Below are 57,671 nucleotides of genomic sequence, written 5' to 3'. Positions count from 1 at the left end.
CTAGCTTTAAAATTAGTAGAAAGGCTTGGAGATAAGTATCCAGATAGATTAATGAAAAGATATAAACTAGAATCTTTAGAAGAAAGTCCTTTAGATAATTTAGATAAAATAGGCAGAAAAAGAGGGGCACTAATTTCTAAAGGAGAAATAGATTATAATAGAATAGCTGTAATTCTTTTAGATGAATTTAGAGGTGGGAAATTAGGTGCTATTTCTTTGGAGGATCCAGAAGATATGGGAAAAGATAATATAGAAGCTGAAAAAGATGCTTCTATTAAGGAATAGTTATGGATATAAATAACTTAGAAAATATACGATATAATGAAATAAAAGAATTTACAGATAAAATTAAAAAAGAATTTACATCTTATAAAAAGTATGAAATTATTAATGCAATAGAAAAACTTAATAAAGATTCTAGAAAAAATGTTATAAAATTAGGAGATTCTCTTAAAAAATTCTTAAATAGGTATGAAGAAGAACTAAATAGAATAAATGATATGTATCATTTTGATAAAAAATATAATGATAGTTATTTAATAGCTGGCGTAGATGAAGTGGGCAGAGGACCTTTAGCAGGTCCTATTGTGGCTGCTGCAGTAATCTTGGATCTAAATGTAGATGAGGCACATAGGATACTTAATATAAAGGATTCTAAAAAACTTTCAGAGAAAAAAAGGGAAGAATTAAATTTAATAATAAGAGAAAAAGCTATAAGTTATAATATAGCTTTAGAGGATAATAAAACAATAGATCAAAGAGGAATATCTTGGAGCAACAATCAAGTGCTCAAAAGAGCGGTAGAAGGGTTAAGAGTAAAGCCTGACTTGGTTCTATCTGACGGATATGCTGTTAAAAATTTAAATATAAGAAATGAATTTGTAATAAAGGGTGACAATAAAAGTATAAGTATAGCTTCAGCATCTATTATAGCTAAGGTATTTAGAGATAATATGATGAAAGAATATTCTAAAAAGTTAGGTATGTATGGATTTAATCATAATGCAGGCTACGGTACAGAGGAACATGTGCAGGCAATAAAAAAGTATGGACCTTCTAAAATACATAGAATGAGTTTTCTTAATAATATAATTTAATTAGGAATTTTATTAAGTTTATTTGGAATATTGTTTTTACATTTAAGAATTTTAATAAAATAATTAAATTCATAATAATTATTAAGATAACACTAAAAATTCAATTTATATTAAAAGATTTCTTAGAAGAGGTACTTCTTAGAAATCTTTATTCCTTATGTATAAAATTAAATAAATTATTTAGTTGATATTTCCTTTTATCTTATAATAAATATTGATTCTTTTAAATTTTAGTAATAGCATAAATTAAATAAAAAATTAAATTAGTATAAGATTTATACTATGGTTATATTTATATAACTTTAAAAGGTTATTTTAGTATATTTAATATATAAAACCTGTTAAATTTATATTTGAAAAGCATTTTTTATAAGGTTTAAGGAATATTTATTATTTGATGTGTTCAAGATTATTTCTATTACATCAAATCTAAAATAAAATTTATTGAAGATGGATTTTTTCAACATATAAAATTGTGCAGTTTTGTAAATTCTATTTTGTTTTTTTATAGTTATGGCTGTACCAGGAGTACCATAAATGGAACTATATCTAGTTTTAACTTCTATAAATGTAATAAAATTTTTATCCTTAGCTATTATATCTATTTCTCCTAATTTACATCTAAAATTTTTTTCTAATATAATATATCCAAGATTTTTGATATAATCAGCAGCTATGCCTTCTCCTAGAGAGCCTATATCTTTATTGCAATAATGCATAAATATCACCTTTCATTATAATATATCATTGTTTACAAATTTTCTGTATTGCAGCGCTTCTATTATATCTTCCTTTTGAATCTTATTATTACTATTTAAATCAGCTATAGTTCTAGCTACTTTAAGTATACGACTATAAGATCTTACACTTAGATTGAAATTATCATATATTCGTTCTAATATATTAGAAGCTTCTTTATTTAGATTACAGTACTTTTTTAAATGAATTCCTTTCATTTGTGAATTAGTGTAGATACCGTCATTAATAAATCTTCTTTTTTGCATTTCTCGTGCTATAGTTACTCTTTTTTTTATTGTATCTGAAGATTGTGAATTTTTATTATTAGTAATCTCGCTGTATGATAGAGAAGGAACAAAAGTAAAAATATCAATTCGGTCTAAAAGAGGACCAGAAAGCTTGTTTAAATATCTTTTGATTTGGTAATCGCTACAACTACAAGGCTTTTCTGAACCTAGAAATCCACACGGACAAGGGTTTAAGGTGCCTAACAATATAAAATTTGAGTTGTAAGTAGCACTACCATTAAATCTACTTATAGTTATCTTTTTATCTTCCAGAGGTTGTCTTAAAGCCTCTAGCACACCTTTCTTAAATTCCAATAGTTCGTCTAAAAATAAAACGCCATTATGAGCTAAAGAAATTTCACCAGGAATTAAGTGAGTTCCTCCTCCTGTTAATGCTACTTGGGAGGAAGTACTGTGAGGACTTCTAAAAGGTCGTTTGGTTATTAAAGAACTATTCTTATCTAATTTACCTGCTATGCTATATATTTTAGTTACTTCTAAAGATTCTTCATAATTCAAATTAGGAATTATAGAAGGAAATCGTTCTGCTAACATAGTTTTGCCACAACCAGGTGGTCCAAACATTATTATATTATGAGATCCTGCTGCTGCTATTTCTAAAGCCCTTTTACAGCTTTCTTGACCAGCTATTTCACAGAAGTCTTTTTCTTTATGTGAATTAGATAACACAGCGGGTGTATTAATTTTATAAGGAAGTAAATCTTTATAACAAATATAATGAATTACTTCTTTTAAAGAGGAAAATGGATAAACGTTTATTTTATCTATAATGGCACATTCAATTGCATTATTTATGGGTACTATAAGATTCATAAAATTATTTTCCATAGCTTCCAATGCTATAGGAAGAGCTCCTCTTATTTTATTTATTTCTCCAAATAGTGAAAGTTCCCCCAAAACTATATAATCTTTAAAGTTTTCATTATTGATTTGTTCTGTAGCAGCTAATATTGCTAGAGCTATAGGTAAATCAAAAGAAGAACCTTCTTTTCTTATATCAGCTGGAGAAAGATTTACAGTTATTTTACTTATAGGAAATTCATAACCAGAATTAGTTATTGCTGACTTCACTCTTTCTTTAGATTCTTTAACAGAAGTATCTGCAAGACCAACTATATTAAATGAAGGAAGTCCATGACTAATATCTACTTCTACAGATATTAAATTACAGCAGGCTCCATTTAAAGTAGCTGTAATGACTTTACTAGTCAAAAAAATCACCTCGTAAATATAATACATTTTTATTAATATAAATTTATGTTATATAGATTATTGACTAGTTGAACTAAATATATAAGTAATTTAAAATATTTATTTTTTTAATTATAAAAGTGAATAAAAAAATAATATTTGACCACAATTTAAGAATAAAATTGTAAAAAGGTGATAAGATGATAGAATTAAATTTATGGTATGCCAGTGCAAAGGTTTCAAATAACATAAAAACAAAGTTACTACAAGAGTTTAAATGCGTATCAAATATATTTGACTATGTGATAAATTTTAAATGCGAAGAAAGTATAAATCCTAATATAATTAAAGTTATAAATAATTTTAAAATGGCCATTAATAGAGAAAAAATAAAGGATATGAAACAGAAGATGTTACAAGGGAACATCAAGATAATAAATTATATGGAAAATTTATATCCATCTAAGTTAAGAAACTATGATGATGCTCCGGCTGTATTATTTTACAAGGGAAATATAGAAAAATTAAATATTCTTAAAAGTGCAGCTATTGTAGGCTCTAGAAAATGTTCTGTCTATGGTATGAAAGTAACAAAAATTATAAGTGAAGCTTTAACAGACAACAATATAATGATAGTAAGCGGAATGGCAAAGGGTATAGATTATTATTCTCATTTTTATTGTATAGAAAATAAAGGATTTACTACAGCAGTTTTAGGTAGTGGTATTGATGTTGTATATCCAAAGCAAAATAAAAAAATATATAATATTATAAGTGATGATGGATGTATAATATCTGAATTTTTACCAGGAACACCGCCATTTTCCTACAATTTTCCTAGAAGAAATAGAATAATTAGTGGTTTAAGTGATATAGTAATAGTTGTAGAAGCAGGAGAAAAAAGTGGATCTTTAATAACAACAGAAATAGCATTGGAACAAGGAAAAGATGTAGTTGCAGTTCCAGGTTCTATATTTTCCAGTGAAAGTATAGGTACAAACAAGATTATAAAAGAAGGTGCCTATGTATTTACAACAGTGGAAGATATATTAAATTATATGGGTATAGAAAAAATAAAAAGAAATAATAAGAATAATGATGTGGCGTTAAAGGACAGTATGCAAGGAAAAGTCTACAACATATTAAGTCATGAACCTAAGCATATAGATGATATATTAAAGTTAATGGATATTGACATAAAACATTTATATGAGGTATTATTTGAATTGCAGCTAAAAAAACAAATAATTTGTTTAGCTGGGAACTATTATGTTAAATCCTAATGGATAGACTAATATATATAAATATAGAGTTTATATATTACACATAAAAGTGTTTATTGAGATATATAAATATTATAAAAAACTGTTTATAGATATTAAATTAATGTCTAGTTTTCACTAAGATTTAATAAAAATATTATAGCCGTAGAAAAGGTGTAAGTAAATTAATATATAAGGTAAGGGGGTGTGACTCTGGTTACTAGTTTTACCAGAGAAATAAAATGGTACAAAAAATGGGACAAAATTTAGTAATAGTAGAATCACCGGCAAAAGCTAAGACCATAAAGAAGTATTTAGGAAAAAACTATATAGTTGAGGCATCAATGGGACATGTAAGAGATTTACCTAAAAGTCAATTAGGTGTTGATATAGAAAACGATTATGAACCTAAATATATAACAATAAGAGGGAAAGGTGAGCTTTTAGATAAGCTTAGAAAAGAAGCTAAAAAAAGTTCAAAAGTATATTTGGCAACTGACCCTGATAGAGAGGGAGAGGCTATTTCTTGGCACTTAGCTCATGTTTTAAAAATAGATGAAGATTCTGAGTGCAGAATAGAATTTAATGAAATAACTAAGACAGCTATAAAAAAGGCAATAAAGTCTCCGAGAAAAATAAACGAGAATGTAGTGGATGCTCAGCAGGCAAGAAGAGTACTAGATAGATTAGTTGGGTATAAGATAAGTCCTATATTGTGGAGTAAAATTAAATGGGGATTAAGTGCAGGTAGGGTTCAATCTGTAGCTTTAACAATGATATGTGAAAGAGAAAGAGAAATAGAAAAATTTATACCTAAAGAGTATTGGACTATAGAATGTGAGGTACATAAAGAAAATAATAAAAAACCTTTCATTATAAAGTTGACTACTAAATTAGGGAAAAAAATAGAGATAAATAATGAAGAAGAAGCTATTGGAATTATAGACGATTTAAAAAAAGGTGAATTTGTTATAAAAAAAATAAAGAAGACAAAGAAAAATAAAAATCCTTTAGCACCTTTTACAACAAGTACTCTTCAACAGGATTCTTATAAAAAATTAAATTTCCCTACTAAAAAGACTATGTCTATAGCTCAACAATTATATGAAGGGATAGATATTAAAGGATTTGGCACAGTAGGTCTAATAACTTATATGAGAACAGACTCTATAAGAATATCAGAAGAAGCTCAAAAATTAGCTTTAGAACACATAAAAAATAATTTTGGAGAAGAATATGCTCCAAAAACTCCAAGAGTTTTTAAAGGAAAGAAAAATATACAGGATGCTCATGAAGCTGTAAGACCAACTAACATTGAAATAACTCCTACACTGGCTAAAGAGAGTTTGACACCACAACAATATAAATTGTATGAATTAATATGGAAAAGATTTGTGGCAAGTCAAATGTCATCTTGCATCTTAGATTCTACATCTATAAGTATAGAAAACGGTAGATATGGATTAAGAGCAAGTGGATCTTTAATTGCGTTTGATGGTTTTATGAAGGTATATGAATATTCAACAGAAGAGGAAAAAGACAGTATAAAAATACCTGAGCTAGAAGAAAATGAGGCCTTAAAAGAAAAATCTATAAATAAAAGTCAACATTTTACACAACCTCCAGCTAGATATTCTGAAGCTTCTCTAGTAAAAACTTTAGAAGAAAATGGTATAGGAAGACCTAGTACCTATGCACCAATCATATCTACCATATTAGATAGAAAATATATAGAAAGAGAGAAAAAAACTTTAAAACCTACAGAATTAGGGGATATAGTAGATAATATAGTAAGTGAATATTTTAAACAAATAGTTGATTTAGAATTTACAGCAGGCATGGAAAACAAACTTGATTATATAGAAGAGGGTAAAAAATCATGGAGAGAAGTAGTAAATGATTTTTTTGAGCCTTTAAAGGCATCTATAGAAATTGCAGAAAAAGAAATTGCAAAAATAACTATAGAGGATAAAGTAACAGATGTAATATGTGAGAAATGTGGAAGAAATATGGTTATAAAGCACGGAAGATATGGAGATTTTCTAGCATGTCCAGGATATCCAGACTGTAAAAATACTAAACCTATAGTAGAGGAAATAAATGTTAAGTGTCCTAAGTGTGAAAATGGGAAAGTTTTAGTAAAGAAAAGTAGAAAAGGTAGAAAATTTTACGGATGTAGCAATTATCCTGAGTGTGATTTTGTAAGCTGGTCAGAACCTGTAGAAGAAAAGTGTGAAGAATGTGGCAGTTATATGGTGAAAAAACAAAGTAAAGCTAAAGGGGAATATTATGAATGTGCTAATTCAGAGTGTAAACATAAAAAATATATAAATAATAAAGAAGAAATTAATAATGATTAGCTCATATAAATAATTATTATTTATATATTTTAAATGTTGAAATAAAGAAACCCTTATGTTATTATAAATAAGGACAGGCAACAATTCTAAATATTTTTAATAGTCAAAATTTTTAAAGACATAATATATATAAGCAGCAGGAGTCAATATATAAATTAAAGTAAAAGCGGTAATATAAGGAGGAAAACCCATGAGCTCATTACTAGAAAAAACAAGAATGTTGAATAAAATATTGCAAAAATCAGGTGCAGAACCAGTAGATTTCGAAGATATTTGTAGCTTATTAAGTGATGTTTTAGAATGCAACGTATATATAATTAGTAGAAAAGGAAAAATATTGGGATCTAGATTTTATTCAGGATTTGAATGTGACGAGGTAAGAGAAGTTGTTTTAAAAGAAAATAGATTCCCTGAATTCTACAATAATAAATTATTAAATGTAAATGAAACTTTATCAAACTCACCTAATCATGATAAATGCGTGTTTGATAATTTAAAGGATTGTTCAATAATTAATAAGCTATCAACAATAGTTCCTATAAATGGAAATAGAGAAAGATTAGGTACATTATTATTAGCTAGGTTTGATAAAGAATTTACAGATGAAGATTTAATATTAGCAGAATACAGTGCTACAATAATTGGCCTTGAAATCTTAAGATCAAAACAAGATGAAATAGAAGAAGAAGCAAGAAAAAAGGCTGTAGTACAATTAGCTATTGGAACACTATCCTATTCAGAATTAGAAGCTGTAGAGCATATATTTAATGAATTGGATGGAACAGAGGGATTATTAGTAGCGTCTAAGATAGCAGATAAAGTTGGAATAACAAGATCTGTTATAGTTAATGCATTAAGAAAATTTGAAAGTGCAGGAGTAATAGAATCAAGATCTTTAGGAATGAAGGGCACTCACATTAGAATATTAAATAATAAGCTTTTAGAAGAATTAAAAAAGATAAAATAGTAAAGAAGTCTTAGGACTTCTTTGTTTTTTAGTATAATTTAATAATGAATTTTCACATAGTGTATTTAATTGGATAAAAATATGGGGAAAATTTTTTGAATTATTATTGAATAACATAGTAGGGTGTGATATACTACCTAAGGAGAAAATACACACATTATCTAATTTTATAAGTGGTGCCTTAACAGGTGGTTTATAAATATAAGGATAATGGAGGAAAAACCAAGGAGGTAATTTTATGTCAGTTATATCAATGAAACAATTATTAGAAGCAGGTGTTCATTTTGGACATCAAACAAGAAGATGGAATCCTAAAATGGCTCCATACATATTTACAGAAAGAAATGGGATTTACATTATCGATTTACAAAAAACAGTTAAAAAGGTAGAAGAAGCTTATAACTTTTTAAGATCAGTTGCAGAAGAAGGAAAAGATGTCTTATTTGTAGGTACTAAAAAACAAGCTCAAGAAGCTATAGAAGAAGAAGCAAAAAGATCAGAAATGCATTTTGTTAACAATAGATGGTTAGGTGGAATGTTGACAAACTTTACAACAATAACTGCTAGAATAAACAAATTAGAAGAATTAGACAAAATGGAAGAAGATGGAACATTCGAAGTTCTTCCTAAAAAAGAAGTTATAAAACTAAAGAATGAAAGAGAAAAATTAGAAAAGAACCTAGGTGGAATCAGAAACTTAGATGCAAATAATGTAGGTGCTATGTTCATCGTTGATCCTAGAAAAGAAAAGAACGCTATATTAGAAGCTAAAAGACTTGGAATTCCAGTTGTAGCTATAGTAGATACAAACTGTGATCCAGACGAAGTAGATTTCGTAATTCCAGGAAATGATGATGCTATAAGAGCTGTAAGATTAATAGCAGCAAAAATGGCAGATGCTGTTCTTGAAGGAAGACAAGGCGAACAATTAGCAGAATAATTTAGCTAGTATAAACAAAAAATATAAGGTAGGTGAGACTAATCTCTCATTTACCTTTTAAATTAGTTGAAATAGGAGGAATATATAATGATCAGTGCTAAAATGGTAAAAGATCTAAGAGAAAAAACTGGCGCAGGAATGATGGATTGTAAAAAAGCTTTATCTGAATGTGATGGAGATTTAGAAAAGGCTGTAGAAGTATTAAGAGAAAAAGGTTTAGCAGCAGCAGCTAAAAAATCAGGCAGAATAGCAGCAGAAGGTATTGTAAGCACATACATATCTGAAGACATGAAAAATGGATCAATAATAGAATTTAACTGCGAAACAGATTTTGTTTCAGTAAACGAATTATTTGTAGAGTTAGCAAACAATTTATCAAAACAAGCAGCTCTTTCAAACGTTTCAACTGCAGAAGAATTATTAGAAGAAAAATATATAGCAGATGAAAGTAAGTTAGTTAAAGATGTAATTACTGAATTAATAGCTAAATTAGGTGAAAATATGAACCTAAGAAGAATAGCTAAACTTTCATTAGATAAAGGTGTTGTAACAAGCTATATACACGGTGGTGGAAGAATTGGTGTTCTTGTAAAATTAGCTTGTGAAAAAGAAGATGAGAAATTAGTTCAAATAGCTAAAGATGTAGCAATGCAAGTTGCAGCTACTAACCCATTATTCTTGAATAAAGATGGCGTTGATACTGAAACTTTAGAAAAAGAAAAAGAAATTTACAAAGTTCAAGCTTTAAATGAAGGAAAACCAGAAAAAGTTGTTGAAAAAATGGTTATGGGAAGAATCAACAAATACTATAAAGAAAACTGTTTAATTGAACAAATTTGGGTTAAAAACGGAGATTACACTATAACTAAATACTTACAAGAAAAATCAAAAGAAATCGGTGCAGATATAACTGTAGAAGCCTTTGTAAGATATGAAAAAGGTGAAGGTATAGAAAAGAAAGAAGAAGATTTTGCTGAAGAAGTTCAAAGACAAATGAACCAAGGTAAATAATTAAAAAAAGAGAACACTGAGTGTTCTCTTTTTTTAAAAATAAGATGATAAAGATTTATATAAAATACATATAAGATGAAATGAACTTTTGGATTATGTGAAAATTTATTAAAATTAAGTTGTTATTTTTAATATTGCATATAGAAATCCACAAAAGATCTAACTATAGAGGCATTACATAAGATGGTAGTAGAATAATTTTATATGATATAATTGTTGTGAATATAATTAAATTAATAGATTCTTATATAAATGATATGCATATAATAGTGGTTTTTATAAAGTTAAATTTATAATATACAGGAATATTAAATTTCTTTTAACCTAAAGCTTAATTTATAATACATAATATATTTAATTTAAAATAATTTGGAGGTATAATATAGATGAATGAACCAAAGTATAAGCGCGTTATGTTAAAGCTATCAGGAGAAGCACTATCAGGAGATAAAGGTTTTGGTTTTGATTTTGACTTTACAAAGGAATTATCATATCAAATAAAAAAATTAGTTGATATGGGAATAGAAGTAGGAGCAGTAGTTGGTGGTGGAAACATCTGGAGAGGAAGAAGTGGTTCAGCCATGGATAGAACTACAGCAGATTATATGGGAATGTTAGCTACTTGCATAAATGCTTTAGCACTCCAGGATTCATTAGAACAATTGGGAGTTGATACTAGAGTTCAAACTGCTATAGAAATGAAAGAAATTGCAGAACCATTTATAAGAAGAAGAGCTATGAGACATTTAGAAAAAGAAAGAGTAGTTATATTTGCGTCTGGCACAGGAAATCCATACTTTTCAACAGATACAGCTGCTGCATTAAGAGCTGCGGAAATAGAAGCAGATGTAATATTACTTGCTAAAAAAGTAGATGGAGTATATGACAAGGATCCTCACAAATATGATGATGCTAAGAAGTATAACAAATTATCTTATATAGAAGTATTAGAACAAGGGCTACAAGTTATGGATTCTACAGCTACTTCTTTATGCATGGATAATGATATTCCGATATTAGTTTTTGGATTAGATGAACCTTGTAATATAATAAAGGCTGTGACTGGAGAAAAAATAGGTACTCTAGTTTCAAATTCAAAATAAAGGGAGGTTATTTAAATGATAAAAGAAATATTAAACAAAGCAGATGAAAAAATGGGTAAGGCTATTGTAGCTTTAAAGAGGGAATTATCTTCAATGAAAGCTGGAAGAGCTAATCCGGCAATGCTTGATAGAATAGAAGCAGAATATTATGGATCTATGACACCTTTAAATCAATTAGCTAATATATCTGTACCAGAAGCCAGAGTTCTTTTAATACAACCTTGGGATAAGAGTTCCATGGGTGCTATAGAAAAGGCTATATTAAAATCAGATTTAGGTTTAAATCCTTCTAATGATGGTACAGTAATAAGACTTGTTATACCAGAATTGACAGAGGAAACAAGAAAAAACATAGTTAAGACTGTGAAAAAAACTGGAGAAGAAGCAAAAGTAGCTATAAGATCCATAAGAAGAGATTGCAATGATGATGTTAAGAATCTAAAAAAAGATGATGTTTCAGAAGATGATATAAAAAAGGCAGAAGATGATGTTCAAAAGAAAACTGATAAATATATAAAAGAAATAGATCTTATAATAAGTTCAAAAGAAAAGGAAATACTATCTATATAAATATTACAACCTGCTTATTAGCAGGTTTTTTAATAACTTAGGATTAAAGATGTTGGGGGTAACTCTATGAAAAAATTTCTATTACGTAATAAAAAAAATACTGAAGAGATTAATTTAGATGTAAATAATATACCAAAGCATATTGCTATAATAATGGATGGAAATGGAAGATGGGCTAAAGAGAGAAAGCTTCCTAGAACCATGGGACATAAAGCTGGGGTAGAAACTATAAGAGAAATAGTAAAGGAATGTAATAATTTGGGGGTAAAATATTTAACCCTATATGCATTCTCTACTGAAAATTGGAAAAGGCCTAAAGATGAAGTTAGTGGCCTTATGACCTTATTAGTTCAATATTTGAGAAAAGAAGTAAAAGAACTTAATAAAAACAATGTAGTAATAAATGCAATAGGAAATATAGAAAGACTGCCAGAATTATGTGTAAAGGAATTAAAAAAAGCTTACGAAGAGACTAAAGATAATACAGGATTAGTATTAAATTTGGCATTAAATTATGGTGGAAGGGATGAAATAATAAGAGCTATAGAATATATGTACAATGATATAGAAAAAGGAATTATAACAAAAGAAGATATAAGTGAAAAAACTGTTTCGAATTATCTTTACACTAAAGGTATGTTAGATCCAGATTTGATAATAAGACCTAGTGGAGAAAAAAGGATAAGTAATTTTTTATTGTGGCAATGTGCCTATTCAGAATTTTGGTATTCTGATATAAAGTGGCCTGATTTTAAAAAACAGCATCTTCATAAAGCCATATATGATTATCAAAACAGAGATAGAAGATTCGGAGCTGTAAAATAACCTTTTAGAATAGGAGAGAATGCAATGAATAGTAGATATATAGGGGCTTTAGTTCTAGCACCCTTTTTAATATTCCTATTTATAGGAGGAGTATTTTTAAAATGGGGTATATTAGCACTTTCTTTAGGGGGGATGTATGAGTTTTATAAAGTAATTAAGAATAAAGAAATACATCCTATAGAAATAATAGGATATTTATTATGTTTAATATACTATATACCCCTTTTAAACACCATAAACTATAAAAATATTTTTCATATAATTATTTTAGCTATTTTTATACTTTTGGCCATACCAGTTATAAATTTGAAGTATAATTTTATAGATGTGGCTATAACAATTTTAGGATTTTTATATGTGCCTGTATTTTTTAGTTTTATAGTTCTAGTTAATAATAAAATTCATGGGGAATACTTAGTTTGGCTTATATTTATTTCTGCTTGGCTTTGTGATACCACAGCTTATTATGTAGGAAAGTATTTTGGCAAAAGTAAATTGTGTCCTAAGGTAAGCCCTAAGAAGACTATAGAAGGATCTATAGGCGGAATAGTAGGAGCTTCATTAGCCTGCACTATATTTGGTATAGTTATATTAAAATTTGGAGTTAATATAGAAATCATACATTATGTATTAATAGGACTTATATGTGGAATAGTTTGTCAATTTGGAGATTTGGTAGCTTCATCCATAAAAAGATATGCAGGAGTAAAAGATTATAGTAATCTAATACCGGGCCATGGAGGAATTCTAGATAGATTTGATAGCATTTTATTTTCATCAGTGGCAGTATATTATTATTTGACTTTTATATTACAATTTTAGAATAAAATATGATTATAAAAACTCAATCTATATTTGTTTTATAGATTGAGTTTTTTAGTATAATTAAAATTTAATAAAGTATTAACTTTAGAAAAGTATTATAAAAATTATAAAGAGAATAATAATTTAAAAGATAAGAAAGATAATCTAATAAAAAATAGTATATTTTCACAATTAAATTAAAAATTTAATATATAAGATTTATTATGAATATATTTATCTAGAAAGCAATAAAAGGAGTAAAAAATTGAGGCATGATAAATATAAATATAAAGATATAATCTATGCTATAATAATATTCGTAATATTTTTTTTATTAGCCTTATTAATAAAAAACTATTTTAAACCTTTTTTTATAATAGTGATATTACTTTTTCTGTGTAATCCTATTTATAACTTTCTGTGTAAAAAAAATATATTTAATAATAATATAAATTCTATTATAAGTATAATCTTAGTAAATATTATGCTAATCTTAGTAGTTTTTTTTATAGGAAATTTTATTTATAATCATTTAATATTATTAAAAGGTAATTATTATAGTTTTAAAACAGAAATAGATTGCTTTATAAGCGATATAAATAAGATGTTAAATATAAATAAGCATATATTTAATAAAAATACAAATTTTTTAAATGGAGATTTTTTCAGAAAAGGGGCTAGTTATACCACAGAATGGATATGTGCATATTTTGTAGCTAGTATTTCTATATACTTTATTTTAGTGGATAAATATGCTATATTAGAAAATATTAAAAAATATATAGGAATTAAGAAATTTGAAAAAATTAAAGATAAAATATATAAATTAAAGGAAATAATAAAAATAGAATGTTTCTTAGTTATATTTACTACAGCTCAAACTATAATAGGTTTGAAAATATTAAATATAAATAACTATTTAATATTAGGAGTATTATGTGGTATATTAGACATGTTACCTTACATAGGAACAGTTGTAATTTTTTTACCATTAATATTGTATCAGGTTTATGTTGAAAATTATGTGATATTTTTAGGACTTATATGCTTATATTTATTATTAATAATATCTAGACAAATACTAGAAACTAAATTTATGAGTTCTAAACTTCAATTGTCTAGTTTAGCTATAATAATATCCATATATATAGGATTTAAAATTTTAGGATTTTTAGGTTTGCTTTTAGGACCTTTGTATATAATAACCCTTAAAGAATTTGTAAAAACTTAAACAAAAGTTATTAGAGGAGAGATGACATTTTGAAGAACATAACTATATTAGGAGCTACAGGTTCCATTGGCACTCAAACTTTAGATGTAATAAAAAAGGAAAATGAAGAACTAAAATTAATAGCTATATCTGCAAATAAAAGTTATGAAAAAGTTATAGAAATTATAAAAGAATTTAAACCTAAATATGCAGTATTAATGCAAGAAGATCCTTTTAAAATAGTAGAAAATTTTTGTATAGACAACAAAATGGATACTAAAGTTTTAAAAGGTATGGAAGGAATGATCTATATAAGCACTCTAGAAGAGGTAAATATAGTAGTTACCTCTGTTGTTGGCATGATAGGATTAGTTCCAACCATAAAAGCAATAGAGAGCGGAAAAGATATAGCTTTAGCTAATAAAGAAACTTTAGTAGTAGCAGGGGAATTAGTTATCAGTAAAGCCAAAGAACACAATGTAAAAATACTACCTGTGGATTCAGAACATGGAGCTATATTTCAATGCCTAAGAGGAAATAAAAAAGAAGAGGTTAAAAATATAATATTAACAGCTTCAGGAGGACCATTTAGAGGAATGCAAAAGAAAGATCTTATAGACATAAAGCCAGAAAATGCTCTTAAACATCCTAAATGGAATATGGGTAAAAAAATATCTATAGATTCTGCTACATTAATGAATAAAGGGCTAGAGGTTATAGAAGCTCATTTTTTATTTGGGGTAAGATATGAGAATATAAAGGTAGTGGTACATCCACAAAGTATAGTTCATTCTATGGTTGAATATAAAGACGGTAGTATAATAGCACAAATGGCAGTTCCAGATATGAAATTGCCTATACAATACGCTTTAAATTATCCAAATAGAAAAAAATCTCAGATAGAACCTTTAGATTTTTATACAATATCTAATTTAACCTTTGAAAAACCTGATCTAGATACATTTTCACCATTGAAATTAGCTTACGAGGCAGGCAAAAAAGCAGGAATAATGCCAGCTATATTAAATGGTGCTAACGAGGTAGCAGTAGATTTATTTTTAAAAGGTAAAATAGAATTATTACAAATAGGTGATTTGTTAGAGGAGTGTATGAATAAATTTTATAGACCTATGGAAGTTACATTAGATAATGTTATCAATGTAGATAATGAAGTAAGAGAATATTTGTGGAAAAATTATGATATATAATAATAAAATTAATTTATTGTTATAATTTTTAGGGAGGTTAGTTAATGTATATAATAGCGGCTATTTTAGCCTTTGGCATATTAGTTTTAGTCCATGAATTTGGTCATTTTATAGTGGCTAAAGCTAATGGTATAAAAGTTGAGGAGTTTTCTATAGGTATGGGTCCAAAACTTATAGGAATCAAAGGGAAAGAGACAGAGTATTTAATAAAGCTTTTACCTATTGGTGGATATGTAAAAATGCTAGGAGATGAAGAAAAAAGTTCAGATGAGAGAGCTTTTAATAATAAATCCCCTTTAAGAAAATTAAGCGTAGTTATGGCAGGCCCATTTATGAATCTAGTATTAAGTTTGGTGCTATTTGCCATAATAGCATCTCAAAGAGGATACTTAGCGCCTATAGTACAGAAAGTAGTACCAAATGGACCGGCAGCAGTAGCAGGTTTTATTCCAGGAGATAAAATATCAAAGGTTAATGATAAAAAAATAACTACATGGGATGATTTTGTTGCAGTGATTTATGAAGGAAATGGAGCTCCATTAAATATAAAATTTCTTAGAAATAATGTAGAGGAAAGTATTAAATTAACACCTATTAAAGATCCTAAGGAAAACAGATTTATGATAGGTATATATCCTACAGAAATAAAAAATTTAACTTTAAAAGAGTCTGTAAAACAAGGTTTTGCCCAAACAGGATCCTTAACAAAGCAAACTTTTGGATTTTTTAAGACTTTATTCAAGGGAAAAGTCTCAAAAAATGATGTTGGAGGACCATTAACTATAATTAAAGTCTCAGGTAAGGCAGCTAAGGCAGGTATAATAAGTCTAATGTCTTTTGGAGCTTATATAAGCTTACAGTTAGCTATATTTAATATTATACCATTCCCAGCTCTAGATGGTGGATATATATTCTTATTTTTATTTGAGGCCATCACAGGAAAAAAAGTAGATGAAAATAAAGTAGGCTTTGTAAACTATATAGGTTTTGCTATATTAATGGGACTTATGGTGTTAGTAACCATAAAAGATATATTATATCCTGTACAATTTTAATGAAATTAAAGCATAGTTAAAGAAAATTTCTTATAAATAAACACAGATAAACTCAATAAGTTGATTTTAATATGGGAATTTTTAAGCCTAGGAGATGAAATAATGAATAGAAAAATAACTAAGAAAATTAAAGTAGGAAATATATATGTGGGAGGAGATTCCCCTATATCTATACAGTCTATGACTAATACAGACACAAGAGATGCTAAGGCTACATTAGATCAAATAAAAAAATTACAGGAGATAGGTTGTCATATAATAAGATGTGCTGTACCAGATATGGAAGCTAGCGAAGCTTTAAAAATAATAACTAAGGAATCAAAAATTCCTGTGGTAGCAGATATACATTTTGATTATAGATTGGCTTTAGAATCTATAAAAAATGGAGTAGATGCTTTGAGAATAAACCCAGGAAATATAGGATCTATTAAAAGAGTTAAAATGGTAGCAGAGGCGGCAAAAGATAAATCTATACCTATAAGAGTAGGTGTGAATTCCGGATCACTAAAAAAAGATATATTAGATAGATATGGTAAAGTTTGCCCAGAAGCATTAGTAGAAAGTGCTCTTCAACATGTGCAAATACTTGAAAAATGTAATTTTAATGATATAGTCATATCTATCAAATCTTCTAATGTTATGCAAATGATAGAAAGTTATAGATTAATATCTGAAAAAGTAGACTATCCCCTGCATTTAGGAGTTACAGAAGCTGGAACTACCTTTAGAGGAACTATAAAATCTAGTGTAGGAATAGGAAGTTTATTAGCAGAAGGAATAGGAGATACTATAAGAGTATCAATTACAGGAGATCCGCTAGAGGAAATTAAAATAGGGAAAGAAATACTAAGATCATTAGGATACATAAATAAAGGTATAGAGTTTGTATCTTGCCCAACTTGTGGAAGAACAAATATAGATTTAATATCTATAGCAGAAGAGGTAGAGAAAAGGCTTTCAGATTGTAATAAAGATATTAAAGTAGCAGTTATGGGATGTGTAGTTAATGGTCCTGGAGAAGCAAGAGAAGCAGATATAGGAATAGCAGGAGGAAAGGGCGAAGGCTTAATATTTAAAAAAGGTGAGATCATAAAAAAAGTAAAAGAAGAACATATAATAGATGAACTTATAAGAGAAATAGAAAAAATGTAATTTCATGATGATTTAGTTTGTTTAAATTAATTTGGATTTCAACGGATGTAGGATATAGAGTAGTGTATTACTTTAAATTTTAAGTTGAAATTCATTTTTTTATTTTTACATGCTTTATAAATGTGATAATATATTTATTATGTTAAAACCAATAATGTTACTCTTAGGAGGAATAATATGGAAAATACTTCGGCTAGCGATTTACAAAAGGAAATAAATAAGGAAGAATTTGATATAGATAAAGAGCTAAAAATAATAAGAGTTCAATATTTTAGAAAAAAGAATAAACTAAAAATAATATTAAAATCCATTGAAAACTTTACTAAGGAAAAGGAAGATCACATAAGAAAATTATTAAGAGATAGATTTTCAATGGTAGAGGATTTTGAAATAATTTGTTATAGGGATTTATCTAATATTACCTTAGAAGAGCTTTCAAAAAAGTACTGGGTGGATATAGTAAATTTAGCATCATCTTCAGTGCCAATTGCAAGAGACTGTCTTTTGAAGTCTAAAAGAAAAGTATCAGAAGATGGTATAAACATAATATATAACAATGAATTTTTATGTAGGTTTCTTTCTAAAAATAAATTTGAAGGGAAATTGAAGTCCTATATAAGAGATGTATTTGGAATAGAATGCAATGTGAAATTAGAATATGATAAATCATTTAATGAAGAGGAATATTTTAAAACTATAGAAACAATGGAGCAATCTATAGTAAAGAATGTTTTAAGTGAAATTAAAGCTAAGGAGAAGAAAGCAGTTAAAAAAGAAATTGCATCAAGAGCAAGTGAAGAAAATTCTAAGGATACAGCTATAATATTAGGAAGAAGTATAAGAGAAGATACTGTATTTATGAAGGATTTAAATGAGAATTCTGGCATAGTAGTAGTATGTGGGGATGTATTTAAAAAAGAAGTTATAGAAACAAAAACCGGAAGAAAAATAGTGACTTTTTTTATAACAGATTATACTAATTCTATGACTGTTAAGCTTTTCCCAAGACCTAAAGATGCAGATAGAATAATAGAAGAAATAAAAGAAGGACTTTATTGCAAAGTTAGAGGTGAAGTTGTAAATGATCCTTATGCAAGAGAATGTGTAATAATGGCCAAAGATATAGTTAAGACTACAAAAATAGAAAAAATGGATATAGCAGAAGAAAAAAGAGTAGAATTACATATGCATAGTCAAATGAGTGCTATGGATGGAATGACTCCAGTATCAGAATTAGTTAAGACAGCAGGTAAATGGGGACATAAGGCAGTGGCTATTACAGATCATGGCGTAGTTCAAGCTTATCCAGATGCCATGGCTGCAGGCAAAAAAAACAATATAAAAGTTATATATGGAATAGAAGCCTATCTTGTAGATGATGGAGTACCTATTGTATCTAAAACAAGAGATAAAACTATAGAAGATTCTTTTGTAGTTTTTGATTTAGAGACTACAGGTTTTTCAAGTAAAAATGATAAAATAATAGAAATAGGTGCAGTTAAGATAGAAGAGGGTAAAATAGTAGATAGGTTTAGCGAATTTGTAAATCCTGAAAGGAATATACCAGACAAAATTACAGAGCTTACAAGTATAACAGATAATATGGTAAGAGATGCACACACTATAGATAAAATATTACCAAAATTCATAGAGTTTATAGGAAATTCTGTAGTGGTAGCCCATAATGCATCTTTTGATGTATCATTTATAAATAAAAATTGTAAAGATTTAAAAATAGAATTTGAAAATAGTGTAATGGATACAGTAACATTAAGTAGATTTTTATTTCCAGAATTAAAGAGATATAAATTAAATGTTATAGCAAAACATTTAGGCATATCATTAGAAAATCACCATAGGGCCGTAGATGATGCTAAAGCAACAGCAGATATATTATTAAAATGCTTTGAAATGCTAAAAGAAAAAGAAATAACTACTTTACATAATTTAAATAAAGAGTTTTTAGGAAATATAAATATAAAGAAAGAGCCTACCTACCATTTAATAATTTTGGCTAAGAATGCAGTAGGTCTGAAAAATTTATATAAATTAGTATCTAGATCTAATTTAGAGTATTTTTTCAAGAAACCAAGAATGTCTAAAAGCCTTATAAATGAGTACAAAGAAGGGCTTATAATAGGATCTGCTTGTGAAGCTGGTCAAATATATAAAGAAATACTAAAAGGAAAAACAAAAGAGGAACTAAAAAATATGGTGGATTTTTATGATTATTTAGAAATTCAACCTTTAGGGAACAATGAATTCCTTGTAAAGAATGGATCAGTAAAAGATGAAGAAGAACTAAAAGAAATAAACAGAAAGATATGCGAGTTAGGTGAGTTTTATAATAAACCTGTAGTGGCTACCTGTGATGTACATTTTTTAGATAAAGATGATGAAGTTTTTAGGAGAATATTAATGTCAGGTCAAGGATTTAGTGATGCAGATAATCAGCCACCACTTTATCTTAGAACTACAGATGAAATGCTCAAAGAATTTGAATATTTAGGAGAAGAAAAATCAAAGGAAGTAGTAATTTATAATACAAATAAAATAGCAGATATGATAGATAATATAAAGCCAATACCAGATGAAACTTTTCCGCCTAAAATAGAAGGGGCAGAAGAAGATATAAGAAACATGACTATAAAAAAAGCTCATGAAATATATGGTGAACAGCTTCCCGAAATAGTAGAAAAAAGATTGACCAAGGAATTAAATTCTATAATAAATCATGGATATGCGGTGCTTTATTTAATAGCTCATAAATTAGTGGCTAAATCTTATGAAGATGGATATTTAGTAGGTTCCAGAGGATCTGTTGGATCTTCTTTTGCAGCTACCATGTCAGATATTACAGAAGTTAATGGATTACCACCTCATTATGTTTGTCCTAAATGTAAATATAGTGAATTCTTTACTGATGGATCTATAGGTTCAGGAGCTGATTTAGAGGATAAAGATTGCCCAAAGTGTGGAACTACGTTAAAAAAAGATGGTCATGACATACCTTTTGAAACTTTTTTAGGGTTTGAAGGAGATAAAGAACCAGATATAGATTTAAATTTTTCTGGAGAATATCAAGGTGTAGTTCATAAATATACAGAGGTTCTTTTTGGAAAGGGGCATGTTTTTAAGGCAGGAACAATTGGTACTATAGCGGAAAAAACGGCTTATGGATTCGTAAAAAAATATTTAGATGAAAAAAACCTAAAAGCTAATAATGCAGAAATAGAAAGATTGTCCAAAGGATGTACAGGAGTAAAAAGAACTTCGGGACAACATCCGGGAGGAATTATGGTGGTGCCTGCGGATAATGAAATATTTAATTTTACACCAATACAACATCCAGCTGATGATACGGAAAGTGATGTTGTAACTACTCATTTTGATTATCATTCTATAAGTGGTAGACTTTTAAAATTAGACATATTAGGACACGATGATCCTACGGTACTTAGAATGCTTCAAGATCTAACAAATGTAGATCCTAAAACTGTACCACTAGGAGATTCAAAAGTTATAAGTTTATTTACATCTCCTGAAGCTTTAGGAGTAACAGAAGAGGATATAGATTGTCCTGTTGGTACTTATGGGTTACCTGAATTTGGAACTAAATTCGTAAGGCAAATGCTTGTAGATACTAAGCCTAAAAGTTTTGCAGAGTTGGTAAGAATATCAGGACTATCCCACGGTACAGATGTATGGCTTAACAATGCCCAATATTTCATAAAAGAAGGATATACAACTATAAAAGATTGCATATCAACAAGAGATGATATAATGATGTATTTACTTCAAAAAAATCTTCCACCTAAAACTGCTTTTACTATAATGGAAAAAGTAAGAAAGGGTAAAGGGCTTACAGAGGAACACGAAGCTACAATGAAGGAACATGATGTACCAGATTGGTATATAGAGTCTTGCAAAAAGATAAAATACATGTTCCCTAAAGGTCATGCTGTGGCTTATGTAATGATGGCCATGAGAATTGCTTATTTTAAGGTATACTATGCAAAGGCATATTATGCCACTTACTTTTCTGTTAGAGCAGATGATTTTGATGCAGATTTAATAGTAAAGGGAGAAGAAAAAATAAAAGAAAAAATGAATGAACTGTATGCCATGGGAAACAATATAACACAAAAGGATAAAGGGCTTTTAACAATACTTGAAATATCTTACGAAATGTATAAAAGAGGTATAAAATTTTTAAAGGTAGATTTATATAAATCTAATGCTACTAAATTTTTAATAGAAAAAGATAGTATAAGGCCACCTTTAAGTGCTCTTCAAGGTGTAGGAAAAAATGCAGCTAAAAGTATAGAAGAAGCAAGAGTAGATGGAGAATTTATATCAAAAGAGGATTTAAGGCTTAGAACAAAAGTTACTAAAACTGTTATAGAAACATTAGAAAACCATGGGTGCCTAAGAGGAATGCAAGAAACTAATCAAATATCATTATTTAGTCTTTAATATAAATTTAAACTTAGCATATAATTATAATAAAAATTTTAAGTTGCTGAAGATTTTATATTGTCAATGGTTATTTTTCTAAGTTTCATAACTTTCCCTTGTAATTCATATTCTACTATGATAAAATGAGAATAGCCAAGAATAAGACATATGTTAAAGTACAGAGTGGGTATGAACCCGCTCTTTCTATTTGTAAAAAAACGCAGCGTAAGTTGCGTTTTTCAATTAATATAAAATAATAGCTAATTATTTGGAAAAACTAACTGTATAAAATATATTTTAAAATGGCAAGGAGGGATTTTTATGAGCAAACATAGTTTAATTGAAAATCTTAAAGAACAAGTAAAACCTATTGTTGAGAACATAAACTATGAACTGTATCATATAGAGTTTGTTAAAGAAGGAAAGGAAAATTATTTAAGAATATATATAGATAGTGAAAATGGTGTATCTTTAGATGGATGTGAAAAAGTAAGTAGAGCAATTAGTGAATTACTAGATGATATAGACCCAATTCAAGAGAGCTACTATCTAGAAGTTTCCTCACCAGGGATTGATAGAGTTTTATATACAAATGAACATTTAGAAAAATATAAAGGGTATAACATAGTACTAAATTTATATTCATCTATAGATAAAAAGAAAAAATATGAAGGTGAATTAGTAGACTTTAATGAAGAGGATATAAACATAAAAGTTGAAGAAAATATAGTAACTATACCTAGAGAAAAAATATCAAAGACTACTTTAAAAGGGGAACTGTAAGGAGGTTAATAAAAAAATGAACCAGGAATTTGTTGAAGCATTAAAGGAAATAGTAAAAGAAAAGGGTATAAGTGCAGATCTTTTGTTTACAACTATAGAGGATGCTTTAGTAACAGCATATAAGAAAAATTATGCAAAGCAAGGTGTATCAACTAATAATGTAAAAGTAATAATGAATAGAGAAAATGGAGAAATAAAAGTATACGCTCAAAAGAAAGTAGTAGATGTGGTAGAAGAAGAGATAGATGAAATATCTTTAAACGATGCTAAAGATATAAATCCAAATTATGAATTAGATGACATAATAAATATTGAAGTAACACCTAAAAAGTTTGGAAGAATAGCAGCTCAAGCGGCTAAACAAGTAGTTATTCAAAGAATAAAAGAAGAAGAGAGAAGAATTGTATATAACGAATATATAGAAAAAGAAGAAGATATATTAACAGGAACAGTTTTAAGAAAAGATAAAGGAAATATTCTTATAAATGTAGGTAAGTCAGAAGCTGTATTAGGACCAAATGAGCAAATACCTGGAGAACAATTCAGATTTAATGAAAAAATAAAATTATATGTAGTAGAAGTAAAGAATACTACAAAAGGACCACAGGTGTTGATATCAAGAACTCATCCAGGATTAGTAAAAAGGTTATTTGAACTTGAAGTGCCAGAAATATATAATGGAGTAGTAGAGATAAAAAGTATAGCAAGAGAAGCAGGATCAAGAACTAAAATAGCAGTATATTCTAATGACGAAACTGTAGATCCAATGGGTGCTTGTGTTGGACCTAAGGGCGTAAGGGTTCAAAACATAGTAAATGAGCTTAAAAACGAAAAAATAGATATAATAAAATGGAGTAAATTTCCAGATCAGCTTATATGTAACGCTTTAAGTCCGGCTAAAGTAATAGATACAACCATAGTTAACGAAGAAAATAAATCTGCAAAAGTAGTAGTAGATGATAGTCAATTATCTTTAGCTATAGGTAAGGAAGGGCAAAATGTTAGATTAGCAGCCAAACTAACAGGATGGAAAATAGACATAAAAAGTAAATCACAATCAGAAAGAGAAGCAACACTAAGGTTATCTGAAGATGAGGATATATTAGAGAATAAAGAAAAAAAATTAGAAGACGCTGATATACCTATGGAAGAAGCTGCAGAAGAAGTTTTTATGTCTGAAGATAATAAAGATGCATCAGAAGAAGATATAAATATAACTAAAAACAAAGAAGAAGAGAATATTGATACAACAAAAGCCATAGAAGAAATTTTTAAAGATGAAGTTTAATATAAAGCATAAGAACAAGAATATAAAATAAATATAATAAAGCAGGTGATTAAAGGATGAAAGTTAAAAAAGTACCTTTAAGAATGTGCACAGGATGTAGCGAAATGAAGCCTAAGAAAGAGCTTGTACGAGTTGTTAAAAGCAAAGAAGGCGAGATTTCAATAGATTTAACTGGTAAAAAGGCAGGTAGAGGAGCTTATATTTGTAAAGATATGGAATGCTTTAATAAAGCATATAAATCTAAAAGATTAGAAAGAAATCTGGAAATTAAACTAGATGAAGAAGTTTATGAAAGATTAAAAGGTGAAATAGAAAATGATACCAAATAGGTTCCTACAGTTTTTAAGCTTAACTAAAAAAGCAGGACATTTAGTAGAAGGATACAATAAATGTGAAGAAGCTGTAACAAAAAAATTGGTTTATGCGGTTATAATATCTTGTGATGCTTCAGAAAATAGTAAAAATAAATTCAAAGTGAAATGCGAAAAAAATAACATATCCTTAATTGAAGGGTATAGCGAAAGTGAACTAGGTAATGTATTAGGAAGAAACTCTATGAAAATATTAGCTATAAAGGATGAAGGTATGGCTAATAAGTTAATAAAATTATGGAATGATAGCCAAGAGTATTAGTTTCGGGGGTGAATAATTTGGCAAAAATAAGAGTATATGAATTAGCTAAGGAATTAAATATATCAAGTAAAGAGCTTATAACACTATTAGAAGAAGAGTTTAGTGTAGAAGTAAAAAATCATATGAGTGCTATAGAAGATGAAGATGCAGATCTTATAAAAGAATTATTATCAGGTAAAGAAAAAACAAAGGAAGAAGATGATGAAATAGAAACTACAGCGAAAAAATTAAATAAACAATCAACAAATGACAAAAAAGATAATCAAATAGACAATAAAAAAGAAGAAGTTAATACTGAGAATTCAGAAGATATGGATATAATAACAATGACTTCTGAAACTATTACAGTAAAAGAAATATCAGATAAATTAGAAAAATCTTATGCAGAAGTTATAAAGGAATTAATGCTTATGGGTGTTATGGCTTCTGTAAACCAAGAAATAAACTTTGAAATGGCTGAAAAGTTGGCTGAGAAATTCAATGTAAAAATTTTAAAAGAAGAAGATGATGAAGAAGAAGAATTAGAAGATATATTAATAGATAATGAAGATGAAGAGCATCTACAAAAAAGATCACCTATTATAACTGTTATGGGCCACGTTGACCACGGAAAAACGTCTTTATTAGATGCTATAAGAAAATCAAAAGTAACTTCAACAGAAGCAGGTGGAATAACACAACATATAGGTGCTTATACTGTAGAATTAAATGGAGAAGCTATAACTTTCTTAGATACTCCAGGTCACGCAGCCTTTACAGCTATGAGAGCAAGAGGGGCACAAGTTACAGATATAGTTATATTAGTAGTAGCAGCAGATGATGGAATTATGCCTCAAACTCAAGAAGCTATAAGTCACTGCAAGGCAGCTAATGTTCCATTAATAGTTGCTATAAATAAAATAGATAGACCTGGTGCTAATATAGATAAAGTAAAACAGGAATTAACAGAATATGGTTTGGTAGCAGAGGACTGGGGTGGAGATACTATATGTGTTCCAGTTTCAGCTCATACAAAAGAAGGTATAGATGATCTACTAGAAATGATACTTTTATCATCAGAAATACTTGAGCTAAAAGCAAATCCAAATAGAAAAGCAAAAGGAACCGTTGTAGAAGCTAAGCTTGATAAAGGAAGAGGTCCAGTAGCTACATTACTTATTCAAAATGGTACTTTGAGAGTAGGCGATTCTATAGTAGTCGGATCTACATATGGAAGAATAAGAGCTATGTTTAATGATAAAGGCAAAAATATAAAATCAGCAGGTCCTTCTACACCGGTAGAAATACTAGGTTTATCAGAAGTTCCTGAAGCAGGAGATAAATTCTATCAAGTCAAAGATGAAAAAACTGCCAGAGGTATTGCAGATAAGAGAAAAGAAAAAATAAGAGATGAATATCTACAATCTACTCATAAAGTTTCTTTAGAAGATTTATACAATCAAATACAAGAAGGAACAGTAAAGGAATTAGGATTAATTGTAAAAGCTGATGTTCAGGGTTCTGTAGAGGCGTTAAAACAATCCTTAGAAAAGCTTTCAACAGAAGATGTAAAGGTTAGAGTTATTCATGGGGGTGTTGGAGCTATAAATGAAACAGACGTTACATTAGCTACAGCTTCTAATGGTATTATATTAGGATTTAATGTAAGACCAGACAATAATGCTACTATAGCTTCTGAAAGAGACGGAGTAGATATTAAAACATATAGAGTTATATATGATGCTATAGAAGATATAAAATCAGCTATGTTGGGTATGCTAGAACCAGAATTTAAAGAAGTAGTTATAGGTACTGCAGAGGTTAGACAGGTTTATAAAATATCTAGTGTAGGAACTATAGCAGGTGCTTACATTCAAACAGGTAAATTAACTAGAAATGCAGGAGCAAGAGTAATAAGAGATGGTATAGTAATATTTGAATCAGAACTTGCATCTTTAAAGAGATTCAAAGATGACGCTAAAGAAGTTGCTCAAGGATATGAGTGCGGACTTAGCATAGAAAAATTTAATGACATAAAAGAAGGGGACATAATTGAATGCTTTATCATGGAAGAGATTAAGAAAAAAACATTATAATAAGTTCTCTTCTAAAAAAGGAGTGATTTTTCATGGCAAAATATAGAGCCAGAAGAATAAATGAAGAAGTTAAAAAAGAAGTAAGTAATATTATTCACAATGATATAAAAGATCCAAGATTAAGTGCCATGGTTAGTGTAACAGATGTAAATGTTACAAAAGATTTAAAATATGCAAAGATATATGTAAGTATTTTTGGAAACGAAAAATCTAAAGAGGAATCTTTAGAAGCTTTAAAAAGTTCAGTAGGTTTTATAAGAAAAGAAATTGGAAGAAGAGTTAAATTAAGAAATACACCAGAAGTTATAATAGAAATAGATAATAGTATTGAAAGAGGTATGCATATAGATGAACTTCTTCACTCAATAAAGGAGAATAAGTCAAATGATAACTAATGATATACTAAATAAAATAAAGGAAAGTAATAGTGTAGCTATTACTTTCCATATTTCTCCTGATGGGGATTCCTTAGGAAGTGCCCTAGGATTGCTTCAGGGCATAAGAAAAATTAACAAAAAAGCTTATATACTTTCTAAGGAGCCCATGCCAGACACTTTTAAATATCTAGCTTGTAGTGATGAAATTACAGGAGATATAAAAAAACCTATAGAAGGTACAGACTGTGTTATAGTCTTAGATTGTGGAAATGTAGAAAGAATAAATGCAGAATTAGATTTAGAAAATAGAAGCTACTCTTTAATAAATATAGATCATCATATGTCAAATGATATGTATGGTGATTTCAATCTAGTGGATACTAATGCACCAGCAGTAGCTGAAGTTATATATAAATTACTTGAAACATTAGATATAGATTTAGATAAAAACATAGCAGCTTGTTTATACACATCTTTAATTACAGATACAGGCTCCTTTAGATATCCAAGTACAACATCTTTAACTCATACAATAGCAGGGAATTTGATAAATACAGGGTTAGATTTTAGCTCAATACATAGAAAAATATTTGAAAATAAGAAATATAAAAGATTGAAACTTTACGGAAAAGTTTTAGAAGAAATGTATTTAGAAAATGAAAAATTATGTGTTATGAAAGTAACAGAAAAAATGCTTAGAGAGTTAGATATGGAAGATGCAAAAGATACATCAGACATTATATCACAAGGTATGCAAATAGGATCGGTAGAGGTAACTGTATTATTTAAAGAAGTGGAAGAGGGAGTAAAAATAAGTTTAAGATCAAAAGAATATGTTGATGTAAGAAAGATAGCTGAAAATTTTGATGGTGGAGGACATATTCGTGCTTCAGGAGCTTTTATAAGAGGAGAATCTTTAAATACAGTAGAAAAAAAATTAATAGAAAGTATAAAAAAAGAGTTGATATAAATGAATGGAGTAATAAATGTTTTAAAACCAAAAGGAATAACTTCCTTTGATGTGGTTAGAGATATAAGAAAAATAGCTAAAATAAAAAAAGTTGGTCATACAGGAACACTAGATCCCTTAGCTTCTGGTGTCCTTCCTATATGTATAGGTAAAGCTACTAAAATAGTTGATTACATAATGGAGGGAATTAAAACCTATAGAGTGGAGATGAAGCTAGGAGTTACCACAGATACCTATGATAGAGAAGGTACTATATTAAAAGAAAAAGAAATAAATATAGATTCTATAGAAGTAGAGAATGCTATTAAAAAATATATAGGGGATATTGATCAGATTCCGCCAATGTATTCTGCATTAAAAATTAATGGACAAAAGCTTTATGATCTAGCAAGAAAAGGCATAGAGGTAGAAAGAAAAGCAAGAACAATACATATATATGATATATGCATTTTAAGTATAGATTTACCCTATGTTATATTTGATGTGAAGTGTTCAAAGGGAACATATATAAGAAGCTTATGTTTTGATATAGGAAATGATTTGGGCTGTGGAGCAGTAATGTGGAATCTACAACGATTAGAGGCAAGTCCATTTAACATAAAACAGGCAATAAAATTAGAAGATTTAACTGAAGATAATATAAAAGACAATATAATATCTATGGATGAAGCTTTGAAAGACTATGACAAGGTACATTTAAATAAAAAATTTGAAAAACTTGTCTTAAATGGTGTAACATTGAAAGATAAAAGGGTACTAGATTCTATAGAAGAAAAGAAGTTATATAGAACTTATATAGAAGATGGGAAATTTATAGGATTAGGAATGAAAAATGAATATGGATTTAAAATTCATAAATTATTAACTTAGGAGTAATAGCTTATGATGATTATGGAGGATAACTTTTCTACTAAATTAAAAGATAAAACTTATATAGCTTTAGGAAGTTTTGATGGACTTCATAAAGGTCATATGAAATTGATAAAAGAAACAAAAAAAATGGCTAAGTATAATAAAGGCAAAAGTATGGTTTTGACCTTTAAGGAACATCCTTTGAATACTATAAATAAAGATTTGGCTCCTAAAATTCTATTAGATAATTTTAGTAAAGTAAAGATATTAGAAGAAAATGGAGTTGATTTAGTTAACTTTATTAATTTTGACAAAGAATATATGAAATTACGCCCAGAACATTTTATAAAAAGAATGATAGATTACTATAATGCTGGTGGTTTTATAGTTGGGTTTAATTATAGATTTGGATATAAAAATTTAGGAGATATAGAACTTCTAAACAAAATGAGTAAAGAATTTCATTTTGATCTTAGGGTAGTTTCACCTGTTAAATATTCAAATGAAATTATAAGTAGTTCTAAAATAAGGCATATATTGATAGAGGATGGAAATGTAGATAAAGCAAAAAAAATGTTAGGTAGAAGTTATTTTTTAAAGGGAAATATAGTAAAGGGAAAACAGCTAGGTAGACGACTAGGATTCCCTACAGTAAATTTAAATTATGATGCAAAGTATGTTCTTCCAAGAGGAGGGGTATACTATACTCTAATAGAATACGAAAATAAATTGTATAAAGGAATTACTAATATAGGGTATAATCCAACAGTAGAACATAATAAACTACATATAGAAACTAATATATTAGATTTCCACAAAGATATATATGGAGAAAATATAACTATATATTTTATAAAGAGAATTAGGGACGAAAAAAGGTTTTCTTCCTTGGATAATTTAAAAGAACAGCTAGAAAAGGATAAAAAGTTCGCTAAAAGACAAAGTATGTAAATTAATTTATAAAAATTAATTTACAATTATATATTTATTTGTTATAATACATTTCGTGAACCTTATACTAAGAATACCGAATTGCCAACGGTATCCTTGGATAAAGGAGATAATTATTTGGAGGTGCTTACAATGGATAAAGCAAACAAACAGGCATTAATGGCTAAACACGCAAGACATGAAGGAGATACAGGTTCTCCAGAAGTGCAAATAGCATTACTTACAGAAAGAATAAATCATTTAAACAGCCACTTAAAAACTCATAAAAAAGATCATCACTCAAGAAGAGGTCTTTTAATGATGGTTGGTAAAAGAAGAGGTCTTTTAAATTACTTAATGCGTGAAGATATTGAAAGATATCGTTCTATCATAAAAGAACTAGGTTTAAGAAAGTAATAAAAGTAATAAGAGCGGCTAAAGCCCGCTCTATTATTTTAATAATTTATACTTTGGAAAGTATAATAAGTGTAATATTTAAAATACTATAGATAATGGTTGTGAATAATATTAATATTTATAAGTATAGAAATACATAAAATATTACAAAAATATATTAATAGGTTATAAAAATTAAATGTTTGTTATAAATGTAATAGTGATATAATTATACTATTAGTTCAATTATTGAAGGGAGGTTAATGTATGATTCATACATTAGAAACTACTGTAGCAGGAAGAAAAATGAAAGTAGATTTTGGTAAGACAGGAATGCTTTCAAATGCCGCTATATTTATAAGCTATGGAGATACAGTGGTTATGATAAATGCCAACGCTTCTAAAGAACCAAGAGAGGGAATAGACTTTTTCCCATTAAGCGTTGAATATGAAGAAAGATTATACTCAGTAGGAAAGATTCCAGGAGGATTCATAAAAAGAGAAGGGAAACCTTCTGACAAATCTATACTACATGCCAGATCAATAGATAGACCATTAAGACCTTTATTTCCAAAGGGATATAGAAATGATGTCCAAATAGTTAATACAGTTTTATCTGTAGAACAGGACAACTTACCAGAAATATTAGCTATAAATGGCTCTTCTTTAGCGTTATGTTTATCTAGTATACCATTTACAACACCAGTAGCTGCAGTTTCTGTAGGGTTAATAGATGGACAGTTTGTAATAAATCCAACTGTAGCCCAAAGAGAAAACACTATATTAGATTTAACCGTATGTGCCACAAAAGAAAGAGTTATGATGGTAGAAGCAGGTGGGCATGAAATTGATGAAGACACCATGTATGATGCTATCATGTTTGGTTTTGAGGAATGCAAAAATATAGTAGCGTTTCAAGAAGAAGCTGTGGCTAAATTTGGTAAAACTAAAGATGAGCCAGTATTATATAAAGCTGATGCAGAAGTAGAAAAAGAAGTTAAAAGTTTTTCTTTTGATATGATAAAGGAAGCTATGTATATAACTGATAAAGATGAAAGAAATGATGCTCTAGATAAAGTTAAAGAAAAGATAGCAGATGAGTTTTCGGAAAAATATGAAGACAAAGGTGCTGATATAGCACAGGTTATATATAAAGCTCAAAAAGAAATAGTTAGAAATATGCTTTTAAATGAAAATAGAAGACCAGATGGAAGAGCTTTTGACGAAGTAAGACCTATAAGCTGTGAAGTTGGAATACTTCCTAGAACACATGGTACAGGTCTATTTACAAGAGGATTGACTCAAGTAATGACTGTAGCTACTCTAGGAGCTTTAGGAGATGTTCAGATCTTAGATGGAATAGCAGAAGAAGAATCTAAACGCTATATGCATCATTATAATTTCCCATCTTACAGCGTAGGAGAAGTTAGACCTTTAAGAGGACCAGGAAGACGTGAAATAGGTCATGGAGCATTAGCTGAAAGAGCTCTAGAACCATTGATTCCATCTGAAAAAGAGTTCCCATATACTATAAGATTGGTATCAGAAGTATTAAGTTCTAATGGGTCAACATCACAAGCTAGTGTTTGTGGAAGTACATTGGCTTTATTAGACGCAGGTGTGCCTATAAAGAGACCAGCTGCAGGAATAGCTATGGGACTTATAACAAGTGATGATTTAGAGAGAGAGAAAGTAATAACAGATATTCAAGGGATAGAAGACTTTTTTGGAGATATGGACTTTAAAGTAGCAGGAACAGAAAAAGGAATTACATCTATACAATTTGATACAAAGATAGCTGGATTGTCAAAAAATTGTGTAAGAGATGCATTAGATGGTGCTAAAAAGGCAAGACTACACATATTAGGTAAAATAAAAGATTGTATACCAGAACCAAGAGTAGAATTGTCTAAATATGCGCCAAGAACAGCGATAATATGCATAGATCCAGAGAAAATAAGAGACGTTATAGGTGCTGGTGGAAAAGTAATAAATAAGATAATAGCAGATACAAATGTAAAAATAGAAATAAAAGAAGATGGAAAAGTATTTGTAACATCCAATAATGAACCTGAAGGTGTTAAAAAGGCTATAAGTATAATAGAAGGTTTAACAAAGGAAGTAGTTCAAGGAGAGATTTATTTAGGTAAGGTAACTAAAATTACTAATTTCGGAGCTTTTGTAGAAATATTACCAGGCAAAGAAGGATTGGTTCACATATCTAAATTAGATTTTGCAAGAGTAGAAAAGGTAGAGGATGTAGTATCTGTAGGAGATGAGATATTAGTTAAGGTTACGGATATAGATAATCAAGGCAGAATAAACTTATCAAGGAAAGATGCTATTGCAAAGAAAGAAGAAGAAAAAGATAAATAATAAAAATAGAAGGGCATAGTTGCCTTTTTATTTTTTATTAAGTGTTGTTAAGTTCAGGTGGTGATTATTTATAATAATTATGCTAGCCATCTGAACAGTATTAATAAAGTTATTGAAAATTTTGCTTTTTACAAATGTTATCCTTTAGAAAAGAACTTATTTTGTTATATGTAATAGTGATTAGCTCAAACTTTTGTATAAAATCAGTATATACTTAATGTATAATTGATAATAATAGATTTATAGAAGTTCAGTAATGGTTGTAATGAAATAAATATAGGGCTTAGGAGGAATTAATTAGTGTACAATTTATTTACATTAGATAACGGACTAAGAGTGGTTTTAGAAAATATAGATTATGTAAAATCTGTAAGTGTAGGACTTTGGATAGAAAATGGTTCAAGAAATGAGCAGCTAGATAATAATGGCATATCTCATTTTATAGAACATATGATGTTTAAAGGTACCAAGAATAGAAGTGCGCTGCAAATAGCCGAATGTATAGAAGATGTAGGTGGACAGATAAATGCATTTACAGGTAAAGAAGCCACTTGTTATTACATAAAAATACTAAACTCTCATATTGAATTAGCTTTAGAAGTATTATCTGATATGTTATTTAATAGTAAATTTAAAGAGGATGATATAGAAAAAGAAAAAGGAGTAATACTTGAAGAAATAAGTATGACTGAAGATTCTCCAGAAGATGTATTATCAGATTTACACTGCAAAGCTATATGGGGAGATGATTCTATTTCCTACCCTATTTTAGGAACTCTAAAAACTGTAAAATCTTTTAAGAGAAAAGACATAGTAGATTACATAAATAAATATTATATACCGGAGAATTCTGTTATATCCATATGTGGTAATTTTGATATAAATAAATTGGAATCACTCATAAATAAGTATTTTGGCAATTGGAGTAGCGGTTTAAATAAAAACATAACATTTTATTCTAAACCTAAAATAGAAAATAGTCATTTATTTAAAAGTAAAAATATAGAACAGCTACATGTTAGTTTAGGATTTGAAGGAGTAGAAATGGGTAATGCTGACCAGTATCCGCTTGTTCTGCTTAGTAATGTGTTAGGTGGAGGAGCCTCATCTATATTATTTCAAAAAATAAGAGAACAAAAAGGAATATGCTATAGCATATATTCTTATATGTCATCTTTTAATAATACAGGAGCTGTAAGTATATATACAGGATTAAATCCAATTTATACAGAAGAAGCCATAGATTTAATACAAAAGGTTGTAAATAATTTTTCAAAGGAAGGTATAAATAAAGAAAAATTAATAAAATCTAAAGAACAATTAAAAGGAAGCTATATATTAGGGTTAGAAAGTACTAGTACAAGAATGTTTAATAATGGGAAATCTGTGCTATTTTTAAATAGAGTAAACGATCCAGATATAATAATGAAAAAGATAGATAAAATAACAGAGGATAAATTGCAGGAAGTAATGTCCAAAACTTTTGGACTTGGTATAAAGAATTTAGCTTTTGTTGGAAAAAAATTGAATTTGGAAAATGTTAAAAATATTTTGAGTGAACATAAAAGGGCTTTTAAAGAAACTAAATCAAAATTAATATAATGTAATTTGTAATAACTTCTCACTATTTTTCATAATATTGAATATGAATATTATTAGGAGCAATGGGAGGATTATTATGGAAGAAAATATAAAAAGATATAGTGATATGGAAAGATATGAACTTATAAATGTAAATGATGGAGATAAATATGGATTTCTAGGAAACAATGATATTGTAATAGATGAAGATGGATATTTAAAATTTTTAATACTGAGTGAATCAGGAGGAAAGCTTGGATTATTTTCTAAACCAAGTTTATTAGAGGTATCTTGGGATTCTGTGAAAAAAATAGGATCAAAGACTATAATAATTGATGCTGAAAAGGGAGAATTAAAAAAAATCCGCTAAGGAGATGGTAAACAAATGAAAATCTTAATTCAAAAGTTCGGAGGAACATCTGTATCTACAGCCGAAAGAAGATCTTTAGTAGTAGATAAAATAATTAAGGCTAAAAAGGGAGGATACTACCCAGTAGTAGTGGTTTCTGCCATGGGAAGAAAAGGTCAGCCTTATGCTACAGATACATTAAGATCTTTAGTTGGAGAAGATTTTTTAGGAGAAAATACCTTAGCAGCTGATCTTTTGATGGGTTGTGGCGAATTAATAAGCACAGTGGTTATGAGTTCAGAACTTTTTAATAAAGGAGTAACTGCAGTACCTTTAATGGGAGGACAGGCAGGTATTATAACAGACAATAATTTTAATAATGCTTCTGTACTTAGAGTAGAAAAAGATAAAATAATAAATTTATTAAAAGAAGATAAAATTCCTGTAGTAGCAGGTTTTCAGGGAAGAACTGAAGATGGTTATATAACTACCTTAGGAAGAGGGGGTAGTGATGTAACAGCAGCACTTTTAGGGGCAGCATTAGACGCTGAAAGCGTAGAAATATATACAGATGTAGATGGTATAATGACTGCTGACCCTAGAATAGTTTCTAATGCTTCTTTAATAAAAGAAATAAGCTACAATGAAGTCTTTCAGTTTGCAGATCAAGGAGCTAAGGTTATACACCCAAGAGCAGTTGAAATTGCAATGACATCAAATACAAAACTTGTAATAAAAAATACTATGACAGATTGCAAAGGTACTACTATAAATAATATAGGTGTTAGAGATCCTAATAATGTTATAACAGGTATCACTCATATGAGTAATAGAACACAGATTATAGTAAACGGTGAAAAAAATTATGGAAATAAAAATTATGATAATTTATTAAATTCATTAGCAGAAAACTGTATTAGTATTGATCTTATAAATGTTTTTCCTAAAGAAAAAATATTTACTATAGATGAAAAAGATCTTAATAAGTTTAAGTGCATAATGAAAGAGTTAGAAATAGAATTTTCATATGTGCAAGAATGTAGTAAAATAGCTATAATAGGTAGTAGAATGAGAGGAATACCTGGAGTTATGGCTAAAATATTAAAAGCACTTGTAAAAGAAAATATAGAGGTGCTTCAGACTGCAGATTCCCATACAACTATATGGTGTTTAGTTTCTAATAAGGATACAGAAAAGGCCATAAAATCACTACATTGTGAATTTAAGTTAGATTGTATATAAATATACTTCTTAGTTTCAAGTAGAGTTTCAGATATACTTCAACTGAAGCTAAGAAACCATTATGTAGTAAGAAGCTAATATATTGAAGTTAGTTTTAAAATATATAATATTATAACTATATAGAGAATAAAAATTTATAAATTAAAATAAGTACAACATAAATTTTAAATCTATATAAATAGAATTTTTATGAATACTACTTCTACCATATGCACAAGATATGCATATGGTAGGAGGTAATTATTTATGACAGATGAAAAAGAAAAGAATGAAAAGATAGATACTATAAAAGAATTTGGGACCACAAATTTGCCACCTAGGCAAGTAGATAGGATTCAAGTTCTTCCAATAATAGGCCAAATAGAAGGACATATGGTTTTGTCACCTCAAACTAAGGCTACAAGATATGAACATTTAATTCCTCAGTTAGTAGCTTTAGAAACTTCTAAGGAAGTTGAAGGTGTTTTTATGATATTAAATACTATAGGTGGAGATGTAGAGGCAGGGCTTGCTATTGCTGAAATGATAAGAAGTCTAAGCAAACCTACAGTATCTTTAGTTATAGGAGGAGGACACTCTATAGGAGTTCCATTAGCTACATCAGCAGATTATTCTTTTATATCCCCTACAGCTACAATGATAGTTCATCCTATAAGAATGAATGGATTAATAATAGGAGTTCCTCAAACTTTTGAATACTTTAACAAAATGCAAGAAAGAATAATAGAATTTATAGTTAGAACTTCTAAAGTAAGCAAAGAAAAATTAAAAGAATTTATGCTACAAAGCGATGAACTTTTAAATGATATGGGAACTATACTTATAGGAAAGCAGGCGGTGGAATCTGGAATTATAGATGAAGTAGGTGGAGTAAAAGAAGCTTTAGATAAATTAAACAATTTAATAGATGCAAAACAAAAACCATAGGGTATATAAATCCTATGGTACTTTAATGTGTTGAGCAATGTAAAATAATGTATCATATAATTTTATTTTAATTATAAGCTGCGATTTTATTAAATTACTATAATAAATCAGAGCGTTTCTTAATTGATGTAATATAAAAGGATATAAAAGTTTAATGTAGAATCTATAAATGTAGCTTAAATTAAACATTACTAGTTGGGAGGTGAATTAAAAGTATGGCAAGGAAAAGAACTAAATCTAGTAAAAGAGAGAAAAAGAATAATGATATAATAGGGATAATTCTAATAAGTATAGGAATTTTTGTGCTTTTTAGTGTGTTTTCTCCCTCAGCTTCAGGAATAGTAGGAAGCTTTATAAAAAGGGTTCTTATAGCTGTATTAGGTTTAGGATCTTTAGTATTTCCAATACTGATAATATTCACAGGTTGTTGTTTTATAGGAAAGAAGAATAAAATAAATTTAAACTCTAAATTTTATGGAATAGTTCTTTGTTCAATAAATACACTTTTGTTTTTACAAATGATATTGCTTAAAAGTTATGGTACACAGGATGTAATGATAGGTATATCAAAGTTTTATAGAGAAGATACAATGCTTCATGGAGGCATAATTTCTTATTTGATAGATGTTCCTTTATATAAATTAGTTGGAACTATAGGATGTTACATATTGTTTATATGTGTTTATATCATAAGCTTTATATTAATATTTCAAATATCTTTAAGTACTATATTAGATACTTTACAGGTAAAAAGGAGTATAAAAAACAAAAAAGTTAAAGAAAAATCCATAGAGGATAAAGAGCATATGGATAATGACATAGAAGAAGAAGTAGCTTCTGATTTAGAGAATGATAAAGGATTTGCTAGAAATATTAAGGATAAGATTAAAATATTAGATTTTATGAAAAACTCAGAGATAAAGGAAGAACCACTAAATATTGTAGACAGTGCTTTAAATGGAAATACAAGAAAAATCAATGATGATGTTGGAGAAGAGTCCATAAAGGAAGAGCTTAGTAAAAACATTAATGAAAGAGGAAACAATATAAAAATTGAGTATAAATACCCAGCTTTAGAACTGTTAAAACAAAATGTTCAATCAAAACTAAATAAAGAAGATAAGAAGGAACTTATAAACAATGCAAATAAGTTAGAAGAAACTTTAAGTAGTTTTGGGGTGGAAGCTAAGGTTATGCAAGTAAGCAGAGGCCCTTCTGTTACTAGATTTGAACTTCAGCCTAATGCTGGAGTAAAAGTAAGCAAAATAGTAAACTTGGCAGATGATATAGCTCTTAATCTAGCTGCTTCAGGAGTAAGAATAGAGGCCCCTATACCAGGCAAATCAGCTGTAGGTATAGAAGTGCCAAATAAATCATTGACTCCAGTATATTTGAGAGAAGTTATAGAAGCAGATGATTTTCAGGGATTTGATGATGGACTAGCTTTTGCTTTAGGAAAAGATATAAGTGGTACTTGCGTAGTATCAGATTTATCAAAAATGCCTCATTTATTAATAGCAGGAGCTACGGGTTCTGGAAAAAGTGTATGTATAAATACGTTGATAATAAGTATTTTATATAAATATTCTCCAGAAAATGTAAAAGTACTTATGATAGATCCAAAGGTAGTAGAACTTAGTATATACAATGGTATTCCACATTTATTGATTCCAGTAGTTACAGATCCTAAAAAAGCAGCAGGAGCTTTGCATTGGGCAGTAAATGAAATGACCAAGAGATATTCTCTATTTGCAGAAAATAGTGTTAGAAATATTGAAGGATATAATAATTTATATGAACAGGGGAAAATACAAAGTAAATTGCCTTATGTAGTAATAATAATAGACGAACTTGCAGATTTAATGATGGTATGTCCAAATGATATAGAAGATTACATAAGTAGGCTAGCTCAAATGGCTAGAGCAGCAGGAATGCATTTGGTTATAGCAACACAAAGACCTTCAGTAGATGTTATAACAGGAATAATAAAAGCTAATATACCTTCTAGAATATCTTTTGCAGTATCTAGTTCCATAGACTCTAGAACCATATTAGATATGTCTGGAGCAGAAAAGCTATTAGGAAAAGGAGACATGCTATTTTATCCTACAGGTTCCCCTAAGCCTACAAGAATACAAGGAGCCTTTATATCTGAAGGAGAAGTAGAAAGAGTAGTTTCATCTATAAAAGATAAACAGGGAGAAGCAGAATATAGAGAAGAAATAATAGATCAAATAGATACAGCAGTAAATGTAGAAGCAGGCGATGAGGACGAACTTTTAGAAGAAGCCATAAGAATATGTGTACAGCTAGGGGAGGTATCCACATCACTTATTCAAAGAAAGCTTAGAATAGGGTATAATAGAGCAGCAAGAATAGTAGAGCAATTGGAAGCTAAGGGTATAATTTCTGGTAGAGATGGAAATAAACCAAGACAGGTAATAATTGATAAAAATGATGAGGCTTACAGTAAATATTTCCAAGATAATATATAAATATTTTCAAATATTGAAACAATCTAATGCTTGTAAAATTTCTTAAGTAGATTTAAAATATTTGTTATGATATAAAAATGTAGGAGGGTAATAGGTGGAAAAATTAAAGGTAGCATTAGTTAGCTTAGGTTGTGATAAAAATAGAATTGATTCAGAACTTATGCTATACAAATTGGATGAAGAAGCAGAACTAGTAAAAGATCCTAAAGAAGCACAGGTAATAATAGTAAATACTTGTGGATTCATTGAAAGTGCTAAGGAAGAATCAATAGATACTATTTTACAAATGGCTTCCTATAAGAAAACTCATAATTGCAAAGTATTAGTAGTTACTGGATGTTTAACTCAAAGATATAAAGGAGAACTTAAAGAACTTATTCCAGAAATGGATATTATGTTAGGCGTAAATGATTATGATAAGCTACTTCAAAGTATAAAGATATTCTTAAAATCCGGAGAAAAAAGTTTTCATTATAAATATAGTGATGCAAAAATAAATGAGGGAAATAGAATATTAACTACACCAACGTATACAGCATATGTTAGAATAGCAGAAGGGTGTAATAATTTTTGCACTTATTGTGCTATACCCCGCATAAGAGGAAAGTATAGAAGTAGAAAGAAAGAAAATATATTAAAAGAAGTAGAAAATTTAGTTAATCAAGGTGTTAAAGAAATAATATTAATAGCTCAAGATACAACTATGTATGGCATAGACATATATGGCAAAAAAGTCTTACATGAACTTTTAAGAGACATTTCTAAAATTGAAGGTGTAAAATGGATAAGACTATTATATTGCTATCCAGAAGAAATAACAGAGGAACTTATAGAAGAAATTAAAAATAATGATAAAGTGTGCAAATACCTGGATTTACCTATACAGCAAATAAGTAATTCTGTTTTAAAAAGAATGGGTAGGAAAACTACAAAGGAAACTATTATAGGAATAATAAATAAATTAAGAAAAGAAATAAAGGGAATTAATTTGAGAACTTCATTAATAGTAGGATTTCCAGGAGAAACAGAAGAAGAGTTTAATGAGCTTAAAGAGTTTGTTTCCAATATAAAATTAGATAAGCTGGGTGTATTTAAATATTCAAAAGAAGAAGGAACACCTGCGGCTATTATGGATACGCAAATAGATGAAGATACAAAAGAAAAAAGAGAAGAAGAAATAATGATACTTCAACAAAAGATATCTAAAGCTATAAATGAAGAAAAAATAGGAGAAATATACAAGGTTATAGTGGAAGGTACTAAAGAAGATATGTGTTATGGCAGAAGCTATGAAATGTCGCCAGAAATAGATGGAGAAATTTATTTTGAAAAGGATAAAAATATAAAAATTGGTGATATAATTAAAGTAAGAGTAACTCATAGCTTAGAATATGATTTAATAGGAGTTGTTTATAATGAATTTAGCAAATAAACTAACTATATTAAGAATTTTTTTAGTACCAATATTTCTTATATTTATAACAGTTAAAGATATACCTTATGGTACAGTAATAGCTACCGCAGTTTTTGTAATAGCTTCAGCTACGGATAAATTGGATGGATACATAGCTAGAAGTAGAAACCAGGTTACAAGGTTTGGTAAAATAATGGATCCCTTAGCAGATAAAATGTTAGTAACAGCAGCGTTAATATCTCTAGTGGATTTTCAAATAGTGCCTGGATGGGCTTGTATAATAATTATAGCTAGAGAATTTGCTGTAACAGGTCTTAGAAGTGTAGCATCTGCAGAAGGAGTAGTCATTGCTGCTAGTAAATGGGGAAAGGCTAAAACTGTAATACAAATAGTAGCAATAATATTTGCACTTATAAATTTAAATTATAAAGAAGGTATATATATATTAGGAGATTGGCTTGTTAATTATATAAACTTTATATCTAATATAACAAATATTACTATGGCATTAGCTATAATAATAACTATAGTATCTGGTGTAGATTACTTTGTTAAAAACAAAGATGTAATGAGTCATGACAAATAGGTTTATCCGATGACTACCTGCTCTAATACTCCTATCTTCTTCAAAGTGGGAGTAAAGAGCGGGTACGTCCCTGGATAACGATTTCTAAGCTTCAGTGAGAGTAAAAAATCCCACTGAAGTCAAGAACTCTGTTTATAAAAAAATATATTGTCAATAATTTAAATAAAAGTTCCTATAAGGGGGCTTTTATTTATATCATATATTAAGTTGACCATAGTAAAAAAATAGTATATAATTATATTAAGAACATAAGTTCGGTAAGGGAAAGGTTGGTGTCAGTATTGGCAAACAAAATTAATCCAGAAAAATTAAAAGCCATAGAAGCAGCTATGGGACAGATAGAAAAACAATTTGGAAAAGGTTCAATAATGAAACTTGGAGAAGATAGTGGATTAAACGTAGAATCAATATCCACAGGAAGTTTAGATTTAGATATAGCATTAGGTATAGGAGGAGTTCCTAGAGGAAGAATAATAGAAATATATGGGCCAGAGTCTTCAGGTAAAACTACTGTGGCACTCCATATATTAGCAGAAGCGCAAAAGATAGGTGGAGCAGCAGCTTTTATAGATGCAGAACATGCTTTAGATCCATCATATGCTAGAAATTTAGGTGTTGATATAGACAATCTAATAGTTTCTCAACCAGATACAGGAGAACAAGCTTTAGAGATTACAGAGGCCTTAGTAAGATCTGGTGCAGTAGATGTTATAGTTGTAGACTCTGTAGCAGCTTTAGTCCCTAGAGCAGAAATAGAAGGTGAAATGGGAGATTCACATGTAGGCCTTCAAGCAAGACTTATGTCTCAGGCTTTAAGAAAATTAGCAGGTTCTATAAACAAATCTAAATGTGTGGCTATATTTATAAATCAATTAAGAGAAAAAGTTGGCATAATGTTTGGAAATCCAGAAACTACTCCTGGTGGAAGAGCATTAAAATTCTATTCTTCTGTTAGATTAGATGTTAGAAGAATAGATTCTATAAAACAAGGTGATGAAATCTTAGGAAATAGAACAAGGGTAAAAATAAATAAAAATAAAGTGGCTCCTCCATTTAAAAAAGCAGAATTTGATATCATGTACAATGAAGGAATTTCAAAAGTTGGAAACATATTAGATGTAGGGGTTCGAGAAGAATTGGTTGAAAAAAGTGGTTCTTGGTTCTCTTATAAAGATACAAGATTAGGACAAGGAAGAGAGAATGCAAAACAATTTTTAAAAGAAAATATGAACATAGCTTTAGAAATAGAAAATACTATAAGAAAAAAATATGATTTACCAGTTGTTGATGTGAAAAAGGTAGATGTAGAGAATAAAAAAGAAGCTAATAAGGAAGGATAAAAGTAGGAGTTTATCCTACTTTTTTTATAGGATATATAATAAAACATATATAAGAAATAAAATTAATAAATAAAATCAATAAATAATATGAAAGATACAGACAGATAATGTTATATGAACTTGACAATGGCAAATTTTTAATATAAAATGAAAACAAAATCTGGTTTAGCATACATGATCCAATTGAATAATATGACACCTTTTCTAAGCTTCATATTTACTTATATATGGCAAGCAGAAAAAGCAAAGGAGGTGTTTTATGGGTCCGATAAAATATATGATAATCGCAGCAGTGATTATTGTGATAATTTGTGTGATTATAGGCTTATATGTGGTTGATAAAAAAGCCAAAGAAAAATTATCTGAGGCATCTAAAGAAGCTATGAGATTGAAAGAAGATGCTGAAAGGGATGCAGAGGCAAAAAAGAAAGAAGCCATATTAGAAGCTAAAGAAGAAGCTCATAAACTAAGAGCAGAGGTTGAAAGAGAAAATAGAGAAAGACGTAATGAAGTCCAACGTCTTGAAAGAAGAGTAATTCAAAAGGAAGAAGCTTTAGATAAAAAGAGTGAGGCCCTTGAAAATAAAGAAGAAGCTTTAAATAAAAAGCTTCAGAAAATAGAAGATGTGGAAACGCATATGGAGGACCTTCACGAAAAGCAAAGAATAGAATTAGAGAGAATTTCAGGACTTACAACAGAACAGGCTAAAGAATTTTTATTAGAACAAGTTAAAAAAGAAGTAAAACATGAAACTGCAGTAATGATAAAAGAAATAGAAACTAAAGCTAAGGAAGAAGCAGACAAAAAAGCAAGAGAAATCATTACATATGCCATCCAAAGATGTGCTGCAGACCATGTTGCAGAAACTACAGTACATGTAGTTAATCTTCCTAACGATGAAATGAAAGGAAGAATAATTGGAAGAGAAGGAAGAAATATAAGAACATTAGAAACGCTTACAGGAGTTGATCTAATAATAGATGATACGCCAGAAGCAGTTATATTATCTGGTTTTGATCCAATTAGAAGAGAAGTTGCAAGAATTGCATTAGAGAAATTAATAGTGGATGGAAGAATTCATCCGGCTAGAATTGAAGAAATGGTTGAAAAGGCTAAAAAAGAGGTTGAAGTTAGTATTAAAGAAGAAGGAGAACAGGCTACTTTTGAGACAGGTATCCATGGTCTTCATCTTGAATTAACTAGATTATTAGGTAGATTAAAGTACAGAACAAGTTATGGTCAAAATGTATTAAAGCATTCTATAGAAGTTTCATATTTAGCAGGTCTTATGGCCTCAGAGCTTGGAATCGATCCAACTTTAGCAAAAAGAGTAGGTTTATTACATGATATAGGTAAGGCAGTAGACCATGAGGTTGAAGGCCCACATGCAATTATAGGATCTGAAATAGCTAAAAAATATCGTGAATCTGCTTTAGTAGTAAATGCTATAGGAGCTCATCATGGTGATATGGAACCCCAATCTCTAGAAGCAATACTTGTTCAAGCAGCTGATGCTATATCAGCAGCAAGACCAGGGGCTAGAAGAGAGACTTTAGAAGCTTATATAAAGAGACTAGAGAAATTAGAAGAAATTGCAAACGAGTGTGAAGGTGTAGAAAAGTCATATGCAATTCAAGCGGGAAGAGAAATAAGAATTATGGTTAAACCAGAGGTGCTTGATGATACTGGCTGTATTGAAATGGCTAGGAATGTAGTTAAACAAATAGAAAGTGAACTTGAATATCCTGGTCAAATAAAAGTTAATGTCATCAGAGAAACCCGTGCCATTGAATATGCTAAATAATTAGATTAGAAAATAAATTCCTTTTAAGTTTTATAAGTTGCTAAAATTTACAAAATTTAAAAGGAATTTTTAATTTTTTGTAGAATAGATATATGTAAGTAAGACTATTAAATTAAAGTTAAAATAGGAGGTTTACTTATGGAAGTATTAAAAGTTTCAGCAAAATCAAGTCCAAATTCAGTAGCAGGTGCCCTAGCAGGAGTACTAAGAGAAAGAGGTGCTGCTGAAATACAAGCAATAGGAGCAGGAGCTATCAATCAAGCAATTAAAGCAGTGGCCATAGCAAGAGGTTTTGTGGCTCCAAGTGGAATCGATTTAATTTGTATACCAGCCTTTACTGATATAGAAATCGATGGCGAAGAAAGAACTGCTATTAAATTAATAGTTCAGCCAAGATAATTAGAATAATTAAACAAAAGGGCTTGAATTTATATTCAAGCCCTTTAATTTATGCTAAAAATATGATAAATTAGATGTTAGTTGTATTTTACAATGTAAAAAATATTATTTATATAAATTTTAAATGATACATATAGCTTTATTAGGAGGAAAACATGGATATAAAAGGCATTATAGCATTAATGAGACCTAAGCAGTGGATAAAAAATTTTTTCGTATTCGCGGCAATAATATTTTCAGGTAATTTGTTAAATGAAACCATGTTAAAAAATAACATAATAACATTTATATTGTTTTGTTTAACTTCATCTACTATATATATACTTAATGATATAGTAGATATAGAAAAGGACAAAAAGCATCCTGAAAAGAAAAATAGACCTCTTCCAAGTGGGAGAATATCTAAAAGTACAGCTATAATAATGAATATAGTTATACTTTTTATAGTATTATTTTGTTCTTATAAATTTGTAGATTATAAGATAATGTACATATATTTATTATATATTGTAATGAATATACTTTATTGTTTTAAATTAAAAAACGTAGTTATATTAGATGTTATGGTTATAACTTTTGGATTTGTATTAAGAGTAGAAAGTGGTAGCTTAGCTACAAAGGTTGCCGTATCACCTTGGCTATTTTTATGTACTATACTTTTATCTCTATTCTTAGCTCTAAATAAAAGAAAGAGTGAAATAATAACTCTAAAAGATAAAAGTGGAAGTCACAGAAAAATATTAGAAGAGTATTCTGTGGAACTTATAGATAGTATGCTAACCATAGTGACTCCATCTATATTAATATCATATTGCTTATATACTTTTAGTTCAGTACAAAGCAGGAGTATGATGTATACTATACCTCTTGTATTATATGGTATATTTAGATATCAATATTTAATGACTAAGCATAATTTAGGAGGTAAGCCAGAAGATATCTTTGGAAAGGACAAACCTTTCTTAGTAAATATGGTATTATGGGTAATATCTGTAGTAACCATAATATATTTTAGACTTTAAGGACGGTGTATAAATGCAATGGAATTTAATTATTTAAGTAGTTGTGAAGATAAAAATAATAATTGTAGTAAATCAAATTATTATAAAATAATAATAGGCTTATCTATGATACTTTGTATTCTTTGGGTAGTTATTGTAGACACAAAGCCTTTTTCAGATTTTCACTATTATTATAAATTAGCTATAGATATAGCCAATGGAGGAGAATGGGGAGATACCTACACATCTGTAGGATATAGTATAGTATTAGGTGGACTTTTTAAACTTTTTGGAGCAAGTTTAACCTTAGCTAAAATATTTAATTTAGTACTTACTTTTTTTGGACAAGTGTTATTTTTAGGTATTTTAAGAAAAACTCAGATTACAGAAAGAAATAGAAGAATAGTATTTACCTTGTTTGCTCTATTCCCTAATAATATATTTTTTAATAGTGTTGTAGGTACAGAAATATTGTTTACTACATTACTTTTATTAGTAACATATTTGTACTTTAGTGATATAAAATACAAATATATAATTTTAGGTATAATAGTAGGAGCTGCAACTATGGTAAAGCCATTTTTCCTATTATATGCTTTTGCAATATTTTTAGTAGAATTATTAAAAGAAAAATCTTTTATAAAATCTTTAAAATCAGCTATAATAATAGTTGTAATAGCCTTAATTTGTTTAAGTCCTTGGAGTTATAGAAATACAAAATATAATGGAGAGCGTACATTCGTATCAAATAACGGAGGTATAGTACTCTATATAAATAATAATTCCCAAAATAACATGGGAAGATGGATGGATGTACAAGATGTAGAAAATTCCATAGCTAAAACAGAAGCATATAAAAAAGCTTCTTATACAGGCAAAAATAAAATGCTTAAAGAAGCAGCTAAAAAATGGATAAAATCTCATCCAAAAGAATTTGTTATACTAGGATTTAAGAGACTTTTTAATACATATATGTGGTCAGATGATGTATTGTATAGTATTCATGGTGTAACTACTATAAATGATAATGTAAAATTTTTATTGTTTCCTATAACAAATAACATAAGAAATTTATTTTTTATTCCAGCTATTATATATATATTTATATATAGCATTTTTATATTGATACAAATAATAAAAAGAAGAACAGAAAAATTAAATAAGTTTAATTTATACTCTACAATTTTATTTTATATGTTTACATCTGTATATTTTGTTACTGAAGGTCAAGGTAGATATGCTTTCCCAGTGACATTTATAATGATATACTTTTGGGTTTATCTTATTAAACATATTATATTTCTACTTAAGGAGATAAGAAGATGATATATTTAATATTAACATCAGTTTTTCTAGGAGCATTAGGTCAAATATTAGTAAAGTATGGAGCAGTTAATTTAGTATTAAATTTTTCTCCATCACAGTTTCTCCCTAGCATAATATCTATATTAAAAAACCTTCCAGTAATGGCAGGTATAATATCTTATGGAGTTAGTTTTTTATTATGGATAAAAGTATTAAGTAAAGTAGAACTAAGTTATGCATATCCAATGGTAAGCTTAGGTTATGTATTAGTAATGATATGTTCCTATTTCTTTTTTAAAGAAAACATAACCCCTATAAGAATAATAGGCGTTGCATTTATATTGATAGGAGTAATATTAGTAGCAAGAAGTTGAATTTTTTAAAATAAATAAAATGGAGGCAAAAATATGAAATTATCTAACAAAGCAATAAACATAGAACCATCTTTAACTTTAGAAATAACTGCAAAAGCTAAAAAAATGAAAGCTGAAGGTATAGACGTTATAGGATTTGGGGCAGGGGAACCAGATTTTAATACACCAGAAAATATACAAAAAGCAGCTATGGATGCTATAGAAAAAGGTCATACTAAATATACAGCAGCTTCAGGAATAATGGAATTAAAACAAGCTATAGTAGAGAAATTTAAAAAAGATAATGGTTTAAATTATGAAACTAGTGAAATAATAGTGAGTAATGGAGCAAAGCAATGCCTTTCAAATTTATTTCAGGCTATATTAAATGAAGAAGACCAAGTTTTAATAGCTAAACCTTATTGGGTAAGTTATCCAGAACTTATAAAATTATATGGTGGAGTACCTGTATTTGTTGATACAAGAGAAGAAAATCAATTTAAGTATGAAATAGGAGAATTAGAAAAAAAAGTAACAGATAAAACAAAAGCTATTATAATAAATAGTCCAAATAATCCTACAGGAACAGTATATAGCAAAGAGGATTTACAAGCTTTAGCTATTTTTGCAAAAAAACATAATTTATTAATAATAGCTGATGAAATATATGAAATGTTAGTGTATGGAGAAGAAAAACATATAAGCATAGCAAGTTTATCAGAAGATGCTTTTAATAGGACTGTAGTAATAAATGGTATGTCTAAATCTTATTCAATGACAGGATGGAGAATAGGATATGCAGCAGGACCTTTGGATATAATAAAGGTGATGAGTAATATACAAAGCCATACTACATCTAATCCAAATTCAATAGCTCAATATGCCTCATTAGAAGCTCTTAGAGGAGATAAAACTCAGGTTAGAAATATGATAGTTGAGTTTAAGAAAAGAAGAGACTATATGGTGAAAAAAGTAAATTCTATAAGTAATTTGTCTTCAATAAATCCTAAGGGAGCTTTCTATGTAATGATTAATATTTCAAAGATCATTGGAAAAAATCTAAGAGGTAATACTATAGAAGACTCTATAAGTTTTTCAAAAATATTATTACAAGAAGAAAATGTAGCAGTAGTTCCAGGAATAGCTTTTGGAGATAGTAATTTTATAAGATTGTCTTATGCTACATCTATGGAAAACATACAAAAAGGACTAGATAGAATAGAAAATTTCATAAAAAAACTTAATTAGTATCATTATATATATATAAATGATACATGAAAACTGTTGAAAACTGTAGAAAAAAATGGTATAATACCATATGTATATTTATATGTTTTTAAACAAATAGAGAATTTATAAAAGAGGTGGATAAAATGTTAGAAAGAGAATTAACAGTAAACAGTTCAACTGGATTACATGCAAGACCAGCAACTTTATTAGTAAAAAAGGCTTCATCATTTAAATCAGATTTATCTATTGAATTCAATGGTAAAAAAGCAAACATAAAGAGCCTTATAGGAGTCCTTTCATTAGGAGTTACAAGTGGAGCAAAAATAAAATTAGTAGCTTCTGGTGATGATGAAACTCTAGCTATAGAAGAAATATCAAAACTAATAAATACATTGGAATAAAAATTAAGGGCTCTTTTGGGGAGCCTTTTATTTATGTTTTAAAGATCCTTTTGTTTTAAGAAGAAATAGTATCATATTAATTCCAGCCATTCCAATTAATATATAGATTAATCTTCCTACAAATTGTGCAGGTTCCCCAAATATTATACCTACTAAATTAAGATTGCATAATCCTACCAGTCCCCAATTAATAGCTCCAATAATAACTAATATAAAAGAAATCTTATCTATGAGACTTAATTTATACATGAAATCCACTCCTTTAAATATATCTTAATAAATTATATTAACTGTATAAAAAAATAGAACAAAAAGATTTTAATAAATAGCATTAATGAATTTAAAATTATATTTTAATGATATATTATTAAATCTTAAAGATAGTAATATACATAGTTATCATTGTAAAACACGAATATAAAATTGAAAAAACATTATAACATATGCTATAATATGAATGAATAAAAAATATGTATACATAAAGTGCGTATGGAGGAGAAGGTAATGAGAGATATTTATAATAATCCATTAAATAAGAGATATTCATCTAAGGAAATGAGTTATTTATTTTCAGATGAAATGAATTTTAAAACTTGGAGAAAATTATGGGTAGCCCTAGCAGAAAGTGAAAAAGAATTGGGGCTTAATATTACAGAAGAACAAATAAATGAATTAAAAAAATACATAGATGATATAAATTATGAAGTAGCAGAGCAAAGAGAGAAAGAAGTACGTCATGATGTTATGAGCCATGTATACGCTTATGGTGTACAATGTTCTAAAGCAAAGGGAATAATACATTTAGGTGCAACTAGTTGCTATGTAGGCGACAATACAGATTTAATAATCATGAAAGAAGCTATGATAGTAATAAAGAAAAAAGTTATAAATGTTATAAATAATTTAAAAAAATTTGCATTAGAATATAAACATGTAGCAACTTTAGGATTTACTCATCTTCAACCAGCTCAACTTACTACAGTAGGTAAAAGAGCTACACTTTGGATGCAGGATTTACTTTTAGATCTAGAGCAATTAGAATTTGTCATAGATACTTTAAGATTTAGAGGGGTTAAAGGAACTACTGGAACCCAGGCAAGTTTTATGGAATTGTTCGATGGAGATGAAAATAAAGTAAAAACTCTAGATAAAAAAGTAGCAGAAAAAATGGGCTTTTCAAAAGAGTTTATGGTAACAGGCCAAACTTATTCAAGAAAAATTGATTCCATTATATTAAATACATTATCAGAAATAGCTCAAAGTGCTTATAAATTTAGTAATGATTTAAGATTACTTCAAAGTATGAAAGAAATGGAAGAACCTTTTGAAAAAAATCAAATAGGTTCATCTGCTATGGCTTATAAGAGAAACCCAATGAGATCAGAAAGAATGGGATCTTTAGCAAGATATGTTATAGTAGATGCTTTAAATCCAGCTATAACAGCTTCTACACAGTGGTTTGAAAGAACATTGGATGATTCTGCTAATAAAAGAATATCTATAGCAGAAGCTTTCTTAGCATTAGATGGAGTGTTGAAATTGTATATGAATATATCAGAAAATATGGTGGTATATGAAAAAGTTATAGAAAGTAATGTAAAAAGAGAATTACCATTTATGGCCACAGAAAATATAATGATGGAAGCCGTTAAAAAGGGTGGAGACAGACAGGAACTTCATGAAGTAATAAGAACTCATTCTATGGAAGCTGCAAGAAGGGTTAAACAAGAAGGATTGTCAAATGATTTAATAGACAGAATTATAGAAGATAAATCCTTTGGACTAACTAAAGAAGAAATATTATCTTTAATAGATCCTAAAAAATTCACAGGAAGAGCAGAAGGCCAAGTAATAGATTTTATAAAAGAAGCAGTAGATCCAATATTAGAAAAAAATAAAGAAATGTTGGGAGAAAAATCAGAAATAAATGTATAAATAAAATTCTTAGGTTTAGATAGAGTTGAAGGTTATTAGTGAAAGATGAAATTTATAATTAGAAATATATAAAATTATGGTGTAATAGACTTTTAATGAAGTAGTTTTCTGAAAGTATATTATATAGAATATACAATTTAAAAAGTAATATGCTCCTCTTTAAGGTAGATAGATTAAAAGTAAAATCTGCTACTACAAAGGGGAGTATTTTTATGGGTAAAAGAACCTAAATTTAATTATATTATGAAAAAATTATTTGTTTTAACATATAGGGTTTTAAAAGGAGCCATAATGAAATGGCTCCTAAAATTTTATATAAGTCTTTGAGATAAAGCATTTTCTAAATTTAACTTTGAAACTTTTTTCTTTATTTCATCTTTATCTGTAGTATACAAGTTTTCTTCTACCATTTTCTTGAAGTATTCTGCACCGGCGAAAGTATATCTATTTTTTCTCCCTTCCTTTGAATAAAGTTTTTCATTAGCATATGATATTAAATCACCTAGAGCAATACTTCTTGGTAAGATTAATAATGGCATACCTAAGCAGTATCTAACAGCATTATGACCAGCTAAACTGCCTGTGGCCATGGCTTCTGTATGACCAACGAATAAACCGCTTTTCTCTCCACCAACAAAAAGATTTTTTAATCCTTTTACTTTCATATCATTTGTTCTTGGAGCTACGGATAAATATCTTATGGAATTTCCTTTACCACCCGCATAAGGATCAATATATTTTACTTTTTCTAATCCCTTTATTTTTCTTAACTTTTCTAAAGGGTAGTAAGATGTCATCAATTTTGCATGACCAGTATCCAGAATTACTATATTTTCTGCAAATTCCTTTAAAGCATATTGTTGACAAACCTTCATCTTTAATTTATCGAGGTTTATATCTTCTTTTGGCACTTTTAAAACTAGGACTCCAGTTTCATCCAGCTCTTTTACTAATTCATCAGACATGGTTTCTTTAGCGAGCTTACAGGAACCACTAAATGCACCTAACAAATCATCTTCTCTTTCCCCTTGAAAATCCTCTATACCAGCTCTTGATGTTAAACTTACCCTAGGGCCAAAGGCAGGACATCTTAAAATGCACATAGAACATCCATTACCATATCTTAAACAATTACCCATTGGTCCAGTAGAACCGGTGGTTTCTATAAATACATCCCCTTCTACATAATTTCCATCAGACATATATATGCCTTTTAATTTATCATTATCTTTTTCTACATCAACTATTCTACAAGTAAGGTTAATATCTATTCCCATATTTAGCATATGATCTTTTACAGCAGGTTCTATTTTGTTCACATCGTAAAGCCACGCATGTTTATGACCAGGAAAATCTATGTTCTTATGTCTACTGTTTTCATCTGTTATATTTATTAAGTCACCAGCTCCTAAAGCAATAAGTTCTTCTGCAGCAGTAAACCTACCGTTATTCCTCATTATTCCACCAACATTACCTAATCCTAAAAGTAAATCTGTTTTTTCAAAAAGACTAACATCAGCTCCAGCTTTCTTAGCGCAAATAGCTGCGGAACATCCAGCCCAACCGCCACCTATAACTACAACTTTCATTAAAAATCCACCCCCAAAATTTATATAGGTATTAATTAAATATATTTCATTATAATTATTTATATAATTTTCTGAACCCTGTAAACCTCCTAATTTATCCTCATACTATTAAAATATTTTCTTGAAAGATTTTTGTTACATAAACTTTTATAACAACCATTTATAAATATAAGAAATAAATTTAGAAAGGTTTTATCAAAGTATAGAAGGTCAAGGATTCTTCTTATAGATCATTTATTTAAGGTTAAATAAATGAATCTGATACAAATACAATGTTTGAAATAATTAATTATAGAACTTATAATAGTTAGTTCTGAATTTGCCGTAGAAAGGCTCCTAGATTTTGATGAAGCTATAGGAAGCAGGATAATTGAAATGGCAAAAGATTATACTGTTTAAATAGTTGGAAAGGAAAATAATTATAGATTAAAAGTTTGATTTTTTATTTTAAGTTTTATTGAAATTTCACAGTAGAGAATTTTATATAATACGATTTAAACTAATATAATAAGAATATATTCATAAAAACAAGTGTATAATAGTTAATATATACGATATTTTCGTAAATACCATTGATTATTATGTTTGTTATTAATATAATAGTATTAAACTAGTATATTAAAGAGGGATAATGACAGTTAAGAAAACATTATAGAAGTTTATATTACTATATTGAATTTATATAATGTTTGTATTATAATAAATTCAAGAGGTGATATAAGTGAAATATTATTCAATAGGAGAATTTGCAAAATTTATAGGTAAAAATTCTCAAACATTAAGAGAGTGGGATAAAAAAGATATATTAAAACCACATCATGTTTCCCCAACGGGATATAGATATTATTCACAGGAGCAACTTAATCATTTTTTAGGAATTAAAGGTATTGAAACTAAAACTAAAAAGGTAATAGGATATTGTAGAGTATCAAGTAATAAGCAAAAAGACAATTTAGAAAGACAAATTGAAAATGTTAAAACATATATGATCGCAAAAGGATATTCTTTTGATGTTATTACTGATATAGGTAGTGGAATTAATTACAATAAAAAAGGATTAAATCAACTAATAGATATGATAACTAATTCAGAAGTTGAAAAGATAGTGATTTTATATAAAGATAGATTGTTAAGGTTTGGTTTTGAAATTATAGAAAACCTATGTAACAAATATGGAACTACTATTGAAATTATAGATAATACTGAAAAGACCGAAGAACAGGAATTAGTTGAGGATTTAATTCAAATTGTTACAGTTTTTAGTTGTAGGTTGCAAGGCAAAAGAGCAAATAAAGCTAAGAAAATGATTAAGGAGTTATTGAAAGATGATACTGTCAAAGAAAACTAGGATTAGCCCAAACATAGGTCAGGAACAAGAACTTTGGAAATCAGTTGGCACTGCAAGATTTATATATAATTGGACACTTAATAAACAAGAAGAAAATTATAAAAATGGTGGTAAATTTATTAAACATGGTGATTTAAGAAAAGAAATAACTCAACTAAAGAAAAAGGAATTAAGTTGGCTTAATGAAGTATCTAACAATATAGCAAAACAAGCTGTAAAAGATGCCTGTAATGCTTATAAAAGATTTTTTAAAGGGTTAGCAGATAAGCCAAGATTTAAAAGCAGAAAGAAAAGCAGACCATCATTCTATAATGACAATATAAAACTAAAAGTTAAACCCAAACAGGTTCTTATTGAAAAAGTGGGTTGGGTTAAAACATCAGAACAAATACCTATGAATGTTAAATATAATAATCCAAGAGTAAGTTTTGACGGTAAGTATTGGTATTTATCTGTAGGTATAGAAAAAGAAAATCAAATATTAGAGTTAACTAATGAGAGTATAGGCATAGATGTTGGAATTAAAGATCTTGCTATATGCTCAAATGGAATGACTTTTAAAAATATTAATAAAACAAGATTGGTTAAGAAATTAGAAAAAAGATTACGTAGGTTGCAACGTAAAATATCTAAAAAATATGAGTTAAATAAAGAAGGGAGGAAGTTCGTCAAAACTAGCAACATTATAAAACTTGAAAAGCAAATTAGATTACTTCATAGAAGATTATCTAATATTAGGAATAACCACTTACACCAAACAACTACTAAAATAGTGAAAACCAAACCATCAAAAGTAGTTATGGAAACACTTAATATTAAAGGTATGATGAAAAATAAACATTTATCTAAAGCTATAGCTAAGCAATGCTTATATGAGTTTAAAAAGCAACTTCAATATAAATGTGAATTTTATGGAATTGAATTTATTGAAGCTGATAAATGGTATCCATCATCAAAGATATGTAGTAAATGTGGACATAAAAAGACTAAGTTATCACTATCTGAAAGAACTTATATCTGTGAAGAATGTGGAGCAGTAATTGATAGAGATTTTAATGCTTCAATAAATTTAAGCAGATATTCAGCATAACTACTAAAACAGTTATGTTTGAGGTGTAGGATTCGTTGTATCCGAAGTTAAGCCCTCGGAGTGCTATACAAACCAAAGTAGCTACGGCAAAATGGAGTACGTTGAACAGGGAATTAAACAAACTTATAGAGTTTTATAAGGTTTTGGCAACGGTGAATAGTATGCTTATTATGTTTAAAGCGAAAAATTTTACGTCCTTTAAAGATGAGGTTTTTTTAGATTTAAGGGCTACATCATATAAACAACATCCTTCTCATGTTATTAATGCAAAAAAGGATTTAAAACTTTTAAAGACTACGGCGGTATATGGTGCTAATGCATCAGGAAAGTCTAATCTTATTTCTGCAATGTTTTTCTTTGAAAAATATATATTTGATCAATTTATTTCTAATAGTAAAAATGATGATTCTATTTTAAAAGAGCAAAAATTTAAAACTAATTTAGAACCATTTATGCTTACCAATAGTGTAAATGATGTATCTGAGTTTGAAATAATATTTTATTATAATAACAAGCAGATTCAATATGGTTTTGAGTGCACTTCTTCTGAGGTTTTAAATGAATGGTATTATATTGATGATAAAAAAGTATTTGAAAGGAACTCTACAGTTTCTTTTGGAAAAAAATATGAAAACCAACTTAGAATGTATACTAAATTTCCTAAGGAAAGGTTATATATTTCAGTCCTTGAGTATTTCTTAGATGAAGAAGCAAAGGATTTAATATTAAAAGATTTTATTGATTTTTTTGTTGAGGATTATAATGTTTATCTTGAAATATTCTTTAAATCTAGTGTAAAAAAAGTAGCTAATAATATAAGTTTAAATAAAAAACTTATTTTAGATAAAGATTATAGAATGAAAGCAGAAAAATATCTTAAACAAATTGATGTAGGTATAGCTGGATTGAAGATTGAAGATAAGGTAGTTTTTAATGATGAAACTGGAAAAGAAGAAAATAAAAAAATTATAAAAACTATCCATAATGTTTATGATGATTCTGAAAATGTAATAGATCAGAAGTATTTTGATCTTTTTCAAGAGTCTACAGGAACACTTAGATTTTTATCATATATACAAAATATTATTGATATGATTGAAAAAGGTGGGGTTTTTATAATTGATGAAATGTCTGCAAGATTACATCCTCTTTTAACAAAATTCATTGTGGACATGTTCCAATCTAGCTCAAACAAAAGGGCACAATTGATTTTTACAACTCATGATATATCTTTATTAAACAAAGAACAGTTTAGACGGGATGAAGTTGTATTTGTTGATAAGGATTTAAGGGGAGTATCTCATATATATGTTCTTTCTGACCTTAAAGTTCGTGAAGATGCTACTTTTAATAAGGATTATATTCAAGGTAAATATGGAGCTATACCTATATTTAAATATAATGATATTATTGGTGGTGACTTGCAATAAATATCTATTTTTTGATTGTGATGATCCTCCTAATATACAAGATGTTATAGGGGATATGCTTAACAATGGCTATTCTCTTCTTGTATCAAATCCTTTATTTGAAATTTGGCTGCTTATGTATTTTGAAAATGTAGATAACAGGTTTGGAAAAAATCAGATTTATAATAAACTGAGTTATCATTTAAGTAAAGATTATAATAAAGCGGACAAAGGGATTATACGTGAAATTATACAAAAGGGTAATGTGGAGGATGGTATAACAGAAAAAGGCTACACTCTTCTATTAATTACATGACCCCAGATCAATGTGAATTATTAGCTAGAAGTGTAGCATAAAAAAGTTTGACTTTTTGTGTCCAAGATATTGACATAAGACCAGTATATTAAAATGCCCGAAATGCGGTGGCCCGATATACACCAATAAACACGCTTAGACAAACAAAGACGGTACATATAAAGAGATTTACTATTATGTGTGCAGTAAGGCTCGAACAGAACGGGGAAAGAGCTGTGACTATAAAGCTATGCTCAAGAAAACTGACATTGAGCCGCTTGTCGTTGAAGCAATCAGAGAGCTGATTAAAAATCAAGATTTTGCATCAGAAATCAAATCAAGGATAGGCAAAGAAATTGATACATCCACTTTAAACAGAGAACTAAGCAATTATGAATCCAATCTGCGGGAGGTCGAGCTTAATAAAACCCGTCTTGAAAATGAAATTGACAGCCTGCCGGAAGATACTCGTTTTAGAGAACGCAAGCTTCACGATATGACCCTACGCCTTGATGGGCTGTATGACACCATCGTAGAGCTGGAAGAAAAAATCGAGGATGTAAAGCTGCGCCGTAAAGCCGTGGAGCAAGATGCTATCACACTGGAAAACATCTACACCCTACTGGCAAACTTTGATAA

Annotated in this window: 52 protein-coding genes and 1 pseudogene (2 of these 53 cut by a window edge); 49 read left to right on the top strand and 4 right to left on the bottom strand. The window is 28.6% G+C overall.

Annotated elements, in window-relative coordinates; translation table 11 throughout:
• A protein-coding gene (gene ylqF, locus NGI68_RS04465; protein ID WP_251860291.1) for a ribosome biogenesis GTPase YlqF crosses the window boundary here: on the top strand, positions 1-285 show its 3' end. 612 nt of this gene lie to the left of the window's left edge; 285 of the gene's 897 nt are visible here — the last part of the coding sequence; its start codon lies off the left edge, out of view; the stop codon is at positions 283-285.
• Between the two features lie 2 nt (positions 286-287).
• Entirely contained in the window at positions 288-1,097 is an 810-nt protein-coding gene (rnhB, locus tag NGI68_RS04460; RefSeq protein ID WP_251860290.1) for a ribonuclease HII, read from the top strand.
• A 347-nt stretch (positions 1,098-1,444) separates the two neighbouring features.
• On the opposite strand, the gene NGI68_RS04455 is transcribed toward rnhB, so the two are convergent.
• Both NGI68_RS04455 and NGI68_RS04450 read right to left on the bottom strand, forming a co-directional pair.
• Positions 1,445-1,816, bottom strand: a complete 372-nt coding sequence (locus tag NGI68_RS04455; RefSeq protein ID WP_251860289.1) for a YraN family protein — start codon at positions 1,814-1,816, stop codon at positions 1,445-1,447.
• Positions 1,817-1,831: 15 nt separating this feature from the next.
• Positions 1,832-3,355, bottom strand: coding sequence for a YifB family Mg chelatase-like AAA ATPase (locus NGI68_RS04450; RefSeq protein ID WP_251860288.1), 1,524 nt, complete (start codon positions 3,353-3,355; stop codon positions 1,832-1,834).
• 179 nt (positions 3,356-3,534) lie between these two features.
• Between NGI68_RS04450 and dprA the strand changes: the two genes are divergently transcribed.
• From dprA to NGI68_RS04250, 40 genes are all read left to right on the top strand, one after another.
• On the top strand, positions 3,535-4,617 hold the full coding sequence (gene dprA, locus NGI68_RS04445; protein ID WP_251860287.1) for a DNA-processing protein DprA: 1,083 nt from the start codon (positions 3,535-3,537) through the stop codon (positions 4,615-4,617).
• Between the two features lie 233 nt (positions 4,618-4,850).
• Entirely contained in the window at positions 4,851-6,956 is a 2,106-nt protein-coding gene (topA, locus tag NGI68_RS04440; RefSeq protein ID WP_251860586.1) for a type I DNA topoisomerase, read from the top strand.
• Positions 6,957-7,146: 190 nt separating this feature from the next.
• A complete protein-coding gene (gene codY, locus NGI68_RS04435; RefSeq protein WP_251860286.1) occupies positions 7,147-7,923 on the top strand; it encodes a GTP-sensing pleiotropic transcriptional regulator CodY in 777 nt (258 codons plus the stop codon).
• Positions 7,924-8,161: 238 nt separating this feature from the next.
• Complete coding sequence (rpsB, locus tag NGI68_RS04430) at positions 8,162-8,863, top strand: 30S ribosomal protein S2 (protein WP_251860285.1); 702 nt, start codon at positions 8,162-8,164, stop codon at positions 8,861-8,863.
• A gap of 87 nt (positions 8,864-8,950) precedes the next feature.
• Positions 8,951-9,874, top strand: a complete 924-nt coding sequence (tsf, locus tag NGI68_RS04425) for a translation elongation factor Ts (RefSeq protein WP_251860284.1) — start codon at positions 8,951-8,953, stop codon at positions 9,872-9,874.
• 386 nt (positions 9,875-10,260) lie between these two features.
• Entirely contained in the window at positions 10,261-10,977 is a 717-nt protein-coding gene (gene pyrH, locus NGI68_RS04420) for a UMP kinase (RefSeq protein ID WP_251860283.1), read from the top strand.
• 15 nt (positions 10,978-10,992) lie between these two features.
• Complete coding sequence (gene frr, locus NGI68_RS04415; protein ID WP_251860282.1) at positions 10,993-11,547, top strand: ribosome recycling factor; 555 nt, start codon at positions 10,993-10,995, stop codon at positions 11,545-11,547.
• Positions 11,548-11,613: 66 nt separating this feature from the next.
• Positions 11,614-12,372, top strand: coding sequence for an undecaprenyl pyrophosphate synthase (uppS, locus tag NGI68_RS04410; protein ID WP_251860281.1), 759 nt, complete (start codon positions 11,614-11,616; stop codon positions 12,370-12,372).
• Between the two features lie 24 nt (positions 12,373-12,396).
• Positions 12,397-13,194 (top strand): phosphatidate cytidylyltransferase, encoded by a 798-nt coding sequence (locus NGI68_RS04405; protein ID WP_251860280.1) that lies wholly within the window; start codon positions 12,397-12,399, stop codon positions 13,192-13,194.
• 247 nt (positions 13,195-13,441) lie between these two features.
• On the top strand, positions 13,442-14,407 hold the full coding sequence (locus NGI68_RS04400) for an AI-2E family transporter (protein ID WP_251860279.1): 966 nt from the start codon (positions 13,442-13,444) through the stop codon (positions 14,405-14,407).
• 29 nt (positions 14,408-14,436) lie between these two features.
• A complete protein-coding gene (gene dxr / locus NGI68_RS04395) occupies positions 14,437-15,594 on the top strand; it encodes a 1-deoxy-D-xylulose-5-phosphate reductoisomerase (RefSeq protein ID WP_251860278.1) in 1,158 nt (385 codons plus the stop codon).
• Positions 15,595-15,638: 44 nt separating this feature from the next.
• Complete coding sequence (gene rseP, locus NGI68_RS04390; protein WP_251860277.1) at positions 15,639-16,649, top strand: RIP metalloprotease RseP; 1,011 nt, start codon at positions 15,639-15,641, stop codon at positions 16,647-16,649.
• Between the two features lie 102 nt (positions 16,650-16,751).
• A complete protein-coding gene (gene ispG / locus NGI68_RS04385; RefSeq protein WP_251860276.1) occupies positions 16,752-17,801 on the top strand; it encodes a flavodoxin-dependent (E)-4-hydroxy-3-methylbut-2-enyl-diphosphate synthase in 1,050 nt (349 codons plus the stop codon).
• A gap of 177 nt (positions 17,802-17,978) precedes the next feature.
• Positions 17,979-22,277 carry a PolC-type DNA polymerase III gene (locus NGI68_RS04380; RefSeq protein WP_251860275.1) on the top strand — a complete coding sequence of 1,433 codons (4,299 nt, stop codon included), beginning with the start codon at positions 17,979-17,981 and terminating at the stop codon, positions 22,275-22,277.
• Positions 22,278-22,580: 303 nt separating this feature from the next.
• Positions 22,581-23,042 (top strand): ribosome maturation factor RimP, encoded by a 462-nt coding sequence (rimP, locus tag NGI68_RS04375; RefSeq protein ID WP_251860274.1) that lies wholly within the window; start codon positions 22,581-22,583, stop codon positions 23,040-23,042.
• A 16-nt stretch (positions 23,043-23,058) separates the two neighbouring features.
• Complete coding sequence (nusA, locus tag NGI68_RS04370) at positions 23,059-24,330, top strand: transcription termination factor NusA (RefSeq protein WP_251860273.1); 1,272 nt, start codon at positions 23,059-23,061, stop codon at positions 24,328-24,330.
• Between the two features lie 56 nt (positions 24,331-24,386).
• Positions 24,387-24,659 carry an RNase P modulator RnpM gene (gene rnpM, locus NGI68_RS04365; protein WP_251860272.1) on the top strand — a complete coding sequence of 91 codons (273 nt, stop codon included), beginning with the start codon at positions 24,387-24,389 and terminating at the stop codon, positions 24,657-24,659.
• Positions 24,646-24,963: a ribosomal L7Ae/L30e/S12e/Gadd45 family protein gene (locus NGI68_RS04360; protein ID WP_251860271.1), complete on the top strand. Its 318-nt coding sequence runs from the start codon at positions 24,646-24,648 to the stop codon at positions 24,961-24,963. The genes rnpM and NGI68_RS04360 overlap by 14 nt, the downstream gene beginning before the upstream one ends.
• Before the next feature lie 17 nt (positions 24,964-24,980).
• Positions 24,981-27,038 carry a translation initiation factor IF-2 gene (gene infB / locus NGI68_RS04355; protein WP_251860270.1) on the top strand — a complete coding sequence of 686 codons (2,058 nt, stop codon included), beginning with the start codon at positions 24,981-24,983 and terminating at the stop codon, positions 27,036-27,038.
• Positions 27,039-27,070: 32 nt separating this feature from the next.
• Positions 27,071-27,433 carry a 30S ribosome-binding factor RbfA gene (gene rbfA / locus NGI68_RS04350; protein ID WP_251860269.1) on the top strand — a complete coding sequence of 121 codons (363 nt, stop codon included), beginning with the start codon at positions 27,071-27,073 and terminating at the stop codon, positions 27,431-27,433.
• The gene (locus NGI68_RS04345; protein ID WP_251860268.1) at positions 27,423-28,385 is read left to right on the top strand and encodes a DHH family phosphoesterase; all 963 of its coding nucleotides are present in this window, start codon (positions 27,423-27,425) and stop codon (positions 28,383-28,385) included. Before rbfA ends, NGI68_RS04345 begins: the two co-directional genes overlap by 11 nt.
• Entirely contained in the window at positions 28,386-29,255 is an 870-nt protein-coding gene (gene truB, locus NGI68_RS04340; RefSeq protein WP_251860267.1) for a tRNA pseudouridine(55) synthase TruB, read from the top strand.
• Between the two features lie 12 nt (positions 29,256-29,267).
• Positions 29,268-30,188, top strand: a complete 921-nt coding sequence (locus tag NGI68_RS04335; RefSeq protein ID WP_251860266.1) for a bifunctional riboflavin kinase/FAD synthetase — start codon at positions 29,268-29,270, stop codon at positions 30,186-30,188.
• A 132-nt stretch (positions 30,189-30,320) separates the two neighbouring features.
• The gene (gene rpsO / locus NGI68_RS04330; protein ID WP_251860265.1) at positions 30,321-30,584 is read left to right on the top strand and encodes a 30S ribosomal protein S15; all 264 of its coding nucleotides are present in this window, start codon (positions 30,321-30,323) and stop codon (positions 30,582-30,584) included.
• Between the two features lie 246 nt (positions 30,585-30,830).
• Positions 30,831-32,939: a polyribonucleotide nucleotidyltransferase gene (locus NGI68_RS04325; protein ID WP_251860264.1), complete on the top strand. Its 2,109-nt coding sequence runs from the start codon at positions 30,831-30,833 to the stop codon at positions 32,937-32,939.
• Between the two features lie 300 nt (positions 32,940-33,239).
• Positions 33,240-34,541 carry a M16 family metallopeptidase gene (locus tag NGI68_RS04320; protein ID WP_251860263.1) on the top strand — a complete coding sequence of 434 codons (1,302 nt, stop codon included), beginning with the start codon at positions 33,240-33,242 and terminating at the stop codon, positions 34,539-34,541.
• Between the two features lie 76 nt (positions 34,542-34,617).
• Positions 34,618-34,890 (top strand): YlmC/YmxH family sporulation protein, encoded by a 273-nt coding sequence (locus tag NGI68_RS04315; protein WP_251860262.1) that lies wholly within the window; start codon positions 34,618-34,620, stop codon positions 34,888-34,890.
• A 15-nt stretch (positions 34,891-34,905) separates the two neighbouring features.
• Positions 34,906-36,111 (top strand): aspartate kinase, encoded by a 1,206-nt coding sequence (gene dapG / locus NGI68_RS04310; RefSeq protein WP_251860261.1) that lies wholly within the window; start codon positions 34,906-34,908, stop codon positions 36,109-36,111.
• Between the two features lie 246 nt (positions 36,112-36,357).
• Positions 36,358-37,038: a ClpP family protease gene (locus NGI68_RS04305; protein ID WP_251860260.1), complete on the top strand. Its 681-nt coding sequence runs from the start codon at positions 36,358-36,360 to the stop codon at positions 37,036-37,038.
• Between the two features lie 215 nt (positions 37,039-37,253).
• The gene (locus NGI68_RS04300; RefSeq protein WP_251860259.1) at positions 37,254-39,533 is read left to right on the top strand and encodes an FtsK/SpoIIIE family DNA translocase; all 2,280 of its coding nucleotides are present in this window, start codon (positions 37,254-37,256) and stop codon (positions 39,531-39,533) included.
• Between the two features lie 94 nt (positions 39,534-39,627).
• Positions 39,628-40,965 carry a 30S ribosomal protein S12 methylthiotransferase RimO gene (rimO, locus tag NGI68_RS04295; RefSeq protein WP_251860258.1) on the top strand — a complete coding sequence of 446 codons (1,338 nt, stop codon included), beginning with the start codon at positions 39,628-39,630 and terminating at the stop codon, positions 40,963-40,965.
• Positions 40,949-41,533, top strand: coding sequence for a CDP-diacylglycerol--glycerol-3-phosphate 3-phosphatidyltransferase (pgsA, locus tag NGI68_RS04290; protein ID WP_251860257.1), 585 nt, complete (start codon positions 40,949-40,951; stop codon positions 41,531-41,533). Before rimO ends, pgsA begins: the two co-directional genes overlap by 17 nt.
• Before the next feature lie 272 nt (positions 41,534-41,805).
• Positions 41,806-42,873 (top strand): recombinase RecA, encoded by a 1,068-nt coding sequence (gene recA, locus NGI68_RS04285; protein WP_286010080.1) that lies wholly within the window; start codon positions 41,806-41,808, stop codon positions 42,871-42,873.
• A 259-nt stretch (positions 42,874-43,132) separates the two neighbouring features.
• Positions 43,133-44,677 (top strand): ribonuclease Y, encoded by a 1,545-nt coding sequence (gene rny / locus NGI68_RS04280; RefSeq protein WP_251860256.1) that lies wholly within the window; start codon positions 43,133-43,135, stop codon positions 44,675-44,677.
• A 138-nt stretch (positions 44,678-44,815) separates the two neighbouring features.
• Entirely contained in the window at positions 44,816-45,076 is a 261-nt protein-coding gene (locus tag NGI68_RS04275) for a stage V sporulation protein S (protein WP_003362540.1), read from the top strand.
• Between the two features lie 155 nt (positions 45,077-45,231).
• Positions 45,232-46,098, top strand: coding sequence for a decaprenyl-phosphate phosphoribosyltransferase (locus NGI68_RS04270; RefSeq protein ID WP_251860255.1), 867 nt, complete (start codon positions 45,232-45,234; stop codon positions 46,096-46,098).
• A gap of 18 nt (positions 46,099-46,116) precedes the next feature.
• On the top strand, positions 46,117-47,403 hold the full coding sequence (locus NGI68_RS04265; protein WP_251860254.1) for a hypothetical protein: 1,287 nt from the start codon (positions 46,117-46,119) through the stop codon (positions 47,401-47,403).
• On the top strand, positions 47,400-47,756 hold the full coding sequence (locus NGI68_RS04260; RefSeq protein ID WP_251860253.1) for an SMR family transporter: 357 nt from the start codon (positions 47,400-47,402) through the stop codon (positions 47,754-47,756). The genes NGI68_RS04265 and NGI68_RS04260 overlap by 4 nt, the downstream gene beginning before the upstream one ends.
• 33 nt (positions 47,757-47,789) lie before the next feature.
• Positions 47,790-48,983, top strand: coding sequence for a pyridoxal phosphate-dependent aminotransferase (locus NGI68_RS04255; protein WP_251860252.1), 1,194 nt, complete (start codon positions 47,790-47,792; stop codon positions 48,981-48,983).
• Positions 48,984-49,108: 125 nt separating this feature from the next.
• Positions 49,109-49,366 (top strand): HPr family phosphocarrier protein, encoded by a 258-nt coding sequence (locus NGI68_RS04250; RefSeq protein WP_251860251.1) that lies wholly within the window; start codon positions 49,109-49,111, stop codon positions 49,364-49,366.
• Positions 49,367-49,393: 27 nt separating this feature from the next.
• Here the strand turns inward: NGI68_RS04250 and NGI68_RS04245 are convergent, their stop codons facing one another.
• Positions 49,394-49,615 (bottom strand): DUF378 domain-containing protein, encoded by a 222-nt coding sequence (locus NGI68_RS04245; protein WP_251860250.1) that lies wholly within the window; start codon positions 49,613-49,615, stop codon positions 49,394-49,396.
• Between the two features lie 255 nt (positions 49,616-49,870).
• On the opposite strand from NGI68_RS04245, the gene purB reads away from it, so the two are divergent.
• Complete coding sequence (gene purB / locus NGI68_RS04240; protein ID WP_251860249.1) at positions 49,871-51,301, top strand: adenylosuccinate lyase; 1,431 nt, start codon at positions 49,871-49,873, stop codon at positions 51,299-51,301.
• A 311-nt stretch (positions 51,302-51,612) separates the two neighbouring features.
• On the opposite strand, the gene NGI68_RS04235 is transcribed toward purB, so the two are convergent.
• Positions 51,613-52,890: an FAD-dependent oxidoreductase gene (locus NGI68_RS04235; RefSeq protein WP_251860248.1), complete on the bottom strand. Its 1,278-nt coding sequence runs from the start codon at positions 52,888-52,890 to the stop codon at positions 51,613-51,615.
• 180 nt (positions 52,891-53,070) lie between these two features.
• On the opposite strand from NGI68_RS04235, the pseudogene NGI68_RS04230 reads away from it, so the two are divergent.
• The 6 genes and pseudogenes from NGI68_RS04230 to NGI68_RS04205 all read left to right on the top strand — a co-directional run.
• Positions 53,071-53,289: pseudogene (locus NGI68_RS04230) on the top strand (DNA replication protein); the annotation flags it as partial.
• A 322-nt stretch (positions 53,290-53,611) separates the two neighbouring features.
• Positions 53,612-54,238: an IS607 family transposase gene (locus NGI68_RS04225; RefSeq protein WP_251860247.1), complete on the top strand. Its 627-nt coding sequence runs from the start codon at positions 53,612-53,614 to the stop codon at positions 54,236-54,238.
• A complete protein-coding gene (locus NGI68_RS04220) occupies positions 54,216-55,328 on the top strand; it encodes an RNA-guided endonuclease InsQ/TnpB family protein (RefSeq protein ID WP_251860246.1) in 1,113 nt (370 codons plus the stop codon). Before NGI68_RS04225 ends, NGI68_RS04220 begins: the two co-directional genes overlap by 23 nt.
• Before the next feature lie 170 nt (positions 55,329-55,498).
• Positions 55,499-56,758: an AAA family ATPase gene (locus NGI68_RS04215; RefSeq protein ID WP_251860245.1), complete on the top strand. Its 1,260-nt coding sequence runs from the start codon at positions 55,499-55,501 to the stop codon at positions 56,756-56,758.
• Entirely contained in the window at positions 56,745-57,053 is a 309-nt protein-coding gene (locus NGI68_RS04210) for an RloB domain-containing protein (RefSeq protein ID WP_251860244.1), read from the top strand. Before NGI68_RS04215 ends, NGI68_RS04210 begins: the two co-directional genes overlap by 14 nt.
• A 229-nt stretch (positions 57,054-57,282) precedes the next feature.
• On the top strand, positions 57,283-57,671 hold the 5' portion of the coding sequence (locus NGI68_RS04205; RefSeq protein ID WP_286010079.1) for a hypothetical protein. It continues 211 nt past the right edge of the window; only the first 389 of its 600 coding nucleotides appear in the window; it begins with the start codon at positions 57,283-57,285; its stop codon lies off the right edge, out of view.

Origin of the sequence: Clostridium sp. Marseille-Q2269 (assembly GCF_943736985.1) — a bacterium.
In the GTDB taxonomy this organism is placed as follows: Bacteria; Bacillota; Clostridia; order Clostridiales; family Clostridiaceae; genus Clostridium_F.
This window is presented reverse-complemented; position numbering and strand designations above follow the sequence as displayed.

Coding starts and splice junctions, on each gene's coding strand:
- NGI68_RS04275 (WP_003362540.1), top strand. CDS start 44,816: ATGGAAGTATTAAAAGTTTCAGCAAAATCAAGTCCAAATTCAGTAGCA.
- rpsO (WP_251860265.1), top strand. CDS start 30,321: ATGGATAAAGCAAACAAACAGGCATTAATGGCTAAACACGCAAGACAT.
- ispG (WP_251860276.1), top strand. CDS start 16,752: ATGAATAGAAAAATAACTAAGAAAATTAAAGTAGGAAATATATATGTG.
- rny (WP_251860256.1), top strand. CDS start 43,133: ATGGGTCCGATAAAATATATGATAATCGCAGCAGTGATTATTGTGATA.
- NGI68_RS04305 (WP_251860260.1), top strand. CDS start 36,358: ATGACAGATGAAAAAGAAAAGAATGAAAAGATAGATACTATAAAAGAA.
- NGI68_RS04260 (WP_251860253.1), top strand. CDS start 47,400: ATGATATATTTAATATTAACATCAGTTTTTCTAGGAGCATTAGGTCAA.
- NGI68_RS04250 (WP_251860251.1), top strand. CDS start 49,109: ATGTTAGAAAGAGAATTAACAGTAAACAGTTCAACTGGATTACATGCA.
- NGI68_RS04315 (WP_251860262.1), top strand. CDS start 34,618: ATGGAAGAAAATATAAAAAGATATAGTGATATGGAAAGATATGAACTT.
- truB (WP_251860267.1), top strand. CDS start 28,386: ATGAATGGAGTAATAAATGTTTTAAAACCAAAAGGAATAACTTCCTTT.
- dprA (WP_251860287.1), top strand. CDS start 3,535: ATGATAGAATTAAATTTATGGTATGCCAGTGCAAAGGTTTCAAATAAC.
- NGI68_RS04300 (WP_251860259.1), top strand. CDS start 37,254: ATGGCAAGGAAAAGAACTAAATCTAGTAAAAGAGAGAAAAAGAATAAT.
- NGI68_RS04325 (WP_251860264.1), top strand. CDS start 30,831: ATGATTCATACATTAGAAACTACTGTAGCAGGAAGAAAAATGAAAGTA.
- purB (WP_251860249.1), top strand. CDS start 49,871: ATGAGAGATATTTATAATAATCCATTAAATAAGAGATATTCATCTAAG.
- codY (WP_251860286.1), top strand. CDS start 7,147: ATGAGCTCATTACTAGAAAAAACAAGAATGTTGAATAAAATATTGCAA.
- tsf (WP_251860284.1), top strand. CDS start 8,951: ATGATCAGTGCTAAAATGGTAAAAGATCTAAGAGAAAAAACTGGCGCA.
- topA (WP_251860586.1), top strand. CDS start 4,851: ATGGGACAAAATTTAGTAATAGTAGAATCACCGGCAAAAGCTAAGACC.
- rpsB (WP_251860285.1), top strand. CDS start 8,162: ATGTCAGTTATATCAATGAAACAATTATTAGAAGCAGGTGTTCATTTT.
- rseP (WP_251860277.1), top strand. CDS start 15,639: ATGTATATAATAGCGGCTATTTTAGCCTTTGGCATATTAGTTTTAGTC.
- NGI68_RS04335 (WP_251860266.1), top strand. CDS start 29,268: ATGATGATTATGGAGGATAACTTTTCTACTAAATTAAAAGATAAAACT.
- pyrH (WP_251860283.1), top strand. CDS start 10,261: ATGAATGAACCAAAGTATAAGCGCGTTATGTTAAAGCTATCAGGAGAA.
- rnpM (WP_251860272.1), top strand. CDS start 24,387: ATGAAAGTTAAAAAAGTACCTTTAAGAATGTGCACAGGATGTAGCGAA.
- rimP (WP_251860274.1), top strand. CDS start 22,581: ATGAGCAAACATAGTTTAATTGAAAATCTTAAAGAACAAGTAAAACCT.
- rbfA (WP_251860269.1), top strand. CDS start 27,071: ATGGCAAAATATAGAGCCAGAAGAATAAATGAAGAAGTTAAAAAAGAA.
- NGI68_RS04455 (WP_251860289.1), bottom strand. CDS start 1,816: ATGCATTATTGCAATAAAGATATAGGCTCTCTAGGAGAAGGCATAGCT.
- NGI68_RS04235 (WP_251860248.1), bottom strand. CDS start 52,890: ATGAAAGTTGTAGTTATAGGTGGCGGTTGGGCTGGATGTTCCGCAGCT.
- NGI68_RS04215 (WP_251860245.1), top strand. CDS start 55,499: ATGTTTAAAGCGAAAAATTTTACGTCCTTTAAAGATGAGGTTTTTTTA.
- frr (WP_251860282.1), top strand. CDS start 10,993: ATGATAAAAGAAATATTAAACAAAGCAGATGAAAAAATGGGTAAGGCT.
- NGI68_RS04405 (WP_251860280.1), top strand. CDS start 12,397: ATGAATAGTAGATATATAGGGGCTTTAGTTCTAGCACCCTTTTTAATA.
- NGI68_RS04220 (WP_251860246.1), top strand. CDS start 54,216: ATGATACTGTCAAAGAAAACTAGGATTAGCCCAAACATAGGTCAGGAA.
- rnhB (WP_251860290.1), top strand. CDS start 288: ATGGATATAAATAACTTAGAAAATATACGATATAATGAAATAAAAGAA.
- nusA (WP_251860273.1), top strand. CDS start 23,059: ATGAACCAGGAATTTGTTGAAGCATTAAAGGAAATAGTAAAAGAAAAG.
- NGI68_RS04380 (WP_251860275.1), top strand. CDS start 17,979: ATGGAAAATACTTCGGCTAGCGATTTACAAAAGGAAATAAATAAGGAA.
- NGI68_RS04360 (WP_251860271.1), top strand. CDS start 24,646: ATGATACCAAATAGGTTCCTACAGTTTTTAAGCTTAACTAAAAAAGCA.
- uppS (WP_251860281.1), top strand. CDS start 11,614: ATGAAAAAATTTCTATTACGTAATAAAAAAAATACTGAAGAGATTAAT.
- NGI68_RS04270 (WP_251860255.1), top strand. CDS start 45,232: ATGGATATAAAAGGCATTATAGCATTAATGAGACCTAAGCAGTGGATA.
- dapG (WP_251860261.1), top strand. CDS start 34,906: ATGAAAATCTTAATTCAAAAGTTCGGAGGAACATCTGTATCTACAGCC.
- NGI68_RS04245 (WP_251860250.1), bottom strand. CDS start 49,615: ATGTATAAATTAAGTCTCATAGATAAGATTTCTTTTATATTAGTTATT.
- NGI68_RS04345 (WP_251860268.1), top strand. CDS start 27,423: ATGATAACTAATGATATACTAAATAAAATAAAGGAAAGTAATAGTGTA.
- NGI68_RS04255 (WP_251860252.1), top strand. CDS start 47,790: ATGAAATTATCTAACAAAGCAATAAACATAGAACCATCTTTAACTTTA.
- NGI68_RS04265 (WP_251860254.1), top strand. CDS start 46,117: ATGGAATTTAATTATTTAAGTAGTTGTGAAGATAAAAATAATAATTGT.
- pgsA (WP_251860257.1), top strand. CDS start 40,949: ATGAATTTAGCAAATAAACTAACTATATTAAGAATTTTTTTAGTACCA.